This is a genomic window from Agathobaculum sp. LCP25S3_E8, assembly GCF_052117165.1.
Classification (GTDB): domain Bacteria; phylum Bacillota; class Clostridia; order Oscillospirales; family Butyricicoccaceae; genus Agathobaculum.
Genome location: NZ_JBQKJR010000013.1, coordinates 1 through 56981 on the forward strand (window position 1 = coordinate 1; position 56981 = coordinate 56981).

At 56.6% G+C, this 56981-nt stretch carries 57 protein-coding genes and 1 other annotated feature (1 of these 58 running past the window's edge); of the genes, 44 read left to right on the plus strand and 13 right to left on the minus strand.

What is annotated here, in order from left to right; translation table 11 throughout:
* Positions 1–180, plus strand: a 180-nt coding sequence (locus ACTQ34_RS06670; protein ID WP_441363093.1) for a hypothetical protein, incomplete at its 5' end; no start/stop codon positions are given.
* On the opposite strand, the gene ACTQ34_RS06675 is transcribed toward ACTQ34_RS06670, so the two are convergent.
* The 8 genes from ACTQ34_RS06675 to aroF form a co-directional block, all read right to left on the minus strand.
* Entirely contained in the window at positions 142–1458 is a 1317-nt protein-coding gene (locus tag ACTQ34_RS06675) for an MATE family efflux transporter (protein ID WP_441363094.1), read from the minus strand. The two genes, ACTQ34_RS06670 and ACTQ34_RS06675, sit on opposite strands and share 39 nt — an antisense overlap.
* A gap of 213 nt (positions 1459–1671) precedes the next feature.
* A complete protein-coding gene (locus ACTQ34_RS06680) occupies positions 1672–4671 on the minus strand; it encodes a phosphodiester glycosidase family protein (protein ID WP_441363095.1) in 3000 nt (999 codons plus the stop codon).
* Between the two features lie 59 nt (positions 4672–4730).
* Entirely contained in the window at positions 4731–6116 is a 1386-nt protein-coding gene (locus ACTQ34_RS06685; protein ID WP_441363096.1) for a shikimate kinase, read from the minus strand.
* Positions 6117–6119: 3 nt separating this feature from the next.
* Positions 6120–7391 (minus strand): 3-phosphoshikimate 1-carboxyvinyltransferase, encoded by a 1272-nt coding sequence (gene aroA / locus ACTQ34_RS06690; protein WP_441363097.1) that lies wholly within the window; start codon positions 7389–7391, stop codon positions 6120–6122.
* 4 nt (positions 7392–7395) lie between these two features.
* A complete protein-coding gene (gene pheA / locus ACTQ34_RS06695) occupies positions 7396–8535 on the minus strand; it encodes a prephenate dehydratase (RefSeq protein WP_441363098.1) in 1140 nt (379 codons plus the stop codon).
* Positions 8528–9619 (minus strand): chorismate synthase, encoded by a 1092-nt coding sequence (aroC, locus tag ACTQ34_RS06700; RefSeq protein WP_441363099.1) that lies wholly within the window; start codon positions 9617–9619, stop codon positions 8528–8530. The genes pheA and aroC overlap by 8 nt, the downstream gene beginning before the upstream one ends.
* Before the next feature lie 13 nt (positions 9620–9632).
* Complete coding sequence (gene aroB, locus ACTQ34_RS06705) at positions 9633–10673, minus strand: 3-dehydroquinate synthase (RefSeq protein WP_441363100.1); 1041 nt, start codon at positions 10671–10673, stop codon at positions 9633–9635.
* A 64-nt stretch (positions 10674–10737) separates the two neighbouring features.
* Positions 10738–11754 (minus strand): 3-deoxy-7-phosphoheptulonate synthase, encoded by a 1017-nt coding sequence (aroF, locus tag ACTQ34_RS06710; protein WP_441363101.1) that lies wholly within the window; start codon positions 11752–11754, stop codon positions 10738–10740.
* An 80-nt stretch (positions 11755–11834) separates the two neighbouring features.
* Positions 11835–12090 (minus strand) — a binding site (T-box leader).
* A gap of 116 nt (positions 12091–12206) precedes the next feature.
* Here aroF and ACTQ34_RS06715 point away from each other — a divergent pair.
* From ACTQ34_RS06715 to ACTQ34_RS06845, 27 genes are all read left to right on the plus strand, one after another.
* Entirely contained in the window at positions 12207–13112 is a 906-nt protein-coding gene (locus ACTQ34_RS06715; RefSeq protein WP_441363102.1) for a stage III sporulation protein AB, read from the plus strand.
* Entirely contained in the window at positions 13100–13618 is a 519-nt protein-coding gene (locus ACTQ34_RS06720; protein WP_441363103.1) for a stage III sporulation protein AB, read from the plus strand. Before ACTQ34_RS06715 ends, ACTQ34_RS06720 begins: the two co-directional genes overlap by 13 nt.
* A gap of 14 nt (positions 13619–13632) precedes the next feature.
* Complete coding sequence (gene spoIIIAC / locus ACTQ34_RS06725) at positions 13633–13827, plus strand: stage III sporulation protein AC (protein WP_107631977.1); 195 nt, start codon at positions 13633–13635, stop codon at positions 13825–13827.
* A complete protein-coding gene (locus ACTQ34_RS06730; RefSeq protein WP_373166420.1) occupies positions 13824–14213 on the plus strand; it encodes a stage III sporulation AC/AD family protein in 390 nt (129 codons plus the stop codon). Before spoIIIAC ends, ACTQ34_RS06730 begins: the two co-directional genes overlap by 4 nt.
* A gap of 13 nt (positions 14214–14226) precedes the next feature.
* Entirely contained in the window at positions 14227–15321 is a 1095-nt protein-coding gene (locus tag ACTQ34_RS06735) for a stage III sporulation protein AE (protein ID WP_441363104.1), read from the plus strand.
* Entirely contained in the window at positions 15318–15800 is a 483-nt protein-coding gene (locus tag ACTQ34_RS06740; protein ID WP_441363105.1) for a hypothetical protein, read from the plus strand. Before ACTQ34_RS06735 ends, ACTQ34_RS06740 begins: the two co-directional genes overlap by 4 nt.
* Positions 15797–16342, plus strand: a complete 546-nt coding sequence (locus tag ACTQ34_RS06745; protein WP_441363106.1) for a hypothetical protein — start codon at positions 15797–15799, stop codon at positions 16340–16342. Before ACTQ34_RS06740 ends, ACTQ34_RS06745 begins: the two co-directional genes overlap by 4 nt.
* A 34-nt stretch (positions 16343–16376) precedes the next feature.
* The gene (locus ACTQ34_RS06750) at positions 16377–16904 is read left to right on the plus strand and encodes a SpoIIIAH-like family protein (protein ID WP_441363107.1); all 528 of its coding nucleotides are present in this window, start codon (positions 16377–16379) and stop codon (positions 16902–16904) included.
* Between the two features lie 74 nt (positions 16905–16978).
* On the plus strand, positions 16979–17386 hold the full coding sequence (locus ACTQ34_RS06755) for an Asp23/Gls24 family envelope stress response protein (protein WP_297275588.1): 408 nt from the start codon (positions 16979–16981) through the stop codon (positions 17384–17386).
* A gap of 149 nt (positions 17387–17535) precedes the next feature.
* A complete protein-coding gene (gene nusB / locus ACTQ34_RS06760; RefSeq protein ID WP_441363142.1) occupies positions 17536–18012 on the plus strand; it encodes a transcription antitermination factor NusB in 477 nt (158 codons plus the stop codon).
* Positions 18005–18943 carry a Kae1-like domain-containing protein gene (locus ACTQ34_RS06765; RefSeq protein ID WP_441363108.1) on the plus strand — a complete coding sequence of 313 codons (939 nt, stop codon included), beginning with the start codon at positions 18005–18007 and terminating at the stop codon, positions 18941–18943. Before nusB ends, ACTQ34_RS06765 begins: the two co-directional genes overlap by 8 nt.
* A complete protein-coding gene (xseA, locus tag ACTQ34_RS06770) occupies positions 18940–20235 on the plus strand; it encodes an exodeoxyribonuclease VII large subunit (RefSeq protein ID WP_441363109.1) in 1296 nt (431 codons plus the stop codon). The genes ACTQ34_RS06765 and xseA overlap by 4 nt, the downstream gene beginning before the upstream one ends.
* On the plus strand, positions 20216–20452 hold the full coding sequence (gene xseB / locus ACTQ34_RS06775) for an exodeoxyribonuclease VII small subunit (RefSeq protein ID WP_441363110.1): 237 nt from the start codon (positions 20216–20218) through the stop codon (positions 20450–20452). The genes xseA and xseB overlap by 20 nt, the downstream gene beginning before the upstream one ends.
* Positions 20449–21333 carry a polyprenyl synthetase family protein gene (locus ACTQ34_RS06780; RefSeq protein WP_441363111.1) on the plus strand — a complete coding sequence of 295 codons (885 nt, stop codon included), beginning with the start codon at positions 20449–20451 and terminating at the stop codon, positions 21331–21333. The genes xseB and ACTQ34_RS06780 overlap by 4 nt, the downstream gene beginning before the upstream one ends.
* A 767-nt stretch (positions 21334–22100) precedes the next feature.
* Entirely contained in the window at positions 22101–22691 is a 591-nt protein-coding gene (locus tag ACTQ34_RS06785; protein ID WP_441363112.1) for a hypothetical protein, read from the plus strand.
* 29 nt (positions 22692–22720) lie between these two features.
* The gene (gene dxs / locus ACTQ34_RS06790) at positions 22721–24592 is read left to right on the plus strand and encodes a 1-deoxy-D-xylulose-5-phosphate synthase (protein WP_441363113.1); all 1872 of its coding nucleotides are present in this window, start codon (positions 22721–22723) and stop codon (positions 24590–24592) included.
* Positions 24585–25382 carry a TlyA family RNA methyltransferase gene (locus tag ACTQ34_RS06795; RefSeq protein WP_441363114.1) on the plus strand — a complete coding sequence of 266 codons (798 nt, stop codon included), beginning with the start codon at positions 24585–24587 and terminating at the stop codon, positions 25380–25382. Before dxs ends, ACTQ34_RS06795 begins: the two co-directional genes overlap by 8 nt.
* On the plus strand, positions 25375–26238 hold the full coding sequence (locus tag ACTQ34_RS06800) for an NAD(+)/NADH kinase (RefSeq protein WP_373166404.1): 864 nt from the start codon (positions 25375–25377) through the stop codon (positions 26236–26238). The genes ACTQ34_RS06795 and ACTQ34_RS06800 overlap by 8 nt, the downstream gene beginning before the upstream one ends.
* 14 nt (positions 26239–26252) lie before the next feature.
* Positions 26253–26708 carry an arginine repressor gene (locus ACTQ34_RS06805; protein WP_441363115.1) on the plus strand — a complete coding sequence of 152 codons (456 nt, stop codon included), beginning with the start codon at positions 26253–26255 and terminating at the stop codon, positions 26706–26708.
* An 18-nt stretch (positions 26709–26726) separates the two neighbouring features.
* The gene (gene recN / locus ACTQ34_RS06810; RefSeq protein ID WP_441363116.1) at positions 26727–28406 is read left to right on the plus strand and encodes a DNA repair protein RecN; all 1680 of its coding nucleotides are present in this window, start codon (positions 26727–26729) and stop codon (positions 28404–28406) included.
* A 101-nt stretch (positions 28407–28507) separates the two neighbouring features.
* On the plus strand, positions 28508–29731 hold the full coding sequence (gene tyrS / locus ACTQ34_RS06815; protein ID WP_373166400.1) for a tyrosine--tRNA ligase: 1224 nt from the start codon (positions 28508–28510) through the stop codon (positions 29729–29731).
* 157 nt (positions 29732–29888) lie between these two features.
* Positions 29889–30923: an FAD:protein FMN transferase gene (locus tag ACTQ34_RS06820; RefSeq protein WP_441363117.1), complete on the plus strand. Its 1035-nt coding sequence runs from the start codon at positions 29889–29891 to the stop codon at positions 30921–30923.
* Positions 30913–31284, plus strand: coding sequence for a NusG domain II-containing protein (locus ACTQ34_RS06825; protein WP_441363118.1), 372 nt, complete (start codon positions 30913–30915; stop codon positions 31282–31284). Before ACTQ34_RS06820 ends, ACTQ34_RS06825 begins: the two co-directional genes overlap by 11 nt.
* An 18-nt stretch (positions 31285–31302) precedes the next feature.
* Positions 31303–31815 carry a Gx transporter family protein gene (locus ACTQ34_RS06830; RefSeq protein WP_441363119.1) on the plus strand — a complete coding sequence of 171 codons (513 nt, stop codon included), beginning with the start codon at positions 31303–31305 and terminating at the stop codon, positions 31813–31815.
* Positions 31816–31866: 51 nt separating this feature from the next.
* Positions 31867–32208, plus strand: coding sequence for a hypothetical protein (locus ACTQ34_RS06835; RefSeq protein ID WP_441363120.1), 342 nt, complete (start codon positions 31867–31869; stop codon positions 32206–32208).
* 194 nt (positions 32209–32402) lie between these two features.
* Positions 32403–34055 (plus strand): glutamate--tRNA ligase, encoded by a 1653-nt coding sequence (gene gltX / locus ACTQ34_RS06840; protein ID WP_441363121.1) that lies wholly within the window; start codon positions 32403–32405, stop codon positions 34053–34055.
* A 30-nt stretch (positions 34056–34085) separates the two neighbouring features.
* Positions 34086–35744, plus strand: coding sequence for a glutamine--tRNA ligase/YqeY domain fusion protein (locus ACTQ34_RS06845; protein ID WP_441363143.1), 1659 nt, complete (start codon positions 34086–34088; stop codon positions 35742–35744).
* Between the two features lie 126 nt (positions 35745–35870).
* Here ACTQ34_RS06845 and ACTQ34_RS06850 read toward each other — a convergent pair whose 3' ends face one another.
* The gene (locus ACTQ34_RS06850) at positions 35871–36398 is read right to left on the minus strand and encodes a transcription repressor NadR (RefSeq protein ID WP_441363122.1); all 528 of its coding nucleotides are present in this window, start codon (positions 36396–36398) and stop codon (positions 35871–35873) included.
* A 79-nt stretch (positions 36399–36477) separates the two neighbouring features.
* A complete protein-coding gene (locus tag ACTQ34_RS06855) occupies positions 36478–37185 on the minus strand; it encodes a 3D domain-containing protein (RefSeq protein WP_441363123.1) in 708 nt (235 codons plus the stop codon).
* A 692-nt stretch (positions 37186–37877) separates the two neighbouring features.
* Between ACTQ34_RS06855 and ACTQ34_RS06860 the strand changes: the two genes are divergently transcribed.
* A complete protein-coding gene (locus tag ACTQ34_RS06860; RefSeq protein ID WP_441363124.1) occupies positions 37878–39536 on the plus strand; it encodes a ribonuclease J in 1659 nt (552 codons plus the stop codon).
* A gap of 114 nt (positions 39537–39650) precedes the next feature.
* Entirely contained in the window at positions 39651–40472 is an 822-nt protein-coding gene (locus ACTQ34_RS06865) for an EFR1 family ferrodoxin (protein ID WP_441363125.1), read from the plus strand.
* 27 nt (positions 40473–40499) lie between these two features.
* Here the strand turns inward: ACTQ34_RS06865 and ACTQ34_RS06870 are convergent, their stop codons facing one another.
* The gene (locus ACTQ34_RS06870; RefSeq protein WP_441363126.1) at positions 40500–41036 is read right to left on the minus strand and encodes a hypothetical protein; all 537 of its coding nucleotides are present in this window, start codon (positions 41034–41036) and stop codon (positions 40500–40502) included.
* Positions 41037–41079: 43 nt separating this feature from the next.
* On the minus strand, positions 41080–42054 hold the full coding sequence (locus ACTQ34_RS06875; RefSeq protein WP_441363127.1) for a biotin--[acetyl-CoA-carboxylase] ligase: 975 nt from the start codon (positions 42052–42054) through the stop codon (positions 41080–41082).
* A gap of 104 nt (positions 42055–42158) precedes the next feature.
* On the opposite strand from ACTQ34_RS06875, the gene ACTQ34_RS06880 reads away from it, so the two are divergent.
* Together ACTQ34_RS06880 and ACTQ34_RS06885 are read left to right on the plus strand one after the other, a co-directional pair.
* Positions 42159–42956 carry an RNA-binding protein gene (locus tag ACTQ34_RS06880; RefSeq protein WP_441363128.1) on the plus strand — a complete coding sequence of 266 codons (798 nt, stop codon included), beginning with the start codon at positions 42159–42161 and terminating at the stop codon, positions 42954–42956.
* Between the two features lie 72 nt (positions 42957–43028).
* Positions 43029–45116, plus strand: a complete 2088-nt coding sequence (locus ACTQ34_RS06885; protein WP_441363129.1) for an S-layer homology domain-containing protein — start codon at positions 43029–43031, stop codon at positions 45114–45116.
* A gap of 52 nt (positions 45117–45168) precedes the next feature.
* Here ACTQ34_RS06885 and ACTQ34_RS06890 read toward each other — a convergent pair whose 3' ends face one another.
* A complete protein-coding gene (locus ACTQ34_RS06890) occupies positions 45169–46479 on the minus strand; it encodes an alpha-amylase family glycosyl hydrolase (protein WP_441363130.1) in 1311 nt (436 codons plus the stop codon).
* Between the two features lie 210 nt (positions 46480–46689).
* On the opposite strand from ACTQ34_RS06890, the gene rplS reads away from it, so the two are divergent.
* From rplS to lon, 12 genes are all read left to right on the plus strand, one after another.
* Positions 46690–47031 (plus strand): 50S ribosomal protein L19, encoded by a 342-nt coding sequence (gene rplS / locus ACTQ34_RS06895; RefSeq protein ID WP_125116150.1) that lies wholly within the window; start codon positions 46690–46692, stop codon positions 47029–47031.
* Positions 47032–47163: 132 nt separating this feature from the next.
* The gene (gene lepB, locus ACTQ34_RS06900; RefSeq protein ID WP_441363131.1) at positions 47164–47739 is read left to right on the plus strand and encodes a signal peptidase I; all 576 of its coding nucleotides are present in this window, start codon (positions 47164–47166) and stop codon (positions 47737–47739) included.
* Between the two features lie 4 nt (positions 47740–47743).
* Positions 47744–48610, plus strand: coding sequence for a ribosome biogenesis GTPase YlqF (ylqF, locus tag ACTQ34_RS06905; RefSeq protein ID WP_441363132.1), 867 nt, complete (start codon positions 47744–47746; stop codon positions 48608–48610).
* Complete coding sequence (locus tag ACTQ34_RS06910) at positions 48607–49224, plus strand: ribonuclease HII (protein WP_441363133.1); 618 nt, start codon at positions 48607–48609, stop codon at positions 49222–49224. The genes ylqF and ACTQ34_RS06910 overlap by 4 nt, the downstream gene beginning before the upstream one ends.
* Positions 49221–49571, plus strand: coding sequence for a YraN family protein (locus ACTQ34_RS06915; protein ID WP_441363134.1), 351 nt, complete (start codon positions 49221–49223; stop codon positions 49569–49571). Before ACTQ34_RS06910 ends, ACTQ34_RS06915 begins: the two co-directional genes overlap by 4 nt.
* 2 nt (positions 49572–49573) lie before the next feature.
* The gene (locus tag ACTQ34_RS06920; protein WP_441363135.1) at positions 49574–50542 is read left to right on the plus strand and encodes a dipeptidase; all 969 of its coding nucleotides are present in this window, start codon (positions 49574–49576) and stop codon (positions 50540–50542) included.
* 33 nt (positions 50543–50575) lie between these two features.
* Positions 50576–52069 carry a threonine synthase gene (thrC, locus tag ACTQ34_RS06925; protein WP_441363136.1) on the plus strand — a complete coding sequence of 498 codons (1494 nt, stop codon included), beginning with the start codon at positions 50576–50578 and terminating at the stop codon, positions 52067–52069.
* 2 nt (positions 52070–52071) lie between these two features.
* On the plus strand, positions 52072–52773 hold the full coding sequence (locus ACTQ34_RS06930) for a metallophosphoesterase (RefSeq protein WP_441363137.1): 702 nt from the start codon (positions 52072–52074) through the stop codon (positions 52771–52773).
* An 81-nt stretch (positions 52774–52854) separates the two neighbouring features.
* On the plus strand, positions 52855–54189 hold the full coding sequence (gene tig, locus ACTQ34_RS06935) for a trigger factor (protein WP_441363138.1): 1335 nt from the start codon (positions 52855–52857) through the stop codon (positions 54187–54189).
* Between the two features lie 219 nt (positions 54190–54408).
* Entirely contained in the window at positions 54409–54990 is a 582-nt protein-coding gene (clpP, locus tag ACTQ34_RS06940; protein WP_054327555.1) for an ATP-dependent Clp endopeptidase proteolytic subunit ClpP, read from the plus strand.
* A gap of 23 nt (positions 54991–55013) precedes the next feature.
* Positions 55014–56330, plus strand: coding sequence for an ATP-dependent Clp protease ATP-binding subunit ClpX (clpX, locus tag ACTQ34_RS06945; protein WP_441363139.1), 1317 nt, complete (start codon positions 55014–55016; stop codon positions 56328–56330).
* A gap of 138 nt (positions 56331–56468) precedes the next feature.
* Positions 56469–56981, plus strand: the start of a protein-coding gene (gene lon / locus ACTQ34_RS06950; protein ID WP_441363140.1) for an endopeptidase La. 1905 nt of this gene lie beyond the right edge of the window; the window shows 513 of its 2418 coding nt (coding positions 1–513); its start codon is at positions 56469–56471; the stop codon falls past the right edge of the window.

Below are 56981 nucleotides of genomic sequence, written 5' to 3' on the forward strand. Positions count from 1 at the left end.
CATCCCGATCCATTTTTCCTCGTTCCAGCATTGCTCTCACCACCTATTCCTATTTTACCGCGCTCAAACGAAAAAGCCCAGCTTTTGCTGGACTTTTTCGACAGACTGAGCAGACCTTCAGCTAATGCTGAAGGTCTGCTTTTATATTTTGCCGGAAGTGAACGCATGCCGGACGCATAAGAGTGTCAGAATAGCCGTCACGGCCTCCACTGCGGGGAAAGCAGCCCACACGCCGGTGACACCGAACAAAGCCGCCAACGCAAACAAAATGGGCGGAATGGCGGCCACACCGCGCACCAGTGAAATGGCAAAGCCGATGGCGGTTTGGTCCGAGGCGCTGAAAAATGCAGCCGATACGATATTCAGCCCCGCACACCAGAAGCCGAGAAAGTAAATACGCAAGCCGGGAACCGCGTAACCCATCAGCACCGGGTCGCCGGCACTGTTGAACGCTGCGGAAATCGGGACGGCACAGGTGCATACCAGCGCATATATCACGGTTGCGATGCCCAGCACGGTGATGATGCCGTAACGGTACAGGCGGCGCAGGGCGGCATGGTCGCCTTCGCCGCTGCTGCGGCTGACCAGCGGCTGCATGCCGGTGCTCAGGCCTTGAAAGATGGCGATGGCGACCAGTGCCAGATTGGCAATGATACCGTAGGCGGCAACGCCGGTGTTGCCCGTGAGGCGCAGCAGAATGAGATTAAACAGCAGCAGCACCACGCCCGAGGAGGCTTCGCCAATCAGGGAGGACAGGCCAGGGGCACACAACGCGGGCAGAGCGCGGACCTGCGGGCGTAGACGCAGCAGATGGAAGCCGCGCGATGGTTTGCGTAAATGGCCGATTTGCAGCAGGATGCTGATGATGGGGGAGACGCCGGTGGCAAGCGCCGCGCCGAACATCCCCATGCCGAGCGGGAAGATAAACAGATAGTCGAACACGATATTGGACAGGCTGCCGATGACCATGCCGCGCATGGCGCGTCCCGGGTCGCCGTCGTTGCGCACAAAGGCAAGCAGCACATTGTTCATGACAAAAAAAGGCGAAAAGCTCAGCAGCGTGCGCAGATAGACGCTGGTCAGTGGAAAGGTTTGCTCGTCTGCGCCCAGCAGACGGGCAAGCGGCGCTGCGCCGAATATGCCGAGCAGCAGGAACAGAACGCCGATGCCAAGGCCGAGGTAAACCGCATGTGTAAACGCACGGTCGGCACCTTGTGTATCTTTCTGCGCGCGGCAGATGGAAAACTGCGTCGCGCCGCCCACGCCGGTCATCAGTCCCAGTCCGTTGAGCAGATTGAACGCAGGAATTGCGATATTGAGCGCGGCAAGACCGAGCGCGCCCGTACCGAGGGAAACAAAAAAGGTATCGGCAAGAATGTAGCAGGAAATGCCAATCATACCGAGCATATTGAGCGACGTATAGCGGCTGAATGTGCGCAGATTTGCGGTTGGGTTCATGGGTTTCCTCCTAAGACAGAAAAGAGCGTCAACCTTTCCATCTTCAAAGGCCTACGATGGAAAGAATGACGCTCAAATTTTTATCCGGCGATAAAAACTCGGGTGGATGCACTTTGCGAATTTCAGTATAGCATGGGGAAAAAAGTCTGTCAAGCGGGAAGAAAAACCGCCCCGCACCGGTTAAAGTGCAGGGCGGAGCAAAAGAAATTCTGCTTAGAACAGCGCCAGAATCTTGGCGATTTCACCGCGGGTGATTTTGCCCAACGGTTGCAGCGTGTTGTCCTTATAGCCGCCGATGATGCCGGCGGAAACACAGGTTTTGACATGTTCCAGCGCCCAGGAGGGAACCGAGGACGCATCCGAGTAGGTCAGTGCAGCAGCGGCATAGCCGCGCGGCAGGCAGCGTCCGATGACGGTCATGACCTCGGCACGGGTCATATCCGCATCCGGGGAGAAGTACAGCTCACCGTCATTGTTCGAGCCTTGCATGATGCCCGCCTGTGCGACGGCATAGGCCGCGCCGCGTGCCCAGCTCGGGATGTCGGCATCGTCGGCAAATTCGGTTTGGCCGGTGTAGGACGTGTCCAGACCGAGCAGGCGCGCCATCGTGACGGCAAACTCCTTGCGGGTCAGGTTGCGGTCGGGATTAAAGTAGGTTTTGCCGTCGCTGTCGGATTCGCCCTTCATGATGCCGTTTTGATTGAGCAGGGAGGCGTAACCGCGCGCCCAGTGGTCAGCGGTGTCGGCAAAGACGTTTTTCGCGCTGCCGGCGGTAATCGTGGCCGAGACGCGCGCACGGTTGCCCGCATCGTCTGAAACGTCAATCGTGACGCAGTGCGTGCCTTCGCTCAGCGCGCCGGTGGTGACCGACAGGGTCGAGCCGCTCATGCTGGCCTTGCCGGAAACGGCCTTACCGTCTACCTTTACCACAATGTTGGAGGCACGCGCCGGATATTTGCCGTTTTCCATCGTGGCCTTGCCGGTAAGGGTAGCCGATGCGCCGGCGTCGACCGTCACCGAGGTGCTATTGAGCGAAACGGACGGTGCATCCGTATTCGTCACAGCGTGGTCCGCGGAGATGACAATCTGGTCCAGATAAAGCGCGCTGTCCGCAGCACCTGCACCGCTGCGCTCCACGCGGATGCCGGTCAGCACCTGCGCGCCGTCCGGAATGGAGGCGGTCAGCTGCTTCCAGCTGCTGGTGGTTGCGGCGGAGAGGGGGGCGGTCAGCTCATTGCCCTCTGCATCGGTAAAGACCGCAGTCAGTGTGCTCTGCGTGTTTTCGCCGCGCGCCCAAAGCGTCAGATAGGACATATCGGAAACATTGGTCTGCGGCACGGAGATAGTTGCAGTCATCACCTTGCTGCCATCATAGGCGGCCTTGAGCGAGGCAGTGCCGCGGGCAACCTGCGTATAATCGGTCACACTGGACAGGGTTACGCCGTCGGTTGCCGTGCAGGGCTGGGTGCTTTCAAAATCCACAACGGTTTCCGCGTCCTGCGGGTCTCCCATACCGACATTGACCGGAATGGATTTACTGGTGTTGCCATAGGAGCAGGTGAGCGTGCCGCTGGCCATGCTGCCGCCTGCGGTAAACACACCGTTTTCATCGACAGTACCCACGCCGCCGGATACGCTCCAGGTAAACGAGGTGTCAACAGAGGCCATCTTTTGGCCGAGGTGATAGGCAATACCATCGACGTTGATGCTCTGGCCCGGCTTGAGGGAAATGGAGCTGATATCCTTGCCGTCGTTTTGCAGCGTGATGGACTGAATATCGCCGGTGATGCACACCATCATTGAGCCTTCCACCACGCCGTTCGAGCCGGTGATGGTGGTGCTGCCGGTGGTCATGCCGGCGGTGAAGGTCTGGTTGCTCACGGTACCCATATCACCCGATACCGTATAGGTCAATTCGGTCGGGGCCTCGGCCGGACCGTAGGAAGCATCTGCCCCCTTGACCGAGAACCATGTCGATGCGCCGGGCATCACATAGCGGTAGCTCGGCGTGAGCACCGCATGGGCGGTGACACCGTCAGCCGGGATGTTGCTGATAAAGAAAATGTAGTTGGCGCAGGAACGCTGCGAGCCGTCCGACGGCTTGGTGATGAGCGAAGCTGTGCTTTCACCCGGCTGGCGCAGCGCCATAGCGGAAGAGCCGCCGCCGTCCAGACAGATGGCGCGCACGCAGCCCAGTGCGAGCAGCTCGTTGCCAAGCTCTTCTGCGGTCAGACCTACGCTGTGCGAGGACTGGTTGCCGTCGATTTCATAAAGAATAACCGTGCCGTCCGCTTTCACGCCGACCGCGCTGCGCGCGCGCCGCGAAGAAGCCGCGTCAATACCTGAGGTGGTGACCGTGCTGTTGTCAATCAGCAGCTTGCCGCCAACCGCATATTCGACTTCGGCCCAGTTGCTGTCGCTTGCACCCACCCAGAGCGTCACTTCTTCACCGACGGGGAAGTCCACCCAAGAGGGAACATTTGCGCCGTCCGACTTGGTCAGAACCATCTGGTTGTCTGCAATGGTCAGCGGGCTGTTGCCCGTTCCTTTGTCCACCACCTTGAGCTTAATCGAGTGGTTAACCGTCACCGGTGTATCGTCCACGCGTTCCAGAACGATATAAGTTCCGTTTGCAGAAAAGTGTGTGGAGTCATCATAGTTGCGGTCGAGCAGGTAAGCGCCTGCGGTGGTGCGTGTTTTGTTGAAGTACGACACGGAAACCGTGCCGGACGCACCGGATATCGACATATTCATGGTTGGACGGCCCATGACTGCGGTGCCGTCCGCTTTGAAGCCAACCGCGTACTGCCATGCATCGGATGAAATCAGTTCGCCTTCGTCAATGACCAGACCGATTGGAATACCGCTGGACATGACAAAAAAGTCCGCATTGGTGCCGCCGATTACGGTTTTTCCCTGACTTTCCAGATACTTAACAGCGTTTGTGATGGTTGCCTGACTGCCATAGAGCTGTTCGTCGGCATAAACCATAATGGGGGAAACGCCGGAATTAGGCGTATAGGTCAGGAAATTGGCCTTTTGCAGACCGGCTGTGTTCTTGCCTTCCGAGCGGGTATATTGCAGTCCCTGACCAACCGGATAGGAATACGAGAACGAATTGGTAAAGGCCGCGCCGGCGGCTGCGGAAACCAGTTGCACGACGGCAAGAGAGGCTGCCAGCAGGCGGATGGGATGTTTTATAAAATGTTTCATAGTCCTCCTCGATTTCTCACAATGGTGAAAACGATTGTTGCGCCGCAGCTACGGCGTTATCAGATGCTCTTGACGAGCTTTTCCAGCACTTCGGAAATTTTTGGGCTGCGCACGGAAACATCCGACACACGATGGTAGATGCCCTTGCGCGCATTGTATAGACGACGGGTTTCGGCCTGCTTATCCGGTTTGTCCAAAAGCGGACGGGAGGTGGAATAGGACAGGTTTTTGACAATGCGGTAATAGGGCGTATCCAGATGAATCAGCAGGCCGGACTGCTTGACCGCTTCTACATTTTCCTGTCGCAGCACCGCGCCGCCGCCGAGCGAAAGCACGATGCCGTCGCGTTCGGACAGTTCGCGGATATAAGCGGTTTCGCGGTCGCGGAAATAGGATTCTCCGTGTTCTGCAAAGATGTCCGAGATTTTTTTGCCCTCCTGTGCCTCCAGGTACTGGTCGGCATCGACAAAATCCAATCCCGTCAGGCGGGCGAGCTTGCGGCCGACCGTGGTTTTGCCGCTGCCCATAAAGCCGCACAGCACAATATTGCGCTTGCCATGCTTTTCGTGCAGCCGCTTGACCGCCATTTTGCCGTAGGTGCGGCGCAGGATGGTCTCACAGGCCTGCGGCGTAAACTGCACGCCCGACCAGATGGTCTGTGCGTGGGCGGCCTGCATGACCAGCATGAACAGTCCGTCGCGCACGCGGGTCTTTTTGGGGTTGGCCAGCTTCATCGTTGCCGTGACGGGCGGGTTATAAATCGCGTCAAACACATATTCGGTTTTGTGCGGCAGATAGTGCAGGGGAGCGATATTTTCCTTGGGATACATCCCCACCGGAGTGGAATTGAGGACGATTTGAATATCGCGCGGGATGTGCCGGCGGTTGAATACGGAAACATGCGCGCCGGGCACGGCGTCGCACAGCTGTTTTTGCAGCGCTGCGGCCTTTTCCATATTGCGTCCCGTGATGGTCAGGTATGCGCCCTGCGTGATGCAGTGATACGCCATGACTGCGGCGGCGCCGCCATAGCCGAGCAGCAGTACCTTTTTGCCGCGCAGTTTGACGCCGTCGCGCGAAAGCGATTCGGCAAAGCCAAGGATGTCCGTGTTGTATCCGACCGCGCGCCCGTCGCGGAAGGCAACCGTGTTGACCGAATGCAGGTCGCGCGCGGCGGTATCGACCTCATCGAGCAGGTCGATAACCGCTTTTTTGTGCGGGATAGTGCAGTTGATGCCCTTGAGCTTACGCTTTGCCAGCTCAAACGCCTCAGGCAGATTTTCGGGCGGCACGGCTACGCCGATATAATCCGCGTCCTGTCCGGAGGCTTCAAACAGCTGTGCATGCAGCTCCGGACTCATGGTGTGGCCGAGCGGCCAGCCAAACAGGGCATAGGTCGCTTTTTCCGGCTCAAAGGCGCGGAAATCCTCCATAGTCAGCAGCATGACTCAGCCCCCCAATGCCTTGAGTGTATCGAAAAAGTCGGGGTAGGAGATGGAAACGACCTCCGGGTCGTTGATACGGCTGGAAGTCTGCGCGCCAAGCGCGAGCACAGCAAGGCTCATGGCAATGCGGTGGTCCTTGTAGGTTTCAAACGAAGCGCCGCACGGCGTTTTGCCGCCGTGGATAATCATGCCGTCGTCGGTTTCCTCCACATCCACGCCCGCGCGCGTCATCTCGGTGACCATTGCGGCGATGCGGTTGGACTCCTTGACTTTAAGCTCCTGTGCGTCGCGGATGACGGTTTCTCCCTCCGCAAACGCGGCCGCAACCGCGAGAACCGGCAGCTCGTCAATCAGGCGCGGGATAATCGACCCGCCGATTTCAACGCCGTGCAAACGGCTGTGCCGCACGGTCAGGTCGCAAACCGGTTCGGCGTCGTCGCGGAAGTTAGACTCGGTGATGTCCGCGCCCATTTCACGCAGTACGTCCAGAATGCCCGTGCGCGTCGGGTTGACGCCGACGTTTTTGATGGTCAGCTCACTGCCCGGCACGATGGCGCCTGCAACCAGGAAGAACGCTGCGGACGAAATATCGCCCGGCACGGCAATATCTACCGCGTGCAGGTCCTCGGGCGGGTCCAGTGTAATCGTGTTGCCCTCGGTCTCGACTTCCACGCCCAGCGCACGGAACATGCGCTCGGTGTGGTCGCGCGAGGGGGCAGGCTCGATAACCGTAGTCTGTCCCTCCGCATACAGGCCCGCGAGCAGAATGGCGCTCTTGAGCTGCGCGGAGGCTACCGGCAGACGGTACTCAATGCCGTGCAGCTCGCTGGGGTACAACGTCAGCGGGCAGTAGTTGTCGTTTTTGCCTTCGATGGACGCGCCCATCTCGCGCAGCGGCTTGATGACGCGGCCCATCGGGCGCTTCTGGATGGAAGCGTCGCCGTTGAGCGTCGCGGTGAACGGCTGTCCGGCCAGAATGCCGCACAGCAGGCGGGTGGTGGTGCCGCTGTTGCCGGTGTCGAGCGTTTCCTCCGGCTCGCACAGGCCGTGCAGGCCCACGCCCTCGACAATGACTTCCTTTTCCGTGATTTCGATTTCCACGCCCATCTTGCGGAAGCAGTCGATGGTGGACAGGCAGTCCTCACCCATCAGAAAGCCGGTGATATGGGTCGTGCCGTTTGCCAGCGCGCCCAGCATGACCGCGCGGTGCGAAATGGATTTGTCGCCCGGCACGGTGATTTCGCCGCGCAGCGGGCCGCAAGGTTGGATTTGCATTTGTTTACTCCTCCGTTGCATCGGAAACCGGATAGCTGCCGATGACTTTAATGTAGGGCAGCTCCTCATGGAGCTGATATAACAGCGACTGCACGGCATGGTCCTGCATATTGCCGGTGAAGTCTACATAGAACACATAGCACCACGGGCTGTCCTTGACCGGACGGGAATAGATGCCGGTCATGTCGATGCCGTAATGCGTAAAGACATCCAGCACGCGGCCGAGCGAACCGGCGACATTCGGGATGCGGAAGGCAATCTCGATGCGGTTGTCCTCGGGGCGGCTGGTCAGCGTGCGGCTGACCGCAATAAAGCGCGTTTCGTTGTGCTTTAGGTCATTGATGCCCTCGGCAAGAATGGTCAGGCCATACCGCTCGGCGGCTTCGCGCGAGCAGATTGCCGCCAGATGCGGGTCGCCCTTTTTCTGCACATTCTGCGCCGCAATCGCCGTGTTGGCGACCTCGATGGCCTCCAGGCCGTGTTCGGTGATGAACGCGTGGCACTGGGGCAGAGCGTGCGGGTGCGAGCAGACGCTTTGGATATCGCTCATCTGCGCGCCCGGCACGGCGGCCAGACAGTGCGAGATTTTTTTGATGTACGATTTGTTGATGGACAGGTCGTAGGCGAGGAGCAGGTCATAAACCTCGCTGACCGTGCCGGCGGTCGAATTCTCGACCGGCACAACGCCCACATCCGCCATGCCGTCGCGCACGGATTGGAACACCTGCTCCCATGTCGGCACATGCTGCGGCTCACAGTTCGGAAAGAGGGCGCGCGCCGCCAGTTCCTGATACGCGCCGGGCACGCCCTGATAATAGACGGTTTGGGGACTCAGTTCGTTCCCGGACGGATGCAGCGGGAAGCGATCGGGCTTCTGCCGCAGCACCTCGCTGTATTGATATTCACGGCTGGCACGAATCATGCTTTGCAGAAGTGCGGTATATTTGAGGCAAAGTTCCTCGCTCATGCCCTCGGTACGCTTGGCGATGATTTCGGCTTCCCGGTCGGGTTTATAGATTTTGTCATCGGTTTCGACCTTGGTCTGTGCCACTTGAAGCGCAAGATCCATTCGCTCCAGAAAAAGCGCGCGGATTTGCTCGTCGACGCGGTTGATATCCTGACGGATTTCGGAAAGATCACGCATAGCCGTTCGCCTCCCGCAAAAGATCTGCCAGCGCCACAGCACAGGCCGCTTCAATGACCGGCGCGGCACGTGTGACGATGCAGGGGTCGTGCCGCCCGTGAATGGACAGCGGCTCCACCTTGCCGGTCTGGATATTGAGGGTCTGCTGTGTGGCTGCGATGGAGGGCGTGGGCTTGATACATGCCCGCACGATAAGCGGCATGCCGTTGGTAATACCGCCGTTGACGCCGCCGTTATTGTTGGTTTCGGTTTTGACGGCATCGCCATCCTGATACAGGGTGTCGTTTGCGTGCGAGCCGCGCAGCGCCGCAAAAGCAAAGCCTGCGCCGAATTCCACGCCCTTGACGGCCGGTACGGCAAACAGGATGGAGGACAGACGGCTTTCCACCGTGTCCATCATCGGGCTGCCAATGCCGGCGGGCAGGCCGACGGCCGCGCACTCGATGACGCCGCCGACCGAGTCCTGCGCCTCGCGTGCTTCTTCGATGGCGGCGAGCATGGCGTCCAGCGCGCGCGGATTGTTGACCGGATAGTCGGCTTCCCGCAGCGCATCGAGCTGGGAAACCGGGATATCCACATCATCAAACGGCATATCCTGAATCTGCGCGATGGACTGGATGTGCGAGCCGACCGTCACGCCGCGGGTTTTAAGCCACAGCTTGCACATCGCCCCGGCAAACACCAACGGTGCGGTCAGACGGCCGGAAAAATGGCCGCCGCCGCGCGGGTCGTTGCAGCCGTGGTAGCGTATCATCCCGGTATAATCCGCGTGGCCCGGACGGGGCTGCGCCGCCAGCGCGGCATAGTCGCCGGAACGCTGATTGGTGTTCTGGATAACGACGCAGATGGGTGCGCCGGTCGTCTGGCCGTTCAACAAGCCGGATTGGATGAGCGGCGTGTCGGCCTCCTTGCGCTGGGTGGACTGTTTATTGCGTCCGGGTGCGCGGCGCTCCATCTCGCGCAATACAAAGGCTTCATCATATGGAACCCCTGCCGGAAAACCGTCGATTACCACGCCGATGCCGGCGCCGTGCGACTCGCCAAAAATAGAAATTTTGATGGCGTTGCCCCAAGTGGAACCCATCGGGCAAACCTCCTTACAGTTTGAGAATGTACTCGTGCAGCGTTTCCGACTCGATTGGCGTGATTTCCGCCCGGCCCGGCTCGCGCACAAGAATGAAGTTGACCGTGCTGCCGAATTTCTTTTTGTCCGACAGCAGCGCATGGAAAATCGACTCGCGGTCATGCGTCAGCTCGGTCGGCAAACCAAGCTGCTGCAAAAGCGCAATGAGCGGCGCGGACAAGTCGGCGTCGCCGCGCAGCGCAGCCAGCCGCATCGCGGCAACCATACCGATTGCCACCGCCTGCCCGTGGGTCAGTTCGGTATAGTTTCCGAGCTTTTCCGCCGCGTGACCAATCGTGTGCCCGAAATTGAGAATCATGCGCAGGCCGGTGTCATGCTCGTCGATGGCAACCACGTCTCGCTTGATTTTGACGCACTCGTAAATTACATCTCCGATATGCGCTTGATAGTCCGGCTGCGATACCATTTCCAGAATCGCGGGATTGGCGATATAGCCGTATTTGACAACCTCGGCCATGCCGTCGGCAAAGGTGGCATCGGGTAATGTGGCGAGCACATCTGGGTCAATCAGCACGAGCCGCGGCTGATAGAACGCACCGACCAGATTTTTTCCCTCGGCAAGGTCGACGCCGGTTTTGCCGCCGACCGAGGAATCCACCTGCGCCAGCAGGGTGGTCGGAATCTGGCACAGCGATATACCGCGCAGAAAGGTCGCGGCTGCAAAGCCGGTGATGTCTCCCACCACGCCGCCGCCAAGGGCGACGATGAGGTCCTTGCGCGTCATTCCGGCAGCGAGCAGGTCATGGTAGATACCCTCGACCGTGGAGAGCCGTTTGTGTTCTTCGCCCGCGGGAATGACGGTGGAGCTGACCGGCAGGTCAAACTGCTGCGTGAGCTTTTCCAGATAAAGAGGCGCGACCGTCGAGTCGGTCACAATATGTACGCGGGAAGGGGAGAAAACGTCAAGCATCGCTTTGCCCGCGCGGTTGAGCAGACCGGTTTCAATGCAGATTTCGGACAGGCCGTTTGCGCCTGTCAGGCTCAGAGTCTGCACGGCAAAACACTCCTTTCACAGAACGTATGCTTTTGTGCGCCGTCAGGCGCAAATCGCACGGATATTATAAGTCTCTTCCTACCGCCTGCGCAACTGCACGCAGGTTGTGCATGGTTTCGTGGAAGGAATCATAGGTCAGCGACTGCGCGCCGTCCGACAGGGCATGCGCGGGGTCGTTGTGCACTTCAATCATCAGGCCGTCCGCGCCTGCGGCAACCGCTGCCTTTGCCAGCGGCTCGACCATCCAGTAGATGCCGCCTGCGTGAGACGGGTCGACGACAACCGGCAGGTGGCTCATGCGCTTGAGCACGGGTACTGCCGAGATGTCCAGCGTGTTGCGGGTGTACTTCTCATAGGTGCGGATGCCGCGCTCGCACAGGATAACCTGTTCGTTGCCGCCCGCCATGATGTACTCGGCGCTCATCAGGAATTCTTCCATCGTGTTGGCAAAGCCGCGCTTTAAGAGAATCGGCTTGTCGGTCTGACCGAGCTCCTTGAGCAGCTCAAAGTTCTGCATGTTGCGCGCGCCGACCTGGAAGCAGTCGCACTTGTCCATGAACAGGTCGATATGCGCGGGGTTGGTGATTTCCGTGACAACCGGCAGACCGGTGACCTCATGCGCCTTGTGCAGCAGTTCCAGGCCTTCCGCCTTGAGGCCCTGGAACGAGTACGGGGAGGAACGCGGCTTCCACGCACCGCCGCGCAGCATGGTGGCGCCGTCTGCCTGCACATGCTTGGCCACATCGATGATTTGCTCTTCGCTCTCCACCGAGCAGGGGCCGGCCATCACGACCAGCTTTTTGCCGCCGACCACAACGCCCGGCGCGATGGTCACTTCGGTATTGTCCGGATGGAATTTGCGGTTGGCCAGCTTGAACGGCTCCTGCACCTTGAGAATGTTCTCTACCTGCGGGTCGCGCAGCAGCGCGTCCTTATCGACTGCGCCCGTGTCGCCTACCAGACCGATGACGATGGTGCCCGCGCCGTAAATCGGGTTTGCCTTGACGTTCCAGCGCTCAATGTGGCGGGACAGCTCCTCGACATGCTCACGGGTCGTGCCTTGCTTCATAATGATAATCATAGTTTTGTCTCTCCTTTGAAATGATGTGGGATTGGTGTTTGTCCGGCGGAAAAAAGCACAAAAAAAGCCTTTCATCCACAAAGAGGGACGAAAGACAAACGGTTCCGCGGTACCACCCACATTCGGCATAGCGCTATGCCGCACTTTTTTCGGATACGAAAATATCCTATCCCTGTAACGGAGGAAGTCCGTCGGCGCCTACTGGAAATTGCGTTTCAGCGCCGCAGCTCAAGAGGGAACTTCATTGTACCGGCGTCTGCGTCCGTTTCCAGTCATGCCGGACACTCCCTGAAAGCCGCACTTGGAACAATTACTTTCCTCTGTCATCGCTTTGTGCAATATTTATACTTATTATATCCCCAACCGCGCAGCTTGTCAATGCCCGTTTTGTTACGGTTGTGTTGCAGTCATATTCGGGACAGGCCGGACATAGAGTAGGACAGGTGATGCAAATGGAAGTAAAACAGGACGGAGTATTTTTGCAGGCAATCGGCTGTCTTCCTCCGCCGCGCGCGGCGGAGCTGGCATGGCTGGACGGGCAGCATCAGGTTGAGGAGGTTCGCCTGCGCGTGGGAAGACCGCCGGCTGTGCGCACAGCGGACGGCGAGCGGGAAACAGGCTTTGCGCCGGTGACTGCGCAGGAGCTGCGGGAAACGCTCAGCCGGGCGGCGCGGTATTCGGTACATAGCTATGCGGAAAGCCTGCGGCACGGGTTTGTGACGATTGGCGGCGGTCACCGTCTGGGGCTGTGCGGCACGGTAGCCGAGGAAAACGGACAGGTGATTGGGGTGCGCGGGCTGTCGTCGGTCAACCTGCGTGTGGCGCGGCAGATGGCAGAGGTGGACGAGATTATCCGGCCGTGGGTCGGTGCGGGTACGCCGCAAAGCGTTCTGCTGCTGTCGCCGCCCGGCTTCGGCAAGACAACGCTGCTGCGCGAATGGGTGCGGCTGGTATCGGACGCGGGGCATGCGGTCGCGGTGGCGGACGAGCGCGGAGAGATTGCCGCTTTGTCGGACGGTGCGCCGCAGTTTGCGGTCGGCAGATGCACGGATGTGCTGGAAAACTGCGCGAAACAGCAGGCGGCGCTCATGCTGCTCAAAACCATGTCGCCCGAGCTGATTGCCTTTGACGAAATCACCGCGCCCGAGGATGTGGAGGCGGTTTCTCTGTGCGCGCACTGCGGTACGGCGGTGCTGGCCAGCGCGCATGCGGCGGATGTGGACGATTTGTGCCGCAGGCCGCTGTATCGTGCGCTGCTGGAGCTGCATGTGTTCGAGCGGGCGGTGGTCATCACGCGGGAAGAGGGAAAACGACGCTATCGAATGGAGAAAATGGAGGGAAACCTATGCTCAAGCTGATGGGTTCGGTGATGATATTCGGCGCCTGTGCGGCGCTGGGGCTTTCCGCGCGGCAGGGGCTGCGGCGGCGCGTGGCGGCAGCGGACGCAATGCTGCTGGCGCTCCATCTGATGAGCGGCGAAATCTCCGGCCGCCGCACGCCGGTGCCCGAGATAGTCGGACAGCTGGCCGAGAGCGAAAACCGGATTATCCGGATGGTGTTCGGCCATCTGCGGCGGCGCCTGCGGGAGGAAAACGGGCTGTCGCTGGGGTATTTGTGGCGTTCATCGCTGCGGGACTGCCGGGATCAGGTCGGACTGGGACAGCCTGAGTGCGAAATCCTGTCCGAAGCGGCGGCATGGCTCGGTCGGTATGACGCTGCCGAACAGGTCGCGGGTCTGGAGCAGATTGCGCGGCGTCTTGCAGCGGCGCGCGATACTGCGGCGGGAGAACTGCAAAACAAGGGAAATCTGTACCGCACCTGCGGCATTGCTCTGGGGATTTTGGTGGTGCTGGTGCTGATCTGAGGACGGAGGAACATATGGACGTTGATCTGATTTTCCGTATTGCGGCGGTCGGTATCCTGGTGGCGGTGCTCGGACAGCTGCTGACACGGTCGGGACGAGAGGAACAGGCGCTGATGACCACGCTGGCGGGGCTTATCGTCGTGCTGATGCTGATTGTGCAGGAAATCAGCCAGCTGTTTTCGATGATGAAAAGCGTGTTCGGGTTTTGAACAGCCTGATTGCAGCCTGTGGGCTGGTGCTGCTGGTGCTGGTGCTGTCGATGACGCTCAAAAAGGATGCGCCCGCAATCGCGTTCCTGCTGACGCTGACGGCGGGTGTGCTCATCCTGCTGCGGGCCTTTGCACTGGTGGGCGGCACGATGCAGCGGTTTTCCGGCCTGCTGACGCAGGGCGGCATCACGCAAAGCCTGTATCTGCCGGTGCTCAAAACAGTCGGTGTGGCGGTTGTGGTGCGCATTATGAGCGCGCTGTGTCGGGACAGCGGACAATCTGCGCTTGCGGCAAAGCTCGAAATCATGGGCGCGATTCTGGCGCTTTCCATGTGTCTGCCGCTGCTGGAGCAGGTGCTGGAGCTGGTGGCGGACTGGACGATATGAAAGGGAAAGGACAATGAAAAAGGTGATTGCAGTGCTGCTCGTGCTGCTGGCATGCATCACGGCGGCGGCCGCGGCAGAAGGAGAGGGCGCGGCGCAGGGGAATGCCCTGCTTGGGGCTGTGCCAGGGGAGCAGCGCGCGTATCTGGACGGCATAGACATGGACACAGCGGACGAGCTGGGGGGTGCGTTTGCCCGTCTGCTGGAGAACACGGCGCAGGACAGCTGCAGCGCGCTCAAAAATGCGCTGAGCGGACTGGTGCGGGTGGCGATTGTGGTGGTGCTGACCGCAGCCGGACGCGGTTTTTCCGCGGCGGCGGGCGGTGCGGCGGATGCATGGATTGACATGGCGGGCGCGCTGGGATGCGCGACGGTGCTGCTGCAGGATTTTACCGGTGTGCTCGCGCTGTGCCGCGAAACGCTTTCGGAAATCAGTTTGTTTTCTGGCACGCTGCAGCCGGTGCTGGCAACCGTTTTGTCCGCAGGCGGGAACGCCGCGACGGCGACCGCTTTGCAGGTGGCGACAATGGTAGTGTTTGATTTGGTCATCCGACTGATAAATGTGCTGCTGGTGCCTGCGGTATGCGCGTATCTTGCGGTCGTTGCGGTGGATGCGGCGACGGACAACGGCATGCTGCACGGCATTGCGGACGGCATCAAGGGATTGACCTCGGGCGCGCTCAAGCTGATTCTAACCGTGTTCACCGCCTATCTGACCATTGCGGGCGGCGTGTCGGGCAACGTGGACCGCATGGCGCTTAAGACAGCAAAATTTGCGGTTTCGGGTGCGGTGCCGGTGGTTGGCGGCGTGATTTCGGACGCGACCGAAACCGTTCTTTCGGGTGCGGCGCTGCTGCGCAGCTCGATAGGTGTGTTCGGTATGCTGTGTGTGACGGCGATTTGTCTGATTCCGTTTCTGCGTGTGGGCGCAAGCTATCTGTGCTATAAGGCGGGCGCGGCGGTGCTTTCTCCGCTTTGCTCGAACAGTCTGCGGCAGATGCTGGAAGGGGTGAGCACGGGCTTCGGCCTGCTGCTCGGCATGCTGAGCACCTGCTGTCTGATTCTGTATTTGGAGCTGGTTTATGTGGTTGCGATGGTGAAGCCGATATGAGTGAATTGTTTCATACCATTCTGCTGCGCGTGACGCTGGCAGGCGTCGCGTCCGCGGTCGCGCTGCGCGTGGTCGAAGGCGGCGCGCTGCGCGAGATTGTCAAGCTGGCGGCAGGGCTGTTGATGCTGCTGGCGCTGCTCCAGCCGCTGGCAGGGCTGCGCCTGACCGGCTGGGAGGGCGTTCGGGACGGGACGCTTGCGGGCATTGACGTAGATGCGATACAGGAGCAAAACGCACAGACAACGATGAGCACGGTGGCGGCCAGCATTGCGGACGCGCTCGAAAGCAGTGCACAGGCCAAAGGCTTTGACTGTTCGGTACATGTAACGATGGAGAACGACGAAAACGGTATTTTGCAGGTGGGAAAGGTAACGGTGTACTATCAAAGCGCGGACGCGGCGCGGCTGGATGAGCTGAAAACGCTGGTAACTGAGGGCTGCGGCGTAGACGCGGACAGACAGGAGTGGGTGGCGCAATGAAAGAACAGTGGAAGGAGTGGCTGCGCGCGGCGCAGCAAAAGATTGTGCCGCTTGCGGTCAAGTACCGCGCGGTGCTGATTGTGCTGCTGGCGGGTGTGTTGCTGCTCGCCTCAGGTGGGCGCAGCGCGCAGGAGACGGCGGCATCGGCGGATGTGACGGAGGGGGAAACCGCGTTTGACCTTGCCGCTTTTGAGCAGACGCTGTGCGATAAGCTGGCGGCGGTGGACGGCGTGGGGCGGGTTCAGCTGATGCTGTCGCTCGAGCAGAGCGGCGAAGCAGTTTACGCGGTCAACACCCGCCAGACGACCGGCATGGACAGCAGTCAAAGCTACGAAAGCGATTTGACCATTCTCAGCGACGGCAGTTACGGAGAAAAACCTGTAACGGTCAAAAATCTGCTGCCGACATTTCGTGGTGCGGTCGTTTTGTGCGACGGCGCGGACAATGCACAGGTGCGTCTGGCGGTGACGCAGGCGGTCAGTACAGTGTGCGGCATCGGGACGGACAAAGTTACGGTTCTGAAAATGTCCGATGCATCATAAAACATAGTAACCAAATACAGGAGGGCGAGCAGTGATGAAAAAAATCAAGAAACGCGGCGCGGTATACGGTGTGATAGCGCTGCTGCTATGCGCGGCGGTTTACTTAAACTGGAGTTATGTCGATGCGCCGGAGGAACTGCTGGTGGCCGGACAGACCGGTGCGGATACAACAGGGGCGGACACCGGGGCGGCGGATGTGACGGAGGGGGAAGATTATTTTGCAACCTCCCGTCTGACACGTGAGCAGGCGCGGGATGAAGCGGTGAGCACGCTGCGTGAGCTGAGCGAGAGCGAGGATGCGGATCAGGCGGCCAAGGATGAGGCGGCCGCGCAGATTTCCGCGCTGGCGGATGATTCGGTTGCCGAGGCGAACATCGAAAGCCTGATTCGCGCCAAAGGGTATGCGGATGCAGTGGTGATGATTGGAGACAGCAGCGTCAATGTCGTGGTTGCGCCGCCGGACGGCGGACTGCAGGCGACCGATGTGACGGTCATCAAAGATATCGTGGTCAGTGAAACCGGCATGACCGCGGGACAGGTCAAGATAGTGGAAGCGGAGTAAGCGGTCGGACACGTATTTTTGCTTTGCATTTTGCCAAAACTGTGCTATAATCCGTTTAAAGGAGAGTGAGCACTATGGCGGATCACAAGGAGTATTGGTCGACCGAGAGCGATCAGGGTTCCATTCGGATTTCCGAGGACGTTGTTGCATCTATCGCGGCGCTGGCCACTTCGGAAACCGCAGGCGTGAGTGGTTTGTATTCCACTTTGACCAGTGACATCGTTGGCTTTTTGAGTAAAAAGAACCTTTCCAAGGGCGTCCGCATTGAAATCGGCGAGGAGGGAACGGTCAAAATCGAGATCGGTTTTCTTGCGCTGTTCGGTCACAACATCTGTGAGGTGGCAAAGCAGGTGCAGGAGAATGTGCGGTCTTCGGTCGAATCCATGACCGGCCTGAAGGTCACCGAGGTCAATGTGCATGTCGGCGGTGTGACGTTTGCACCCGCGCCGGCAGTTGAGGAACAGCCTGCGGAGCAGGAATAAGAACGGCATCAAAACGGCAAGGCGTGTCGCCCTGCCGTTTTCTTTTGTTCCGGCATGCCTTTTCGGGAATAGCACCTTGCAACTTTGGCGAAAATAGGATAAAATAAGGCGTAACCGAAAAATGGGAGGAAACTGCCGCCGTGAGTGTGATGAGCAGAACGAAAGCAAGAGAAATTGCGCTGCACCTGATTTTTGAAATGGGGTTCCAGCAGTTTGAGGACGAAAATTTGGAAGAGCGGCTGGACGAGTCCATTATGGCCTCAATCAGTGGCGATATTGCGCTGTATGCGGGCAAATTGTCCGAAGCGCAGACCGAGTACATCCGCGCGGTGGTAAAGGGTGTGGCCGCGCGCCAGCAGGAACTGGATGAGACGATTGCAGCCTTCTCCAAGGGCTGGAAAATCAGCCGCATGTCGCGCATGACGGTTGCTGTGCTTCGCCTTGCCATTTATGAGATGCGCTATGTGGAAGACGTGCCGGTGGGTGCGGCAATCAATGAAGCGGTCGAGCTGGCCAAGGTATACGACACGGACGAGGCCGCGTCGTTCATCAATGGCGTGCTTGGATCGGTAGCGCGTGCCGCACGGCCCGATGCGGCGGCGTCGGCGGAGAATGCCGATGCCTGAGCGCTTTCTGGGGATTGATACCTCAAACTACCGCACGTCTGCTGCGGTATTTGACGCGGAAAACGGTGCGTGGCACAATGAGGGTAGCCTGCTGACTGTACCGGAGGGCGCAATTGGCTTGCGTCAATCGGATGCGCTGTTTCAGCATACCGTCCATCTGCATGAAAAAATTGAGGCCCTGCCGCAGGGCGAGGTGCGCGCCATCGGCGTCAGCACCCGCCCGCGCGCGGTCGAGGGTTCGTATATGCCGTGCTTTTTGGCGGGTCAGAGCGTCGCGCGCAGCGCGGCGCATTTGCTATCTGTGCCCCTTTTTACCGTATCGCACCAGCAGGGGCATATCGCGGCGGCGGCGCTCTCCGCCGGGCGGCTGGGCCTGCTGGACGAGCCCTTTCTTGCATGGCATCTGTCGGGCGGGACGAGTGAGCTGCTGTATGTGACGCCGGGGGCAGATGGCTTGCCGGACTGCACTTGCATTGGCGGCACGACCGACCTTGCGGCGGGACAGCTCATCGACCGTGCGGGTGCGCTGCTGGGGCTGCCGTTTCCGTCGGGTGCGGCGCTCGATGCGCTGGCGATGGACGCAGAGCCGGAAAAAGGCTACCGCCCAAAAGTGGCGGACTGCCGGTTTTCGCTGTCCGGCATGCAAAATCAGGTGGAAAACAGGCACAAGACCGCAAAACCGGCGCAGATGGCGCGGTTTACGCTTGAAACGGTCGCCAATGCGGTCGTCAAAGCGACCGAGCAGGCACTGAAACAATACGATTGCCCGGTTCTCTGTGCGGGCGGCGTGATGGCAAGCCGCGTGCTGCGCGCGCGCATGCAGCAGGCGTTCGAGGGACGGGTTTGGTTTGCCGAGCCGGTGCTGTCGGGGGATAATGCGGTCGGCGTGGCGGTGCTCGCTGCGCGGCTTTATGAAAGGAACAAAACGTGAGTACGATTTATTCGGTCACACAACTCAATAACGAAATCAAGGAACTGCTCGACACCGTGCCCGGCTATCGCAATCTGCTGGTGCAGGGCGAAATCTCCAACTATAAGGCACACTCTTCGGGGCATCACTATATGAGCCTCAAGGACGAGGGTGCGTCCATCAACGCGGTGATGTTCCGTTCGGACGCGATGCGTCTGAAATTCCGGCTGGAAAACGGCATGAAGGTCATTGTGCGGGCGCGCGTCAGCTCATTCCCGCGCACGGGGCAGGTGCAGCTGTATATTTCCGAGATAATCCCGGACGGCGCGGGTGCACTCAATCTTGCTTTTGAGCAGCTGAAGAAAAAATTGCAGGCCGAGGGCTTGTTTGACCCGATGTACAAAAAGCCCATTCCGCACATGCCGCGCAAAATTGCGCTCGTCACCTCGCCGACCGGCGCAGCGGTGCGCGATATGATTCGCATTCTGGGCCGCCGCTGGCCGCTGGCAGCGGTGACGCTCTATCCCGCGCAGGTGCAGGGACAGGGTGCGGCGAACAGTATCGCGCGGGCGATTGGTCTGGCCAATGCGATTGGCGAGGCGGACGTCATCCTGTGCGGACGCGGCGGCGGGTCGATGGAGGACCTGTGGGCGTTTAATGAGGAAGCGGTCGCGCGGGCGATTTTTTCGTCCGAAATTCCGGTGATTTCGGCGGTCGGCCATGAGCCGGACGTGACCATTGCGGACTTTGTCGCCGACCTGCGCGCGCCTACGCCCTCGGGCGCGGCCGAGCTGGCGGTGCCGGACCGCGCGGAATATGCGCTGAGTCTGCGCACGCTGGACACACGGCTGCATGCGGCGGCGCACAAACAGATACAGCACAAGCAGCGCACGCTGGAGGCTTTGCAGCAGCGGCTGGAAGTGCGCAACCCCATGCGGTATATCGAAGAAAAGCGCGTGCTGCTCGACCGGACGGCCGACCGATTGCTTGCGGCATTCCCGGCGTATCTCGCGCGCGAAGAACAAAAGCTGACGCTGCTGCGCCGCCGTTTGCTCGCGGCCGGGCGGGACGGTGTGCAGCGCCGCCGTCTGCGCTTTACAAGGACGGTGGCCACGCTGGATGCAATCAGTCCGCTGCGTGTGCTGGCGCGCGGCTACGCGGTGGCAAATAAAGGTGTGCGCGGCGCAGTCATCACGGATGCGTCGATGCTCAAAGCAGGGGATAGCCTGCACATCCGATTTGCAAAAGGCGCGGCAAACTGCCGCGTGACCGATATCGAGGAGGAACAGAACGATGGCGGAAAAGACATTTGAAAGCCAGATGGAGCGGCTCGAGGAAATCGTCCGCCTGCTGGAAAAGGGCGAAGCGCCGCTCGGCGACAGCATTAAGCTGTTTGAGGAGGGCACCAAGCTGTCTGCGGCACTGGGCAAAATGCTGGACAAGGCCGAGCAGAAGGTCACGGTCATGCAGGAAAATGTGCAGGGCGAGCTGACCGAGCAGCCGTTTGACGTGGAGGAGGCAGGAAAATGACGTTTGCAGAGCAGCTGGAAGCGGATATTGCGGTCATTGAGCCTGCGCTTGAGAAATACCTGTCCCGCGAAACGGGCGAAGGATACGACCGCATCTTTGAAGCCGCGAAATATTCAGCGATGGCGGGCGGCAAGCGTCTGCGTCCGGTGATTGTGCTGGAGTTCTGCCGCCTGTGCGGCGGCGACACGCAAAAGGCGCTGCCGTTTGCGTGCGCGCTCGAGATGATTCACACCTATTCGCTTATCCACGATGACCTGCCGTGCATGGACAACGATGATTTGCGCCGCGGTCGTCCGACCTGCCATAAGGCGTTTGGCGAGGCGACCGCCGTACTCGCGGGCGATGGACTGCTGACTGCTGCATTTGAGACTGCGGCCTCGGCCGAGGGTGTGTCTGCGGAGACTGCCCTTGCCTGCATCCGCATCTTAGGACAGGCTGCGGGCATGAACGGTATGATTGGCGGGCAGGTGCTGGACATGGGAGCAGAGCATCGAAAGATTTCGCTGGACGAGCTGCGCCTGCTGCAAAGCCTTAAGACCGGCTGTTTGCTGCGCGCGGCGTGTGAGCTTGGCTGCGTTGCGGCGGGCAAAAACGATGCGCAGACGTTCGACATGGCGCGCACCTACGGGGACAAGCTCGGCCTTGCGTTCCAGATTCGGGACGATATGCTGGACATCGAGGGCGACACCGCGACGCTCGGCAAGACGGTCGGCAAGGATGAAAAGAGCGAAAAATCCACCTTCCCGTCGCTGCTGGGCATGGAGGAGTGCCGCCGTCTGGTGGCAAGCCTGACCGACGAGGCCGTGCAGGCGGTATCCGGTCAGCCGGAAAGCGCATTTCTCGTCGAATTGGCGCGCAGTTTGACCAATCGGACGAATTAAACGCTGTTTTTTGCGTGGTTTTCTTGAATCCGATGGATTTATGTGATAGAATAACAAATAAGTGACGTAGTATCCTAGTCAGCGCATACGATTCCCAGGACGGGCCTAAAAATCCGTAGAAGGGCATATCGATGAAGTCTCTGGTGTTTGCTTCTTACGCCCAGTTTGGGGTGGATGCTGGAGGTTAAGGCTTGCGGGCGCGCTTCAATGGCATGAAGTACCGACCCTCTCGCCGTGGAGACCCGTGACTGTCGGACACCTATAGCATCCCTTTCGGGGTTGATGGATGTCCAACGGCACGGGATGAAACCTGTATTGCGGTGCGGCGGAAGCTGCGCGGAATACGCCGGCCATTGCGGCCGGAAGCCCGCGCGGCGCCCAAAACGCTGTGTGCAGTGTAGCCTGCCTTGCGTGGCCATGGTGGATATCGTATCCGCCCGCGGTTTCCCGGCCAGGAACGCCGCGGGAATTGACGGTTGAAACCATGTCTGCAAAAGAGGCTAAGAATCGTGTTGCCTGCAGTGGAAATCACCTAGGCTATTCAGCAATGAGGCAGGCAGAGGATTGCAGTGCGGACTCAGTGGCAATTCGGTCCCGGTGATGGTAACATCCCGGCACGGACTATAATGGGAAACCCCCACGACGGCGACGCGTGGCAGTCCGCGGGGAAAGCCAACCGAACCTCAAGCCGCAAGATTAACTCGGCCTGCCGTCACTTCTATTTGGATGAAACAACCGAAGGGTTTTGTAAATAAGGAGTATTTTTTTTGGAAGCATCCGATAAACCGAAAAAAAAGAACCAGCCGCCGCAAAAGCCGCGGCTCATCAACACCAAATGGGTGGCGACCATCATGCCGGTCAGCTTTGTGCTGTCGGTTGTGATGAGTTATATGTCCAATGAAGCGCTCAATAGCGCGGGTACAATTTTGTCCTTTGTGGTGCTGTTTTTCTTTATCGCATTGGGCATAGTATTTGATATGATTGGCATTGCCGCCGCCTCAGCCACCGAGAAAGAATTTCATTCGATGGCGGCGCACCGCGTGCGCGGCGCGAAGGAAGCGGTGTGGATGACCCGCAACGCGGAAAAGGTGTCGAGCATCTGCAACGACGTGGTCGGCGATATCTGCGGCATTATTTCCGGTGCAACAGGCGCGCTGATTGTCGCCAATATTACGGCCGGGATGAACGGTGCGAAAGTGGTGTTGGTGTCGCTTTTGGTGACCGGTTTGATTTCTGCGATGACAATCGGCGGCAAAGCGGCCGGCAAAGGCGTGGCCATTGCGTTCAGCAGCCGGGTGCTGGCTATTTGCGGACGGGTGTTGTCCGTGCTGCCGTTTTCGCTGGACAGCAAGAGATAGAAAAATGCTTCCTTGGTGGGAATGATGTTATGAAGAGATACGGGATTCTGGACAATATCACAAGCCCCGCAGACTTGCGCGGATTGTCTTATGACACCTTGGGGGTGCTGTGCGCCTCTTTGCGCGAGTTCATCGTCGATTCGGTTTCGCGTACCGGCGGCCATCTGGCTTCCAATTTGGGCGTTGTCGAGCTGGCTGTTGCACTGGAGCGAGAGTTCGATTCCACACGTGACCGCATCATCTATGACGTGGGACACCAGAGTTATGTTCATAAGATTTTAACCGGCCGCCGTGACCGCTTTGATACATTGCGACAGTACGGCGGTCTTTCCGGTTTTATGAAGCCGGAGGAAAGCGTCACCGATCCCTGCGTGACCGGACATGCTTCGGATTCGGTATCGGTTGCGCTGGGCATGGCGCATGCACGCACACTCAAAAACCAGAAATATCATGTGGTTGCCGTCATTGGTGACGGCGCGCTGACCGGCGGTATGGCTTATGAGGCGCTCAGCAACGCGGGAACGTCGGGCGAACCGCTTCTGGTGGTGCTCAACGACAATAACATGTCGATTGCAAAGAATGTCGGCGGACTGAGCCGGCATTTGTCACGTCTGCGCGTCAGTCCGCGCTATCTGTATACCAAGGCGAGGGTAAAAGAGCGCTTGGCGCGGATTCCGGGCGGCGGCGCGGTATCACGCGGTATTTCACGCATGAAAGCGCGTATGAAAAGGCTGCTGCTGCCGACCTCTTTATTTGAGCAGATGGGATTTATCTATCTCGGTCCGGTGGATGGGCATGACCTGAAAAGCGTGTGTGAGCTGCTTGCACAGGCGAAGAAAATCAAAAAGCCGGTTTTACTGCATGTGATGACGCAAAAGGGCCGCGGTTATGCGCCCAGTGAGCGCGAACCGGAAAAGTATCACGGTGTTTCACCGTTTGATCCGCTGACCGGTGCGTTCAAGGCAACGAAGAAAGAGGATTTTTCCGCCTGCTTCGGACGTGAACTGTGCGCTTTTGCGGAAAAGGATGCACGTATTTGCGCGATTACGGCGGCGATGCCGTCCGGTACAGGGCTGACGCGCTTTGCCTCCCGCTTTCCGGACCGCTTTTTTGATGTCGGTATTGCGGAGGAGCATGCGGTTGCTATGGCGGCCGGCATGGCGGCACAGGGGCTAGTGCCGGTGGTAGCGATATATTCCACTTTTTTGCAGCGCGCTTATGACCAACTTGTGCACGATGTAGCGATTGAAGGGCTGCATGTGGTATTGTGCGTGGACCGCGCAGGTATTGTCGGCGCGGACGGCGCAACGCATAACGGTGTGTTGGATGTGGCGTTTTTGCGCTCGATACCGGGGATGAAGATATTCTGTCCGTCGAACTTTGCCGAGCTGCGCAGCATGATGTCGCACGCGCTTTATCATGAGAACGGTCCGGTGGCTATTCGCTATCCGCGCGGCGGCGAGGGCGCCTTCCGAAAGGATACGGCAGGCGAGACGATTGCCTGTGTGCGGGAGGCGGCCGGTCATACCGTGACGCTGCTGACCCATGGCGTCCTAGTCAATGAAGCAATCGCCGCAGCGGACATGCTGGAGAACAAGGGCGTGCATGCGCAGGTATACAAAGTCAATGAAATCGGAAACGGATTGGCGGACGCGTTCCGCGAGCGGGAGCAAGAACTGTCCGGTTGGTGCGTGGTGGTCGAGGATGTTGTGGAAAGCGGCAGTCTGGGTGAATGGGTCGCCGCTCACCAGAGCGGCCGGGTAGACCGGCTGAACACCGGCGACCGGTTCCTGCCGCACGGCGGCGTAAACGAGCTGTATCGGCATTGCGGCATCGACGCGGAAGGCATCGCTTCGTTTGTCATCAAAAACCGAAAGGGAAAGGAAAACGACCTTGGCTAAAAAACGTTTGGATGTATTGCTGTTTGAAAAAGGACTTTGTCCTTCGCGGGAGCGCGCAAAAACCGCGATTATGGAAGGCATTGTCTATATTGCGGGTCAGAAAGCCGGCAAAGCGGGCGATATGGTGGATGAAAACGCCGAGCTGGAAGTACGAGGCAATGAAAATGCCTTTGTTTCCCGCGGCGGCAAGAAAATCGAGAAGGCGCTCGACTATTTTGCCATTGACCCGGCAGGGCTGGTTGTGATGGACGTAGGTGCGTCCACCGGCGGGTTCACCGATTGTCTGCTGCGCCGCGGCGCGGTCAAGGTATATTCCATCGACGTTGGTTACGGGCAGCTTGCATGGAGTCTGCGGCAGGACCCGCGTGTCAAGTGCATGGAGCGCACCAATATCCGGTATGTGACGCCGGATATGCTGGAGGAAACGCCGTCTCTGTGCGTCATTGACGTGTCGTTCATCTCGCTCCGGCTGGTGCTGCCGGTCGTTTCCGGACTGCTGACCGAGGACGGCCGTGTGGCATGTCTGATTAAGCCGCAGTTTGAAGCGGGAAAGGGCAAGGTCGGCAAAAAAGGCGTGGTGCGTGAGTCGGAAATCCATCTGGAAGTGCTGGAACAGTTCGTGGAAAACGCGCATACGGCAGGTTTTGCCGTGCGCGATGTCACGTTCTCGCCCATCAAGGGACCGGAGGGGAATATCGAGTTTTTGGGCTACTTATGGAAGCAGGGCGAGGATAGTGTGCCCGACCTGCGCGAGGTTGTGCGGCAGGCACATGAAGAATTGGATGGCTGAGACAGAAATGAAGCGCTTTTTTATCTATCCCAACATGCGAAAAGAGGGCGCATACGCTGTGCTGCCGCAGGTCTGTGACCAGCTGCAGCGAGAGGGTGTTCGCTTGATGCTGCCGATGCAGCTGCGGTCAGCCGCGCTGGACCTGAGCGGCGTGGATTATATGGAAACCGGCTCTGCGGTACAGTTTGCTGATTTGGCGGTTGTGCTGGGCGGCGACGGGACCATGCTGCGTCTGGCCCGTGTGGCCGCGCAGCAGGAGCTGCCCATGCTGGGCATCAATGTCGGCCATGTCGGCTTCATGACCGAGCTTGAGCCGGGTGAGTTGGGCGAGATGGAAAAGCTCTTCAGCGGAGAGTATTCAATTGACAGCCGGATGATGCTGCATGTCGCTGTATTTCGTCAGGGGCGGGTGGTCTATGAAAACGACGCGCTTAATGATATCGTGCTGGCAAAAGGAACGGCGTTTCGCGTGGTACGCGTGCGTATCTCGGCGGACGATGAGGATGTGACGCATTTTAACGGCGACGGTTTGATTGTCGCCACGCCGACCGGGTCGACCGCTTACGGTTTGTCCGCGGGCGGTCCGGTGATTGAGCCGAGCGCGGAAAATCTGGCGGTCATTCCGATTTGCGCGCATGCGCTTGCGGCAAAGGCGTTCGTGTTTGCACCGGAGCGGCGCATTGCACTTTCTGCGGCCTGCGAGGGGGGAAGCGAAGTGTTTCTCTCGGCGGACGGCGGACAGGGCTTTGCCATTCGGCCGGATGACCGGGTCGAGATTACGCGTTCGCCGCTGCGCACTCGTCTGGTGCGGCTGAAGGGAATCAGCTTCTATAAAATTTTGCAGAAAAAGCTCTGACAGGGGGCGCGAATATGAAATTTCAAAGACAGGCGAAAATACTTGAACTGATTGACCGGTTTGAGATAGAGACGCAGGAGGAGTTGACCGACCACCTGCGGGCATTCGGCTACAACACGACACAGGCCACGGTTTCGCGCGATATCAAGGAGCTGCGGCTGATAAAGTCGCTTTCTGCCGAAACCGGCAAATATAAATACACGGCGGCGACCGGCGGGGCGGCGGACAGCTTCACCACTCGCCTGCGCAACATCTTTCGCGAATGTGTCACTGAGATTTCCGCTGCGCAGAACATGGTGGTCATTAAAACGCTGCCCGGATTGGGACAGGCAGCCGCGATGGCGATTGACGCGATGCGCGCCTCGGATGTAGTCGGCACGCTCGGCGGAGACGACACGGTGTTTGCGGTTATGCGCAATAATGAGAGCGCGGCGCGTTTTTGTCAGCAGGCGCAGGACATTTTAAAGTAAGCAGAGGAGGAAGCGGCGATGCTGCAATTACTCCATATTGAAAATATCGCGGTGATTGAGCGGGCGGACATCGAGCTGGAGAATGGGCTCACCGTGCTGTCCGGTGAAACCGGCGCAGGTAAATCGATTGTCATTGACTCGATTGGCGCAATTCTCGGCAAGCGGGTCAGCCGCGATTTGGTGCGCGCAGGTGCACAGAAAGGGTTTGTCAGCGCGGTGTTCACCGACCTTTCGGCGGGGCTGGTCAGTCTGCTCGATGAGCTGGCCCTCACGGGAGATGAGCCGGATGTGCTGCATTTGCAGCGGCAGATTACGGCGGATGGCAAGAGCACCTGTCGGGTGAATATGAAGCCGGTATCGGCTGCCGTACTGCGGCAGCTTGCGCCTTATCTGATTGATATTCACGGTCAGAACGACGGTCAGAAGCTGCTGGATGAACAGCATCATATCGACTATCTGGACGGATATGCCGGACTGGATGCGCTGCTGGCGCAGTACCGGCCCAAATATCAGGCGCTGCTGGCACTGCGGCGGGAGATCACAGCGCTGGAAACCGGTGAGCAGGAGCGCCTGCAGCGCATCGACATGCTCTCTTTCCACAAGGAAGAGATTGAGCAGGCGGCGCTGCAGCCGGACGAGGATGAAACGCTTGCCCAGCGCAAGGCGTATTTTGACCATGCGGGTAAGATTGCAGGTGCGCTGGAGCAGGTGCGGCTTGCGCTGAACGGAGACGATGAGGTCGGCGGCGCGTGCGCACTGCTCGACCAGGCAGCGGCGGCGCTGGCCGGACTGCATGAGGTGTCTGAGGCGTTCGATGCGATGGCGGAACAGGCCGAGGAGGTGCGGCTGCTTGCGGCCGACCTGCGGGACAGCGTCACAAGCCGCAGCGACAATCTGGATTTTTCCTCGGCTGAGCGAGAATGGGTGGAGCAGCGGCTTGACTTGATTTATCGACTCAAGCAGAAATACGGCGGCACACTCGAAGAGATTGCCGCCTACTATGAGCGAATCACGTCAGAGCTTGAGACACTTGCCGATTCCGATAATCGACGGGAGGAGCTGCGCGAGCAATACCGCGCAGAGCTGAGCGAGGCGAAACGGCTGGCTGGACAGATTTCGGAGAAACGGCGGGCAGCTGCTGCCCGGTTGGAAAAGGAAATCGTGCGGGAGCTGGCGGAGCTGGATATGGACAAGGTTAAAATGCACGTAGCGGTGCACACGGGTGCAAAGCTGGCGGCGCATGGCTTTGACACGGTGACGTTTGAAATCTCTGTTAACCCCGGCGAGCCGGAAAAACCGTTATCCAAGGTTGCGTCCGGCGGTGAGCTGAGCCGTATCATGCTGGCACTCAAAAACGTCTTGACGGCGGGCGAAGATGTTGGTATGCTGATTTTTGATGAGATAGATACCGGCGTTTCCGGCCATGCCGCGCAGCAAATTGCGCGCAAGCTGTCCGCGATAGCGAAGAAAAAGCAGACGCTGTGCGTCACGCACCTGCCGCAGATTGCGGCGATGGGCGACCATCATCTGCGCATTTCCAAATCCGTGCGCGACGGACGCAGTTATACGGATGTTCGGCCGATGGATCGGGCGCAGCGCGTGGACGAGATTGCGCGGCTGCTGTCCGGTGAGCAGATTTCGGATGCGGCGCGCCGGAATGCCGAAGAACTGTTGGAGTTGGCAGGGCAGGAGGGCTGACGCATGGTGATTATCGACGAGCGGTATAAGGAACGCGCTCCGTGAGAGGATACGCGGCGTATATGGATGAAAGAAACAAAATAAATGCGGGAGAAACACACATGACACTTTACGAAGAACTCAAAGCGCGCGGGCTGATCGCGCAGGTGACCAATGAGGAAGAAATCAGCGAAATGATAAACAACGGCAAGGCCACCTTCTACATTGGCTTTGACCCGACGGCAGACAGCCTGCATGTCGGTCACTTTATGGCGCTGTGCCTGATGAAGCGCTTGCAGATGGCGGGCAACAAGCCGATCGCACTCATTGGCGGCGGCACGGGTATGGTCGGAGACCCCTCCGGCCGCACGGACATGCGCTCGATGATGACGGTTGAGACCATCCAGCACAACTGTGACTGCTTCAAAAAGCAGATGGAGCGCTTTATCGACTTTGGCGAAGGCAAGGCCATGATGCTCAATAACGCCGACTGGCTGATGAAGCTCAACTATATCGAGCTGCTGCGCGAGGTTGGCGCATGCTTCTCTGTGAATAACATGCTGCGTGCGGAGTGCTATAAGCAGCGCATGGAGAAGGGCCTGAGCTTCCTCGAATTTAACTATATGATTATGCAGTCGTACGACTTCTATTACATGTTCCAGCACTACGGCTGCAACATGCAATTCGGCGGCAACGACCAGTGGAGCAACATGCTCGGCGGCACCGAGCTTATCCGCCGCAAGCTGGGCAAGGACGCGCACGCCATGACCATCACGCTGCTGCTCAACTCCGAGGGCAAGAAAATGGGCAAGACTGCGGCGGGCGCGGTATGGCTCGACCCGAACAAGACCTCGCCCTACGACTTCTTCCAGTACTGGCGCAACGTGGACGATGCAGACGTGCTCAAGTGCATCCGTATGCTGACCTTCCTGCCGCTCGAGCAGATTGAAGAAATGGATAGCTGGGAAGGCGCGCAGCTGAACAAGGCAAAGGAAATTCTTGCCTATGAGCTGACCGAGCTGGTACACGGCAAGGAAGAGGCAGACAAGGCGATGGAAGCCGCCAAGAGTATCTTTGTCGGCGGCGGCGCGAGTGAAAACATGCCCACAACGACGCTGACTGATGCGGATTTTACCGATGGTCAGATTGGCGTGCTGACGCTGCTGGTCAAGTGCGGCCTTGCCGCCTCGAACGGCGAGGCGCGTAAGCTCGTGCAGGGCGGTGGTGTGTCCATCGATGGCGAGAAGATTGCCGACTTTAAGACGATGCTCGACAAGGACTTCTTTGCGCAGGAGCGCATGGTCAAAAAGGGCAAAAAAACCTTCCACAAGGTTATGTTGGGTTAAACCGAACCGGAATGAAAAGGCGCTGCGGCTGGAATGGCCGCAGCGCCTTGCTGTTTGTATGACAGGGGATATGTCGGAAAGAGGCGAAAGCCGGCCTTGCGCATTGTTTCGCGGTGTATTATAATGATACAGGATTTTTTGTGATGAGGAGTATGGTATGAAGCGAGTTTTTGCAGTATTTTTGCTGCTTTTTGGATTGACAGGCTGCGCAGGACGGCAGTCAAGCTACACGACGGATTTTTTTGCGATGGACACTTTTATGTCGGTTTCCGTGTATGGCAGTGATGAGGACAGCGCACAGCAGGCTGCCGTAGCTTGTGAGCAGGAGGTCAATGCGCTGGAGCCTGCTTTGTCTCGCACGCGGGAGGACAGCGACCTGTATCGCTTGAATCATGCCAACGGCGCCGCGTGTGAGGTCAGCGAGGATACGTATGCGGCAATTGAAGCGGCGGTGCAGTATGCTGAATGGACCGGCGGTGCGTTTGACCCCACCATGGCGACGCTGACCGATTTATGGGGCATCAATACGGAAAACGCGCATGTACCGGCGCAGGCGGAAATTGACGAGGCATTGTCCCATGTGGGCTATGAGAACATCAAGCTGCTTGGAGACAATCAGGTGCAGCTGCTGGGTGGTGCGCAGCTTGATTTAGGCGGCATCGGCAAGGGTTTTGCAACCGACGCTGTGTTCGCATTGCTCACGCAGCAGCCGGAGGACACGGTAACCGGCGCATTGGTGCAGCTCGGCGGCAACATCGGCGCATTCGGAGAGAATCCGGCACGCAACGGCGGAAACTGGGTGGTCGGTGTTGCCGACCCGGACAACAATGCAGAGTTTGTGGCCACCGCCGAGGTGCGGGATGCTTCGGTCGTCACTTCGGGGGACTATGAGCGTTATTTTGAGCAGGACGGCAAGCGATATCACCATATTTTCGACCCCAAGACCGGTTATCCGGCGGATACCGGTCTGCGCAGTGTGACCGTGATAGATGAAAACTCCACCCGTGCGGATGCGCTGACGACCGCACTGTTTGTCATGGGGCTGGACAATGGACTGGCGTTCTGCGCGGAAAACAACATCGCAGCAGTGTTTATTACTTCGGATAAGCAGATTTATACCACAGATGCGGTCGCTTCGGTCTGCACCTATACCTTCCTCGGAGAGGAAAAGGGGTACACGGATGCGCAGTAGGCTCAAATGGGGGGACTTTGTCATCATCGGTACCGTGCTGCTGCTGGCAGCGGCGCTGACCGCGGCGCTTGCCGCAGGCACGCAGGGAGAACGGTTGTATGCCGAAATCTGGCAGGACAATCAGCTGGTCGAGCGTGTCGCACTGACCGATGATACCGACCGCACCATTGATTTGGACGGGCATAATGTGATTGTGCTGTCCGGTAAAAGTGCGCGCATGGAGTCAGCGGATTGCCGCGATCAGGTTTGTGTGCGCACGGGTACGCTGACGCGGGCGGGACAGGTTGCGGTTTGTCTGCCCAACCGTGTGGTGCTGAAAATTGTGGGTGAGACAGGCGAGATTGACGCGATTGTATCATAACGGAGAGGATGTGAAAGCGTGAAAGCAAAAAGGCTGACGGTTTGCGGGATGCTGACCGCGCTCGCGGTCGTGCTGTCGCTCGTCGAGCGTCTGTTTCCGCTGGATGCAGTCGTTCCGGTGCCGGGGGTCAAGCTTGGCCTTGCCAATGTGGTGACACTGTTCGCGCTCACGCGGCTGTCCGTGCGGGACGCGCTGGCGGTGCTGCTGTGCCGCGTGGCGCTGTCCAGTCTGCTCATGGGCAGCGTGACCGCATTTTTGTTTTCACTGTTCGGCGGCCTGCTATCGCTGGCGGCTATGTGGCTGCTGCTGTGCGTGGAGGGACGGTTCTGCTCGCTTTTGGGGGTGAGCGTCGCGGGCGCGGCGGCGCACAACATCGGACAAATCATCGCAGCCGTTATTTGGATGCAGACCGGCGCGGTGGTGGCGTATCTGCCGTTTCTGCTGGTGATGAGTGTGCCGCTTGGGCTTGTGACCGGATTGACTTGCTCGGTTGTATTATCGCATATGCAAAAAATTGATTTTTACGTATAAAAAATCGAAACGCCTCCTATACTAACGGCAAATGTACAAGGAGGAAATGCAATGAAAAGGCTTATCGCTTTGCTTGCCGCGCTGACGATGGTGCTTGCCTGCGGCTGCTCCAACACGGCGGACGAAACCAACCAGAACGGCACGGACAATAACGTGACCGAAGACCAGAACCATGACGGCGTGGTCGATAACGGCAATACCGTCGGGGATGACATTGAGAACGGTATGGACAATGTGGGAGATGCCGTGGAGAACGGCATGGATAATGCCGGAAATGCAATTGATAACGGCATGGACAAAGTCGGCGATGCGGTAACGGGCAACGACAAGGGAACGACAACCGGTACGGCGGATACCGGCGCGGACACCAATCCCAAAACAATCAATCCGTAAGGGAGCGGGGCTTACAAAAGCGGCATGGCAAAATCGCCATGCCGCTTTGCCTTTGCAGCGCGCAGCTATGCCAAAAACGACGCGCGCGGAAGCCGTCGATTGATGCGCTTTGCGCCTTGCACCGCGCGATGCACTGTGATAAAATATTTTTATCATGGTCGGAAACGCCCATCAAGGAAGTTGGAGTGAACAAAATGGATTATAACCGTTTGGCGGAACTGCTGTTTCCGCATATCAATACTACGCCGGAGGAAATCGAGGCGCGCTATCCCAAACGCACGCTGCCGGAGGGCGCAAAGGTGACCCGTATGGGTCCCAGCCCGACGGGCTTCATGCATCTGGGCAACCTGTACGGCGCGCTGGTGGACGAACGTCTGGCGCATCAGTCAAACGGCGTGTTCTATCTGCGTATCGAGGATACGGATAAAAAACGCGAGGTCGAGGGCGGTGTGCGCACCATTATCGAGGTGTTCCGTGCATTCGGCCTGACCTTTGACGAGGGCGCAACGCTTGACGGCGACAACGGCGCATATGGTCCGTACCGCCAGGGTCAGCGCGCGGAAATTTATCAGACCTTTGTCAAAAGTCTGGTACAGCGCGGCATGGCCTATCCGTGCTTCTGCACGGAGGAAGAACTCGCTGCGGCGCATGCCCAGCAGGAGGCCAACAAGGAGAATTTCGGCTATTACGGCAAATATGCCGTATGGCGTGACCGCCCGATGGAGGACATCGAGGCAGAACTTGCCAAGGGTACGCCTTATGTTGTGCGCTTCCGCTCGGAGGGCAGCATTGAGAATAAGATTCGACATGAGGACCTTGTTAAGGGCAAGATGGAGGTTACTGAGAACGATCAGGATATTGTCATCCTTAAGTCGGACGGCATTCCGACCTATCACTTCGCGCATGTGGTGGATGACCATCTGATGGGTACGACCGTAGTCGTGCGCGGCGAGGAGTGGCTAGCGACCCTGCCGGTACATTTGCAGCTGTTCCGTGCGATGGGCTGGAAGGCCCCGAAGTACGCGCACACCGCGCAGCTGATGAAAATTGACCCGGAGACCGGCGGCAAGCGTAAGCTGTCCAAGCGTAAGGACCCCGAGCTCGCGCTGACCTTCTATGAGCAGGAGGGCTATCCGGTGCCGGCGGTGCTCGAGTACCTGATGACGCTGCTCAACTCCAACTTTGAGGAATGGCGGCGCGCCAATCCGGATTTACCGATGAACGATTTTCCATTCTCGACCAAGAAGATGAGCGGTTCGGGCGCGTTGTTTGATATCGAGAAGCTGCATGACGTTTCCAAGAACGTCATTTCGCGCATGTCGGCCGACACAGTGTATGATTATATTGCGGCGTGGAGTGCGGAAAATGACAAGCCGTTCCACGACCTGATTACACGCGACCCGGCCTTCTCCAAGGCATATCTCGCCATCGGCCGCGGCGGCAAGAAGCCGCGCAAGGATTTGGCGCTCTGGTCGGATGCGAAGGGCTACATGGACTTTATGTTCGACGAGCTGTTCCAGCCGGACTACACCATGCCGGAGCGCGTGTCTGCGGAGGATGCCAAGGCGATTCTCGCGGATTTTGCGCAGATGTTTGATGAAAACGATACGCCAGATGGCTTTTTTGAAAAGATGAAGCAGATTGCGTCGGCACACGGCTATGCTGCGGATACCAAGGCATACAAGGCGGACCCGTCCGCTTACAAGGGCGCGGTAGGCGATGTTTCCATGGTGGTTCGTGTGGCGGTTGCCGGACGGCAGAACGCGCCTGATTTGCAGACGGTCATGGGTATTCTGGGCCGCGACAAGGTGCTGGAACGTTTGGAACGCTGCGTTAAGACGATTTAATTCGGCTTTTGGGGGAAGAAAAACGCTATGATGGAAAATGTAAATAACTTTTTGACCGAAATCATTGATGAGGATATTGCAGCGGGGCTGAACGAGCGCATCCATACCCGTTTTCCGCCCGAGCCGAACGGTTATCTGCACATTGGTTCGGCTAAGGCAATCTTTATTAACTGGTCGATTGGCAAAAAGTATAACGGCCTGTTTAACCTGCGCTACGATGACACCAACCCGGTCAAGGAGGACACCGAGTACGTCGACTCTATTTGGGAGGACATCAAATGGCTGACCGGCGAGGAGCCGTCCGGCGGTGTGTTCTATGGCTCGGATTACTTTGAGACCTGCTATGAGTGCGCAGTTGCGCTCATCAAAGACGGCAAGGCCTATGTGGACGACCTGACGCAGGAGGAAATGCGTGCCTACCGCGGCACACTGACCGAGCCGGGCAAGGAAAGTCCGTATCGGGGTCGTTCGGTGGAGGAGAATTTGCAGCTGTTCGCAGACATGCGTGCGGGCAAGTTCGAGGATGGCTCCAAGACCTTGCGTGCCAAGATTGACATGGCAAGCCCGAATATGAATTTACGCGACCCTGCGATTTACCGTATCGTGCGCGCGCATCATCATCGGCAGGGCGACAAGTGGTGCATCTATCCCTTGTATGACTTTGCGCATCCGATTCAGGATGCCATCGAGGGCATCACGCACTCGCTGTGCTCGATTGAATTTGAAAACCATCGTCCGCTGTACGAGTGGGTCGTAGATAACTGCCCGCTGCCGCATCATCCCAAGCAGCGCGAGTTTGCGCGCTTGAACGTGACGCATACAGTCATGTCCAAGCGTTACCTGCGTCAGCTGGTGTTTGAGAACCATGTTGAGGGCTGGGACGACCCGCGTATGCCTACGCTGTGCGCATTGCGTCGCCGCGGTTACACGCCGAGTGCGATTCTGGACTTTGTGCAGCGCGCAGGTGTTGCCAAGGCGGATTCGCTGGTCGACATCAAGCTGCTCGAGCACTGTATCCGCGAGGAGCTGAATGAGACTGCACTGCGCCGCATGGCGGTTACCGAGCCGGTCAAGCTGGTCATCACCAATTATCCCGAGGACAAGTGTGAGGAGTTCGAGGTGCCGAACAATCCGCGCGACGAAGCCGCAGGCACGCGCAAGGTGCCGTTTACACGCGAGCTGTATATCGAGAAGAGCGACTTTGCCGAGGTTCCGCCTCCGAAGTTCCAGCGCCTCAAGCCGGAGGGTGAGGTGCGCCTGATGGGCGCCTATATCGTCCGCTGCAACGAGATTGTCAAGGACGAAAACGGTGAAATCGTGGAGATTCGCTGCACGGCTGATTTGGAAACCGGCAACGGCATGCCCGCAGACGGCCGAAAGGTCAAGGGAACGATTCACTGGGTATCTGCTGCGCACGCGCTGGATGCCGACCTGTATCTGTACGACAATCTGTTCACGCTGGAAAACGTGAACGATGTGCCGGAGGGAACGGATTATCTGGATTATCTCAATCCGGAATCGCTCAAGAAGCTGACCGGCTGCAAGCTGGAGCCGTCGCTGGCTGATGCCAAAGAGGGTGAGCGCTTCCAGTTTGTCCGTATGGGCTACTACGTTAAGGATAGGGAAGATGGCCGCTTCAACCGTATCGTCACGCTCAAGGACAGCTTTGCTAAAACCCTGCAAAAGTAAGTTTTCCTCAAATAGAAAAAGCCGCAGATGGAAAATCTGCGGCTTTTTTGTGTTGCCGTTTCGGCGGGTATCGTTGCTGTCGATAAGTAGAATACAGGTGAATGGATGATGGCTGGCTGCGGCAGACTATTTTTCATCCGTGAGCAAAAAGCCTTTCTCTTCCAGACCTTGTATCACACGGTCAAGCGTGGCCTCATCCGGCGCGCGCAGCGTGTGCAGATGGATGCCGCCGGTTAAGTCACATAATGGACGTGCTGCGGGATTTTTCAGTTTTTCGCAAAACATATCAGCATCGTAGCGGGAAAAAATATGCAGCGGAGCGCAGATTTGCCCATAAACCGAATGTTCAACTGTAACATCAAGCAGTGCGCCGCCTAAATCGACGACCGTGTACAGCTCTTCCAGCAGACGGTCATCGCCATGCCGACACACAACACGTCGCTCCGGATGGATAGGGGTAGAGGCGGCGCTTTCCAAAATATAACCGCGTGGTGTGGCTAATACAGAAAGCCCGCCGGCACGCAGCAGTGCGACATCTCCGACAATGATTTGCCGGCTCACACCGCATTGCGCGGCCAATGCGGTAGCGGAAAGCGGTTTTTGGCTCTGCGTGAGCAGATGGGTAATTTTGATGCGCCGTTCAGCAGCGTTCATGATGCGGTCACTCCTTAGTATTCCTATCATAGCAAAAGAAAAAGGACTATGCAAGCATAGTCCTTGAAATCGTCTGATATCAGCCCAGCAGATAGATGTTTGCGTACTGCACGCCAAGCTCGTATGCGCGGTCATGCGAAGAAACGAAAACGTCAATCTTGTTGTTCTTGATGGCTCCGCCGGTGTCCTCTGCAATGAATACACCGTAGCCTTCAATATAGACGCGGCTGCCCAGCGGAATGACCGAGGAATCTACAGCGATTGTACGGCCCTCGGTCGGAGTCGTGCCGGAAGCGGTCTTTGCACCGGCAACGCCGTTGCAGAGCTCACAGGGGCAATAGAAGGTCAGCTTGTAGTTGCCCAGCGCTGTCGAATTGTTTTTAATCGCATCGGTTGCGAGAAGCGAGGAAGAGTAGGCAACCGTCTTGGCGGATACCGGCTCGGTCAGCAGGTTGTCGCTCGAGGACTGCTGCGACTGCGAAGAATTGGTGGTAGCACTTGAAGCTGCCTGCTGTGCCGCTTCAGCTTTCGCTGCCGCCTCAGCCTCAGCCTTCGCCTTGGCTTCTGCTTCTGCCTTGGCTGCTGCCTCGGCCTTGGCCTTGGAAAGTGCCTGCTCAGCGGTGTCGATCTGGTCGGAAGTCAAAACCGTACCGACCGATGCATTCAGGTTGGAAGAGAGCATTGCAACGGGCTGATCGAGCGCTGCAGCGCTGATGGAAGCCATTGTGCCGACCGCCAGTGTCGCAGCAATCAGTTTGGATGCATGCTTTCGCAAAGAAAAGAACATGTGTTACACTCCTAAATCGTCGTGAAAACCCGCGGAAGCGCGGCATCGGCTAATGCCGATTTGTTTTCTGGCTGTTACTGATTTGTTGTCGATCTGTTTCTGATCTGTAACCTATGATACTTTACAATTGCATATTTGTCAAACGGTTTTTTGCATTTTTGTTCAAGATGCATAATTGTTTTGCTGTATGAATGGAATATCTGTATAGCTGAATGAAAAATATGGTTGAATTTTAGCATCCGAAACAAGTATGTGCACAAAGAACGGTTACAAAATGACATTTTTCGATGACAGGTGGGGAAGTGCGAAAAAACTGGAAGTATGTAGACCACAGGAGTGGGGAACAGTTGCCGATTGCGGATAATCAAATATTTGCCGGAGAATACTATTTTATAATAAGTATAATAGGTTGTCAGAAGCCATTGGTCGGTCTTCGTCTCCAGTCTGCAGCGGTTGTAAAAAAACTTTACACGGTAAAAGGAATGTGGTATTATTGAAAATAAGTGTTTGCAGTTCGCTGGGGATGCGTGGCCGATATGGAGCGAGACCGGGCTGCAGCGCAAAGATAAAATAGTGCATAAGGGCGGACGAACGGGATGCAGGTCTGTCTTTGTAAGAGACGCAGGGAAACCCCCTGAGTTGTTGTTTTACAGGTATTAAACTGATGAATAAAGGAAAGTGATAAAACTGTTATGAAAGAAAAACTGAAGATTATACCGCTTGGTGGCCTTAATGAGATCGGCAAGAACATGACCGTTATCGAATATGGCAGCGATATCATTGTCATCGACTGTGGCGTTGCGTTTCCGGACGACGATATGCTGGGCGTGGATCTGGTCATCCCGGATACCACTTATCTCAAGCGCAACATCAACAAGCTGCGTGGCTATGTCATCACGCATGGTCATGAGGACCACATTGGTGCAATTCCGTATGTTCTGCGAGAGTGCAATGCACCGATTTATGCAACCCGTCTGACATGCGGCATTATTGAGACCAAGCTGAGTGAGCACAAGATACCGCAAAAGGTGAAGCTCAATCGCGTGCGCGCGGGCGACACGGTCAAGCTGGGGTGCTTTAAGGTGGAATTCATTCACACCAACCATTCGATTGCGGATTCCGTAGCGCTGGCCATCACCACGCCGCTGGGTACGATTTTGCACACTGGCGACTTTAAAATCGACTTGACGCCGGTTTCGGGTGAGATGATTGATTTGGTTCGCATCGGTGAGCTGGGCAAAAAGGGTATCCTTGCACTGATGAGCGACTCGACGAATGTGGAGCGTCCGGGCTATACCCCGAGTGAAAAAATCGTGGGCAAGTCGCTGGAGAAGTTCATCATGGAAAGCGACCAGCGTATTATTATTGCCACCTTTGCATCCAATGTATCGCGCTTGCAGCAGATTCTGGACATTGCAGCCAAGGCGGGACGCAAGGTTGCCGTATGCGGCCGCAGTATGGAGAAAATCTCCAAGGTGGCGGGAGAGCTTGGTTATCTGAAGGATAGCGGTAAGGTAATGATTGATATTTCCGAAATCAAGCGCTATGCACGCAGCCAGCTGATTATTGTGTCCACCGGCTCACAGGGCGAGACGATGTCTGCGTTGTATCGTATGGCCTACGGCAGCCATAAGCAGGTCGAGGTCAATGCAGGCGACCGTATTTTGATTGCAGCTTCCGCCATCCCCGGAAATGAGAAGTCTATCAACAATATGGTCAATGAGCTGTATAAGCAGGGCGCGGAAGTCATCTATGACCGCTCTGCCGCGATTCACGTATCCGGTCACGCCTGCCAGGAGGATTTGAAGCTCATGCTGGGCCTGTGCAAGCCGAAGTACTTCATTCCGGTGCACGGTGAATACCGTATGCTGATGCAGCATGCCGGTCTGGCGCGCGAAATGGGCGTCAATCCCAAGAATGTGCTGATTACTGAAATCGGCCGTCCGGTAGAAATCAGCGAAAACTCGGCTCGTCTGGGCAATCCCGTGCCGGCGGGTCGTCTACTGGTTGACGGCTTGGGTATCGGCGATGTAGGCACTGCGGTGCTACGCGACCGCAAACATTTGTCTGAGGATGGTCTGTTGGTTGTTGTGGTGACGGTGGATGCGACAACAGGCGTTGTTATCGCCGGTCCGGATATCGTTTCCCGCGGCTTTGTTTACGTCAAGGAAGCAGAAGCGCTGATGGAAGAGCTGCGCAACATTTCGCAGATGGCGCTCGACCGCTGCGCGGTGGAGAATCTGCGTGATTGGAACAGCCTCAAGTCGGCAATCAAGGGCGATGTGAGCGATTATCTGTTCAAAAAGACCAAGCGCAGCCCGATGGTGCTGCCAATTATCATGGAAATTTAAATCAATAAAAAGCAGCCGCTTTTGCGGCTGCTTTTTCTATTTTGTGCATCTCGGCTTTGACGCTTGTCCGGGTATCTGCTATACTGGCAGTAAGCAGAAAAGGAGGCACGGTATATGCAGGTAAATCGAGTATGGGCGGTATATTGGAGCGCAACCGGAACAACAAAGCGTGTTGTGACCCGGATTGCGGAAAGCGTGGCGCAGGCTTTGGATGCTCCGCTTTTGAAATATGATTTTACTTTGCCGGAAGCACGGCAGGGAACACCGGATTTTACGGCGGAGGATTTGGTCATCTTCGGTACGCCGACCTATGCGGGGCGTGTACCGAATGTGCTGCTGAAATATCTGGCGACCGTGCAGGGACACGGTGCGGCAGCGGTGCCGGTGGTCACATTCGGCAACCGTGCGTTTGATGATTCGCTGATTGAACTACGCGACATCCTCGCGGATAACGGCTTTGTGCCGTTCGCAGCAGCGGCCTTTGTGGGGGAACACTCGTTCTCGAACACGCTCGCCGCAGGTCGTCCGGATGTAGATGATTTGGCACTGGCCGCAGAATTTGCGGCGCAGGTAGCTGGGTGCATTGCAGAAGTGCATGCGGACACACCGCCGATTGTGGTGCCGGGACGAGCGCGGGAGGAACGGACATACTATCAGCCGCGCGACCGCGCAGGCAATCCGGTGGACATTCGTAAGGTTAAGCCAAAGACAAGTGAAGTGTGTGACGATTGCGGTCTCTGCGCGAAAGTATGTCCCATGGGCTCGATAAACCCGGAAAATGTGCGGGAGTTCATCGGCATCTGCATCAAGTGCGGCGCTTGTGTCAAAAAATGTCCCAAGAGTGCGAAATACTATGATGATGCGGGTTACTTATATCATAAAACTGAGCTCGAGGAGGGCTATCGCCGCCGTGCGGCGGTCAGCCTGTTCCTCTGAGCAGAGAAAAAGGCTGACGCGATTGCGTCAGCCTTTATACATGCCGATTTTCTGCAGGTCGCCAATCATATCCGGTACGGTCATGCCGGCAATCTCCAGCCGCTGCGCTTCACCCGGATGCGCTTGGGAAAAGGTGTCCCACGCGGTGACGATGGTGTCTGTGCGCGGTACTTCAAAACGCGCAAGCAGTTTTTCCATGCGGGCAATCTGCGGGCTGTAAATGGACAACACTTTGTATTTCTGCACGAACAGCTCTTCTTCGGTCGCAAGCGAGCCGATGGCGAACGCGGAAAGACCATCCTGCAGAAGCAGCTCACCATAGCCGTCGAGAATCATGGTCAGTTGCTTTTTGGTCATGCCGTCCAGATACCAGACTTCATCCTGCTCCGCATCCGGGTGGATGGCGAGGAACAGTGGTTCGGTCAGCGAAGCGTAAAAGGCATGGATGAAATCGGATAGCTTTTCAAAGCTCAGATTGCAGATGATGGTGTCTCCGTCTCGCTGATACTGCTCACGCAGCTTGTCCGGAAAAGGAACGGTGACGCCTGCGGCGGTTTGAAACATAAAGGGATACTCCTTACATTATATAATATAGTGTCGTACATTGTCAGAAACGGATGCTGATTTCTCCGCTGGAGAGCGTGCGGGTCTGTCCGTCTGCACTGCGCACCAGCAAAAAACCGTTATCATCCAAGCCGATGCAGTCGGCTTGATAGGTTTCTGCGGGACTGATGACTCTGACCGGCTTGCCCAGACAGCACAAGCGGCTGCGGTACAGTTTGAGCAGCTCATCCGCGCGGTCCTGCTCCAATAGGGAATAGGCGCGCTCGAACTGGGTCAGCACAGCTGCTGCCAGTTCCGCGCGACGCGGTGTGCGCCCGAATTCGCTCAGCGCGCCCGCGACGGCGCGCACATCCTCCGGCCACGCGGGATTGGGCCGCAAGTTGACGCCAATGCCGACCAGCAGAGAGCTGACAATACCGCTTTCGCCTTCGATGGTCGCTTCGGTCAGGATGCCGCTGAGCTTGCGCCCTTCATGAAGCACATCGTTGACCCATTTGATTTCCGGAGAGAAACCAGCCGTCTGCGTGACCGCTTCCGCCACGGCAACGGCGGCGGCAATGGTGGCAAGCTGGATATGACCGATGGGCAGGGTAGGATGCAGCAGAATGGTCTGGTAAACGCCGGTCTCGGCGGGAGAGACAAAGGTGCGACCAAGACGGCCACGGCCGCCGGTTTGTTCCTCGGCCAGCAGCACAAAGCCATGCGACCGGTCCAGATACCGCTCTTTGATAACGGTATTGGTGGAGGATAGGCTGGGCAGCACGACCATTTCCTGTCCAATAAAGCGGGTGTTCAGCAGCGCCTGTACACCGGCGGCAGTCAGGCTGTCGTCCTCCGGCGCGAGCCGGTAGCCCTCGCCCGGTACGCCGTCAATTGCCATGCCGCAGCTGCGCAGCGCGGCAATTGCTTTGTGCACTGCGGCGCGCGATACACCGAGCTGCTGGGCAAGCTGTCCGCCGGACAACCGTTTGCCCCGCGCTTGTTCGAGTGCCTGTAATACCGCATCCTTGACCGACATGTACTTTGCGCCTCCTTGGTGAACAATAATTCTATTGTAAACGAAAGTAAGAAATAGTACAATAGTTTTGAGAAAAACTACGGCTATAAGCGGAGGAAAAACGGTTGAAAAGTAGAAATGACATCTTAAATGCGCTAGGTGGAACGGGAGAGGAGCGGCTGCTTCTGGCCGGTTTGCTGGACAAGGAGCAGACCTGTGAGACGCGCGGCTATCTGACGCACACCAAGTTCCTCAGTATGAGTGAGCGGGCGCTGTGCGCGGAGGCGGTGCGCCTTTGCGGTGCGACGGGTCACGCGCTGTTCTGGGGCGGATACGAGGATGCCGAACGCGGCATTTATCTGTTTTATCCGGATTATCTGGATGCGGAAAGCGCAAAACAGGCTGCTCCGCTGGCACTGCTGCGCGCACATAAGCGAAAAGAGGATACGCTCACCCATCGCGATTATTTGGGGGCGCTGATGGGTCTGCAAATCGACCGCGCGGTCGTGGGCGATATTCTGGTGCATGAGGAAGGGGCGGATATTCTTGTGCTGGAGGAGATGGCGGAGTTTATTTTGCTGCACTTCGCCAAGGCGGGGCGCAAGCAGATTTTTCTGACGCGTGAGCCGCTTGAGGCATTGCGTTGTAAACCGGCGCAAGAAATACAAGGCAGCGGATCGGTGGCCTCGCCGCGGCTGGACAGTGTGGCGGCACTGGTCTTCGGTATGTCGCGCAAAAACGCGCAGGAGCGCATTGAAAAAGGGCTGGTTTTTGTCAATCATGCGCCCTGTCTGAAACCGGAACGGTTGATAGGCGAGGGGGACAAGCTGACGGTGCGCGGCATGGGGCGGGCGCGCATTGTCGCATTCGGCGGCACGAGCAGAAAAGGACGTCTGTTTTTGGAATTTGTCAAAAACGCATGAAAAGAATGGTGGTTGTCAAGTTGAATTAGGTATGGTATACTATTGACAGCATCAATAAGGGGTTGTGTGGATATGAAAAAACGGTTGTTATCCGCTTTGCTGTGTATGGTTATGCTGACGGCAACGCTTCCGTTTGCCTCAGCCGCATCTGATTTGGACGGGCACTGGGCAAAAACCTACATTGAATATCTGGATCGGGAAGGTGTCATCAATCCGAGCGCAACAACGGGAAAATATGAGCCAAATCGCGATATGACACGTGCGGAATTTATGCGATATATCAATCGTGCATTTCATTTTACGGAAATGGCCGCCATCTCTTATACTGATGTATCGAGAAGTGCATGGTATTATGACACGATACGAATTGCTAAAAAATATGGATACATCAATGGCGTGGGAGATAACAAAATGGACCCTGAGGGCAAGGTGACGCGCGAACAGGCTGCGGTCATTGTCGGTCGTCTATTTAAGGCAGATCCGGGTAATGTTTCTCCTTCTGACCTGACGTTTACTGACCGCGCTCAGATATCCGGATGGAGTGCGGGATACATTAAGGCAGCGGTTGACAAGGGCTTTCTGGCGGGATATTCGGACGGTTCGTTCCAGCCGAATCGTGTGGTAACGCGCGGCGAGGTTGCAAAAATTCTGTACTATTACATGGGAACTTCGTTATCTGTTCCGGGCAAAGCGTATACAGGGGCCGATTTGAAAACCGATACCGCGAATGTTACTATTTCGGAAAGCTGTTCACTGTCCGATGCTACGATTCAAGGCGATTTGTACATCACGGAGGGACTGGGGTCTGATGCAGTCACCCTGAGTAATGTGACGGTCAAGGGTTCAGTTATCGTGTCCGGCGGTACGGTTACAATGATGAATACGTCGAGCGATCACATGATTGTTTCGTCACCGATGGGGCGCCTGCTGCAGGTTACTGCAACGGGCGCTACTCGCATCGGGAAGACGGAGGTTCAGTCGGCAGCAACGCTGTATGAAAAATCCTTGGCCTCAGCAGAGGATAATGGCTTCTCAGAGGTCGAGGTGAACGGCGAGGGGCGAGTCTCTCTGACGCTTGATGCGAACGTCGAAGAGCTTACGCTCGCAGGAGAGTCCACAGTCAGCACCACGGCGGGTACGCAGATTTATCAGATGACGGTAGAACAGCCGAGCTCTGTGACCGGCTATGGCTCGGTCTATCAGGCAAATATTCAAGTAGATGGTGTGAGCTTTGCCAGCAGCGTCTCTGTATCCGGTTATGCCATAGAAAAAGGTGTGTCGGCAACCATCGGCGGGAAAACAATGAGCGGCATCAGTACGGCAGGAGTGGTGCCGAAAAGTATTGCGGTAGATTTGGCAAATCCGTCCGCGCTGGGAACGGATGTAATGGTCAACGTGCCGAATAACGTAACGGTGTCTTCTGTTTTTTGCAATGGGGCAGGTCTGAATGAATCTTCGGATTACACGAAAACCGCTTCCGGCATCGCGATTTCGTCCTCGTATCTGACATCGCTCGCAAAGGGAAACTATACGCTGTCGCTTACCCTCTCAAACGGCCAACGGGAGAGTGTTTCGCTTTCCGTTACCAATTCAGAGGAAGCGGCATCGGTACAATCGGTTACCTTTGACCGATATTATCGCGCAACTGGCTTTCAGGATGTGCGCGTGAAGCTGTCGGGCGTTCTCTCTGAAAGCGATATTCTAGGTGTAGTTTTGGGATTTTCCGCAATTGATTACGAATTTGATAATTTGAATCGTTCGCTGGTGCTGCGTCGCGGTGTGCTGGCACAGCTGCGGACAGGCACCTATACGGTTTCGGCAGACCTGAAGAGCGGCGGCATCAGCACATTCAATTTGACGGTTACAGACTCGACACCATCCGGCATACACGCCTATGTTGCGGAGTATAATACATATGCGCCGACAGAGCCGAGCTTTACATTGCCGCTGAGCAGTTTGACTGTGAACAGTGTGACGGCGGTTCGGAATGGCGCAGAGACGGAACTGGAAGCTGGTATGGATTATACGACCTCTTCCAATGCCTTGACGCTGACCAAATCGGGGCTTGAGAAATTCCGGCGGGATGGCAATATGGTGGAGTTTACTGTTACCATGAGTGACGATTCGATTTATACGCTGGTGATTGACTATATTAAATGATTGCATCAAAAAAGACGACGCCTGCAAGCGCCGTCTTTTTTTGTATCTTGTGTTATCGTTCGCATTTCCAGAAGAAAGCAGAATAGGCAGGCAGTTCGCTGCCACCGCCGAAGTCATGCAGCTTACCGGAAATCAAGTCAACCGCCTGCCCGCATTTCGCATCGAAATGTGCAACATACGGTGCTTCGTCAATGTTGACCGCAATCAGCACGCGCTCATCCTCAAAGATGCGCTCCCAGATGCATTGTTTGTTGGTCAGCACGACCTGCTTGAAATCGCCATAACACAGCGCCTTGCTTTCGCGGTGCGCTTTGGCAAGTGCCGCAATCCAATCAGTCAGGTCGTTCCACAACGGTTTTTCAAACGAAGGACGCAGCGCGTCGTCTCCCTGATGCTTTTCACCTGTCGCGCCCCATTCGCTGCCGTAATACACACAGGGGATGCCGGGCATACCGAATTGCAGCGCATAGACGAGCGGCAGGTGCTTGGGATTCTGCAAAATGGATGCAATGCGGGTAACATCATGGTTGTCCACGAAATCCAGCAGATGCTTGCCGCGGTACAGCGTCCAGTTTTCCGGGCCAAACTGACGCAGCAGGGAATGCGTGATTTCAAAAAGGTTCAAGCTGTTCATCGAGGAGTACAGGCCTTTGTAACACTCGTAGTTGGTGCAGGAGTGCAGCATCTGGTCACCGACAAACTGGTTGTAATCCCCATGCAGCAGCTCACCCACCAGGAAAAAGTCGCGCCCTAAGCTGTCACAGAACGCACGCAGCTGACGGATAAAGTCTTTGTCCAGACAATAGGCAACATCCAGCCGCAGACCGTCGATATCGAATTCCTCTACCCACAGGCGGATGCAGTCGAAAATGTGCTGCACAACCGCAGGGTTTTTCAGATTGAGCTTGACCAGCTCGTAATGTCCCTCCCAGCCCTCGTACCAGAAGCCGTCGTTATAATTGGAGTTTCCGTCAAAGGAGATGTGGAACCAGTCCTTGTAGGGGGAGTCCCACTTTTTTTCCTGCACATCGCGGAAGGCCCAGAAACCGCGGCCGACATGGTTAAACACACCGTCGAGCACAACCTTGATACCGTTTTTGTGCAGCGTTTCGCAGACGGAGGCAAAATCCTTGTTTGTGCCGAGGCGGCAGTCGATTTTACGGAAATCACGGGTATCATAACCGTGGCTGTCAGATTCGAAGATCGGGGAGAAATAGACAGCGTTGCAGCCGAGTTTTGAAATGTGTTCGGCCCAGTCCGCTACCTTGCTGATGCGCGGGACGGTGATGCCGTCGTTGACGCGCGGCGCATCGCAGAAACCGATCGGATAGATTTGGTAGAAAACACTTTCATAAGCCCACATGGTAATTGCTCCTTTACAAATAGAGTCACTACCAGTATACTATGATTTGCCAAAAAAACAAGCGAAAGTGAAAATATTGGTTTTTGTGCAGAAAAAACACTTGCAAAGCGCAGGGTATTGTGGTATTATATTTCGGCAACACGGGCATTCCTCTGCTTATTTGTAGGGAAAATAGGGCAAGAATGTCTAAGACGAAAGGATGACAGAAAGATGGATCTGGTCAAAGTATTGTCCGAGCAGCAGCTGAAGAGCGATCTGCCGGAGCTCAAGATCGGCGATACCGTTAAGGTACACGCGAAGATTAAGGAAGGCAACCGCGAGCGTATTCAGATTTTCGAGGGCATCATCATTGCCAAGAAGCACGCCGGTGTAAACCAGACGGTTACCGTTCGCCGTATTTCTTATGGCGTAGGCGTTGAGAAGACGTTCCCGGTACACTCCCCGAACGTAGCAAAGTTCGAGGTTGTGCGCAGCGGTAAGGTTCGCCGCGCCAAGCTGTACTATCTGCGCGGCCGCGTAGGTAAGGCTGCTAAGGTTGCCGAGAAGGTTTAATTTTTACAACCGAACAACAAAAACGGGGAGCATTAGCTCCCTGTTTTTGTCTATTCAGTGTTTTTGGTCTTGCGCAGATGGAAATATGCCGCTATAATAAAATAGTATGCTTATCTTTTTGGAGGAATTATCATGGAGCAAGCACAGACCGAAGAGAAAAAGAAAGCCGAGGGGCGTTTTTCCAGCGAACTGTTCAGTTGGGGAGAATCCCTCATGGCTGTGCTGATATTTTTTGTTGTTGTATTCACGTTCTTTGTGCGCCTCATTGGTGTAGACGGTACATCTATGAATCCAACTTTGCAGGATCATAGTATCATGCTGGTCAGCAATCTGGGGTATACACCGGAAAAAGGAGATATTGTCATTGTGCGTAAGGAAGGCTTTTGGCACGACCAGCCGATTGTCAAGCGTGTGATTGCAACCGGCGGCGACACGGTGGATATTGATCCGGTAACAGGTGATGTAATTGTCAACGGTGAGGTGCTTGACGAGCCGTACATTTTGGAGAAAATCAATACACTGGAGCGCATGGGCGATTTGACCTATCCGCAGACTGTGCCGGAGGGCTGTGTTTATTTGCTGGGTGATAACCGCAACGGCTCAACCGACAGCCGGTGGTCCAGTCTCGGCATGGTGGATGAGCGTTATGTCCTGGGACATGTGCTCAGCGTAGTATTTCCGTTCAGTGATTTTGGATCGGTAGCGTGATAAGATGAATATTCAATGGTATCCCGGCCATATGACAAAAACCCGTCGTCAGATGGCGGAATATATCAAACAAGTAGACGCAGTGTGCGAGGTTGTAGATGCGCGCATCCCACAGGTGTCCCGCAATCCGGATATGGACGACATCGCCGCGGGAAAGCCGCGTCTGATGATTCTCAACCGGATTGATTTGGCCGACCCCTCGAAAACCGCGGTGTGGGCAAAGCATTTCCGCTCGCAGGGTATGGCGGTTATCGAGACCGACAGCCGCAAGGGACAGGGGACGCAGGCGTTTGCAAACGCGGTGCGCACACTGCTCGCGGATAAGATTGCCGGGTGGAATGAAAGAGGCCTGGTCGGCAAAGCGGTGCGCGTTATGGTCGTGGGCATCCCTAATGTGGGTAAATCGACCTTTATCAACCGTATTCTCGGCCGCAAGTCCGCCAAGGCGGCGGATAAGCCGGGCGTGACACGCGGCAGCCAGTGGTTCCGTGTGGACAGCGGTATCGACCTGCTCGACACGCCGGGTATTTTGTGGCCGAAGTTTGACGATGAGCGTGTTGGCATCCTGCTGGCATGCACAGGTGCAATTCGCGATGATATTCTGGATGTGGAGACGCTCGGCTGCAAGCTGATGGAGCTGCTTGCCGTGCAGGCGCCGCAGGCGATAGCCGAGCGCTACGGTGTGACGCCGCCGGAGGAGAGCGATTTTCCGGGGTATGACATGCTGATGCAGGCCGGACAGCGGCGCGGTTTCCTGCTGCGCGGCGGCGAGATTGATACCCAACGCATGGCGCGCATTCTGCTCGATGAGTTTCGCGGCGGTGTGCTGGGACGTATCACGCTGGAAACACCGGAGGATTACGTGCCATGACGTGGGAATTTGAAGAGAAGGCGTGGAAGGCCGGCTATTCCGCCGTGTGCGGCGTCGACGAAGCCGGGCGCGGCCCGATTGCGGGTCCGGTGTGCGCGGCAGCGGTCATTCTGCCTGCCGGCATTGTCATTGAGGGGCTGAACGACTCCAAAAAGCTCAGCGAGAAAAAACGAGAGGCGCTGTTTGATGCAATTACTGAGAACGCAGTTGCGTGGTCAGTATCGCTGGTCGATGAAAAGATAATCGACGAAATTAACATCCTGCAAGCGACGTATCGTGCCATGCGGCAGGCGGTTGAGGGGTTGCCGCATCCGGCAGACTTCGTCTATGTGGATGGGAACCGCTCGGAGGGATTGTCTCTGCCATATGAATGTGTTGTGTCCGGTGATGCATGCATTCCGAGTGTTGCGGCAGCCTCTATTATTGCAAAAGTGACGCGAGATCGGTTGATGCGTGACTTTGCCGAACGGTATCCGGTTTACGGTTTTGAGAAGCATAAGGGCTATGAAACGCGCGCGCATGATGCGGCACTGCTTGAGCATGGGCCGTGTCCCATCCATCGGCGCACGTTTTTAAAGAAGTTTTATCAAAAACATCCCGAGGCGCCGCGATGAAGGGCGCATGGGGGGAATATGCCGCGCGTGCCTATCTGGAACGCAAGGGTTACCGCACGGTGGAAACCAATTTTCGCACTCGCTTCGGAGAAATCGACATTATTGCGTCCCGCGGGGAATATATTGTGTTTGTCGAGGTCAAGACGCGCAAAAACGATTGTTTTACTGCGGCTCGTGAGGCTGTCACAGCTGCCAAGCAGCAGCGCATTGCCGCTACCGCTGCGTTGTGGCTGCAGAAGCATCCGTCCCGGTTGCAGCCGCGTTTCGACGTGGTCGAGGTATACGGCGAGGAGGGAACAACCGATGCGCCGCGTATCTGTCATCTGGAGAATGCGTTTGGAGGGTGAGAATGAAGCTGTTCGATCTGCACTGTGACACCCTGTATGAATGCTGCGAGACAGGCAAGCACCTGCGGGAAAACGACCTGCATGTGAATTTCGCTGCGGCACAGCGCTATACACATTATGCACAGTTTTTTGCTTTGTTCTGCGGCGCGCGTGCGCCGAGCGAGGCGCAGGCGCGTGGGCGGGATTGTCTGCTGGACACGCCGACGGACGAACGGCTGCGCCGCATGCTGCAAACGGCGGCACGCGAGTTTGCCGACAACGCCGACTGGCTGATGTTCTGCCGCTCAGCAGCGGATTTGCGGGCGGCATCAGACGCGGGCAAAGCGGCGGCGTTTTTATCCATCGAGGGGGCAGAACTGCTGCCCGATCGACCGGATGCGTTGGACGTCGCTTATGACGCGGGAGTGCGTTTGCTGACTCTCACTTGGAATTACCGCAGCCGCTTCGGCTGTTCGTCTGCGGTCAATCAGGAGGAAGGTTTAACGGATGACGGCAGGCAGCTGGTGCGGGACTGTGCTGATAAAGGCATTATCGTGGATGTGTCCCATTTGTCTGAGCGCGGGTTCTGGGACGTGTGCGAGACAATCGACGGTCCGTTCGTTGCATCACACAGCGACAGCCGCGCATTGTGCCGCCACGCGCGCAACCTGACGGACGCGCAGTTTATTGAGATTGTACAGCGGGGCGGTCTGGTGGGCATCAACCTGTACGCGCCGTTTCTCGTGCGGCAGGGCGGTGCGGTGCTGGATGATGTTATCGAGCATATTGAGCACTTTCTCAGCATGAGCGGGGAGAAAAGCATTGCGCTGGGCTGTGATTTTGACGGCTGCGATGAGCTGCCCGCAGGAATGGACGGTCTCAAGGACCTATATCAGCTTGCCGACCGCATGCTTGCGCGGGGCTATCGGCAGACGGTGGTTGACGATTTGTTTTATAACAATGCATATGCGTTTATACAAAAAATGCTGTAATATACCCATCAAAAACGGCGGAGGTTTGAATCAATGGAATATGTAAGCACAAGAGATAAGACGCGCAAGGTCTCCGCGGCCTACGCGATTGCAAACGGCATTGCGCCGGACGGCGGTCTGTACTGTCCGACGGAGTTCCCCGCGCTGACAGCGGAGGACTGGCATGCGCTGGCCAATCTGGATTATAAGGGCCGTTCGGCGCGCATCCTCGGCAAGTTCCTGACTGATTTTTCGGGCGAGGAACTGGCACAGTACGCAGCAAAGGCTTATGCGGACAACAAATTCGGCGGCAAGGATACCGCGCCGGTGGTGGCGCTTGCAGACGGCAAATATATGCTGGAGCTGTGGCACGGCCCGACCTGTGCGTTCAAGGACATGGCGCTGCAGATGCTGCCGCACCTGCTGACCGCTTCGCTGCGCAAGACCGGCGAGACGCGCACGGCCTGCATCTTGGTTGCGACTTCGGGCGATACCGGCAAGGCTGCGCTCGATGGCTTCCACGATGTGGAAGGCACCAAGATTATGGTGTACTATCCGGTCGACGGTGTTTCACCCATGCAGAAGCTGCAAATGGTGACACAGGAGGGCGCAAACGTTGAGGTCGTTGCTATTCGCGGCAATTTTGATGACGCACAGAGCGCGGTCAAGCGTATCTTTACAGATGAGGAGACGCGCGCAAAGCTCGACCGCGACGGCATGATGCTTTCCTCGGCAAATTCGATAAACTGGGGCCGTCTTGCGCCGCAGATTGCCTATTACATTTCGGCTTACTGCGATATGGTGAAATCCGGTGCGGTTAAGATGGGCGAGAAAATCAACATCTGCGTGCCGACCGGCAATTTCGGTAATATTCTTGCGGCTTACATCGCAAAGCACATGGGCCTGCCGGTGAATAAGTTTATTTGCGCATCTAATCGCAATAATGTGTTAACCGACTTTTTCAAGAAGAACGGCGTATATGACAAAAACCGTGATTTCTATACCACCACTTCGCCCTCGATGGATATCTTAATTTCGTCCAATCTGGAGCGTCTGCTGTTCTTTGCGTCCGACTTTGATGATAAGCTGGTTGCGGAGCTGATGCAGCGCCTGTCCACGGACGGCAGCTATCAAGCGCCGGAAGCGGTATTTGCGAAGATTGCCGCGGACTTCGATGCGGGCTGCTGCGACGACGAGCAGACTGCGGAGACCATTCGTGCGCTGTGGGAGCACGAGCACTACCTGTGCGATACGCATACGGCGGTTGCGGTGCGTGTTTATGAGGACTATCGTGCGCGCACGGGCGACCAGACACCGACCGTTATCGCGTCTACGGCTTCGCCGTTTAAGTTCTGTCGTTCGGTCATTGAATCGCTGGGCGGCACGCTGGAAAAGGATGATGTGTCTCAGCTTGCCGTTCTGACTGAGTTGACTGGTGTTGCTGCACCTGCGCCGCTTGCTGCGCTGGCGGACAAACAGCCGCGCTTTGACCGCGTGGTGGACAAGACGGAAATCCTGTCCACGGTCGAGCTGCTCAAGGATCTGTAAGCATGGCGCTGTATACGCTGGCCGACTTGCATCTGGCGACGGGCGTGCAAAAGCCGATGGATATTTTCGGCGGACGATGGCAGGGATATACGGAAAAAATCATTAAAAACTGGAATGCACTCATCGCGCCGGAAGATACCGTTGTGTTGGGCGGTGATATCTCGTGGGGCATCAGCCTTACCGAAGCGCAGGGCGATTTTGCGCTGCTGGAGTCGCTGCCCGGACGCAAACTCATCCTCAAAGGAAACCACGATCTCTGGTGGGAGACGGCAAAAAAAATGCACCGTTTTTTAGAGGAAAATGGGTTTACCACGATTGATTTTCTGCATAATAATTGCTTTTTCTATCAAAAGACTGCGTTGTGCGGTACACGCGGATGGCCCTTTGAGGAAGACTTTTCCGACCCCCATAATGAAAAGATATTTCGGCGCGAATTATTGCGTTTGGAAGCGTCTCTCAAATTGGGGGCCGCGCAACAGCCTGAGGAAATCATCTGCTTTCTGCATTATCCTCCTCTGTACGCGAATTTCCGGTGCGGTCCGATGATTGAATTGATGCAGAAATACGGCGTTTCCCGCTGTATTTATGGTCATTTGCATTCGGAAAGCCTGCGCTGGGCGGTCGAGGGAATGCATGACGGAATCGAGTGGCGACTGGTTTCGGGCGATCATGTGGATTTTACCCCGGTTTTTTTGAAAAAGTAGAAAAAAGTATGGAAATCTACAGAATAATCTGGTAGAATGATTTAGATACAATAGAAGTATTGAAGTAAGGAGTTTGGCAACATGGAACTGAAAAACACGGAAAAGCAGGAGCACAGCGTCGTTGCGCTGACCATCGAAATCACCAAGGCGGAGTTTGAGGCTGCTAAGGACAAGGCGTTTAAGAAGACCGGTAAGAATATCACAGTTCCGGGCTTCCGCAAGGGCAAGGCGCCCCGCAAGATGATCGAAAAGCTGTATGGCGAAGGCGTGTTCTTTGAAGAGGCTTTCAATATCATATATCCCGAGGCTATGGAAATGGCCGTTGAGAAGTCCGGCATCAAGCCGGTTGGCCGTGCGGATGTTGATCTGGGCGACCCGGCAGAAGAGGGCGGCCTGACCATCATCGCCAAGGTGCCGGTTGAGCCGGAGGTTGAACTGGGCGAGTACAAGGGCATCGAGGTTGAGAAGGAAACCGTCAAGGTTCTGGCTGCGGACGTGAAGGCGGAGCTGAACCGTCTGGCGCAGCGCAATGCGCGCACCGAGACCGTTGACCGCAAGGCAAAGAAGAACGATACCGTTGATATTGACTTCGAGGGCTTTGTCGATGGCGTTGCCTTTGAGGGCGGCAAGGCGGAGCATCATGCGCTGACACTGGGTTCGGGTACGTTCATTCCGGGCTTTGAGGATCAGCTGATTGGCTGCAAGGCGGGCGACGAGAAGGACGTTACCGTTACCTTCCCGGAGGATTACCATGCTAAGGAGCTGGCTGGTAAGGAAGCCGTGTTTAAGTGCAAGGTACACAAGGTAGAGGAAACCATTCTGCCGGAGCTGGATGACGAGTTCGCAAAGGATGTTTCCGAGACCTGCGAGACGCTGGATGACCTGAAGAAGGAGATTTCCGATCGCTTGAAGAAGGAGCGTCAGGAAGCGGCAGACCATGCCTTTGAGGAAAAGGTGCTCGACGCGGTAATCGAGAACCTGAAGGCGGATATCCCGCAGGCGATGATTGAGGGTCAAATTGACTCCATCGTTCAGGATTTCCGCTATCGTGTGCAGATGCAGGGTATGACGCTGGAGCAGTACCTGACCATGACCGGTACCGAGATGGGTGCATTCCGCGCAATGTTCCAGGCGCAGGCAGAGCGTCAGGTGAAGATTCGTCTGGCACTCGAAAAGGTTGCAGAGCTGGAGTCCATCGCAGTTTCCGACAAGGAAATGGAAGAGGAATATGCTAAGATGGCGGAGCAGTACAAGATGGATGTGGAGAAGGTCAAGTCCATCGTGTCTGCCGAGGCGCTGAGCGACGATTTGAAGATTTCCAACGCGCTGGAGTTCATTAAGAAGCATGCCAAGGTGAAGAAGGCATCTTCTAAGAAGAAGGCGGACGAAGAGGCAGCTGAAGAGACTGCGGAGTAATCCGTTTTCCGCGCGCATGCGCAGTAAAACAGAAATCGGTCGCTATGCGGCTGGTTTCATAAAAAGCGCGAGCGTTGCCCGCGCTTTTTATACAAAGGCCAAAGAAGTTTCCACACAGAGGGAACTTCTTTGGCGCAATAGTCCTTCCGGCATTGCCGGTAAGGGCGTGGCTCGATGGAAACTGTGGTTTTCATTGAATTCTCGAAAGGAGTTTTCCAAGTGAGTTTAGTCCCAATGGTCATCGAACAGACCGGCCGCGGCGAGCGTTCGTTTGATATTTATTCCCGTCTGCTCAACGACCGCATTGTGATGCTGTGCGAGGAGGTCAACGATACGACCGCTTCGCTGGTTGTGGCGCAGCTTCTGTATCTGGAAGCCCAGGACCCGGACAAGGATATTTCCCTGTATATCAACAGCCCGGGTGGTTCGGTTACGGCAGGTATGGCGATTTATGATACGATGAATTATATTAAGTGCGACGTATCGACCATCTGCATCGGTATGGCAGCATCTATGGGCGCATTTTTGCTGTCCTCGGGCGCAAAGGGAAAGCGTTATGCGCTGCCTAATGCCGAAATTATGATTCATCAGCCGTCCGCCGGCACACAGGGACAGATTACCGATATGGCGATTCATCTGAAGCGTCTTGAAATTATCAAGAAGCGTATGAATAAGATTTTGTCCGAAAACACCGGCAAGCCGATCGAGGTGGTTACTGCGGACTGCGAGCGTGATAACTTCATGTCCGCAGAGGAAGCAGTGGAATACGGCCTTATCGACAAGGTGTTTGATAAGCATTGATAAGTGTAGGGTAGAGGTGCCAAATGCCGAATTTTGATGATGATAAGACGCTGAAATGTTCGTTTTGCGGAAAACCGCAGGGACGTGTCCGCAAGTTGATTGCAGGCCCCGGCGTATATATCTGCGATGAGTGCATCGGCGTATGCACCAGCATTCTGGAGGATGAGCTGGATTTCGCGCCGGAGGATCGCGCGGAGCAGGCGGCAATTGAGCCGGAAAAACTGCCCACGCCGCAGGAACTGAAGGCGGTGCTGGATGAATATGTCATCGGACAGGAGCGTGCGAAGATTGCGCTTTCGGTTGCGGTGTACAATCACTATAAACGTATTTACCATCCGGAAACCGATGTGGAATTGCAGAAATCCAACATTCTGATGCTGGGTCCGTCCGGTTCGGGTAAAACGCTGCTTGCGCAGACACTGGCAAAAACGTTGCAGGTGCCTTTCGCAATCGCGGACGCCACCACGCTGACAGAAGCAGGTTATGTTGGTGAAGATGTGGAAAATATTCTGCTGCGCTTGATTCAAGCGGCCGACTTTGATGTCGAGCTGGCAGAGCATGGCATTATCTATGTCGATGAGATTGACAAGATTGCCCGCAAGAGCGAAAATCCCTCTATTACACGCGATGTATCGGGTGAGGGCGTCCAGCAGGCACTGCTCAAGATGCTGGAGGGTACGACGGCCAATGTGCCGCCGCAGGGCGGCCGTAAGCATCCGCATCAGGAATTTATCCAGATTGATACGAGCAACATTCTGTTTATTTGCGGCGGTGCCTTTGATGGTATTGAAGGTATCATTCAGAAGCGCATCGGAAAACAGGGCATGGGCTTTGGATCTGAGGTTAAGAGCCAGCAGGAGGATCAGACCGATCAACTGCTTGCCCAGATTGAGCCGCATGACCTGATGAAGTATGGGCTGATTCCTGAATTGATTGGCCGTCTGCCGGCTGTGGTTTCGCTGGATACGCTGGATGAGAAAGCCTTGGTGCGTATTTTGCAGGAGCCGAAGAACGCGCTGGTTAAGCAGTATCAGACTTTGCTGGCCATGGACGGCGTGATGCTGGAGTTTGCACCGGATGCACTCGAGGAGGTCGCAAAGACCGCTCTTGCCCGTAAAACGGGCGCGCGTGGTCTTCGCGGCGTGCTGGAAAGCGTGATGACGGACATTATGTTCCGCATTCCGTCCGACACAAGCGTCAGCCGTGTGGTTATCACACGGGAAACTGTGACGGGGGAAGGCGAGCCGCTGATCGAACACGGTGGGCGTGCAGCGCTTCCTTCCGGGGCTGCGTCTTCGAAAAAAGGCGAAAAACGCTCAAAACCAACAAAAAGCGCATAAAATTGCAAAAAAACGTGGGGGAACCGCTGGTTTCACCCGCGTTTTTTGTCTATTACTGTTTGTGGATGCTTTACAAACCGAGAAAAATATACTATACTGACTCTATCTAATTATTTTTCCGCGTGTGAGGAGAGAACTATGACTGTAACAACCGAGGCGGAGTTCAAGCGGCTGCCGGTGCTGCCGCTGCGCGGCTTAACCGCCTTTCCTAATATGATTATTCATTTCGACGTTGGGCGTCTGATGTCGATTCGTGCGCTGGAAGCGTCGATGAAAAGTGGACAGATGATTTTCCTAACGGCGCAGCGTGAATTGAAAACCGACGTGCCGTCACCGGGTGATTTATATCAAATTGGAACCATATGCATGGTGCGGCAGATTTTGCGCTTGCCGGGCGATAATATTCGTGTGCTCGTCGAGGGTCGCACCCGTGCGCTGGCGCATCAGTTTACAGCGCCCGAAAAGCAGGATGACTGCATTTTTGCTGACGTTGAGGAGCTGAGTGATTATGTCATCGGTGTGACCGAGCGGCGTGCACAGGCACTGGTGCGTACGGCACAGGAACGGTTTGCAGAGTATGCGCAGAATGCCGGCCGTATTTCGCAGGATGTGGAGATGACGGTTGCAGAGGGCGGTGAGCCGGGATGGCTG

Bases quoted from the DNA above. Each gene is read 5' to 3' on its own strand.
- ACTQ34_RS06675 (WP_441363094.1), bottom strand. From the start codon at position 1,458: ATGAACCCAACCGCAAATCTGCGCACATTCAGCCGCTATACGTCGCTC.
- ACTQ34_RS06680 (WP_441363095.1), bottom strand. From the start codon at position 4,671: ATGAAACATTTTATAAAACATCCCATCCGCCTGCTGGCAGCCTCTCTT.
- ACTQ34_RS06685 (WP_441363096.1), bottom strand. From the start codon at position 6,116: ATGCTGCTGACTATGGAGGATTTCCGCGCCTTTGAGCCGGAAAAAGCG.
- aroA (WP_441363097.1), bottom strand. From the start codon at position 7,391: ATGCAAATCCAACCTTGCGGCCCGCTGCGCGGCGAAATCACCGTGCCG.
- pheA (WP_441363098.1), bottom strand. From the start codon at position 8,535: ATGCGTGATCTTTCCGAAATCCGTCAGGATATCAACCGCGTCGACGAG.
- aroC (WP_441363099.1), bottom strand. From the start codon at position 9,619: ATGGGTTCCACTTGGGGCAACGCCATCAAAATTTCTATTTTTGGCGAG.
- aroF (WP_441363101.1), bottom strand. From the start codon at position 11,754: ATGATTATCATTATGAAGCAAGGCACGACCCGTGAGCATGTCGAGGAG.
- ACTQ34_RS06715 (WP_441363102.1), top strand. From the start codon at position 12,207: ATGGAAGTAAAACAGGACGGAGTATTTTTGCAGGCAATCGGCTGTCTT.
- ACTQ34_RS06720 (WP_441363103.1), top strand. From the start codon at position 13,100: ATGCTCAAGCTGATGGGTTCGGTGATGATATTCGGCGCCTGTGCGGCG.
- spoIIIAC (WP_107631977.1), top strand. From the start codon at position 13,633: ATGGACGTTGATCTGATTTTCCGTATTGCGGCGGTCGGTATCCTGGTG.
- ACTQ34_RS06735 (WP_441363104.1), top strand. From the start codon at position 14,227: ATGAAAAAGGTGATTGCAGTGCTGCTCGTGCTGCTGGCATGCATCACG.
- ACTQ34_RS06740 (WP_441363105.1), top strand. From the start codon at position 15,318: ATGAGTGAATTGTTTCATACCATTCTGCTGCGCGTGACGCTGGCAGGC.
- ACTQ34_RS06745 (WP_441363106.1), top strand. From the start codon at position 15,797: ATGAAAGAACAGTGGAAGGAGTGGCTGCGCGCGGCGCAGCAAAAGATT.
- ACTQ34_RS06750 (WP_441363107.1), top strand. From the start codon at position 16,377: ATGAAAAAAATCAAGAAACGCGGCGCGGTATACGGTGTGATAGCGCTG.
- ACTQ34_RS06755 (WP_297275588.1), top strand. From the start codon at position 16,979: ATGGCGGATCACAAGGAGTATTGGTCGACCGAGAGCGATCAGGGTTCC.
- nusB (WP_441363142.1), top strand. From the start codon at position 17,536: ATGAGCAGAACGAAAGCAAGAGAAATTGCGCTGCACCTGATTTTTGAA.
- ACTQ34_RS06765 (WP_441363108.1), top strand. From the start codon at position 18,005: ATGCCTGAGCGCTTTCTGGGGATTGATACCTCAAACTACCGCACGTCT.
- xseB (WP_441363110.1), top strand. From the start codon at position 20,216: ATGGCGGAAAAGACATTTGAAAGCCAGATGGAGCGGCTCGAGGAAATC.
- ACTQ34_RS06780 (WP_441363111.1), top strand. From the start codon at position 20,449: ATGACGTTTGCAGAGCAGCTGGAAGCGGATATTGCGGTCATTGAGCCT.
- dxs (WP_441363113.1), top strand. From the start codon at position 22,721: ATGAAGAGATACGGGATTCTGGACAATATCACAAGCCCCGCAGACTTG.
- ACTQ34_RS06800 (WP_373166404.1), top strand. From the start codon at position 25,375: ATGGCTGAGACAGAAATGAAGCGCTTTTTTATCTATCCCAACATGCGA.
- ACTQ34_RS06805 (WP_441363115.1), top strand. From the start codon at position 26,253: ATGAAATTTCAAAGACAGGCGAAAATACTTGAACTGATTGACCGGTTT.
- recN (WP_441363116.1), top strand. From the start codon at position 26,727: ATGCTGCAATTACTCCATATTGAAAATATCGCGGTGATTGAGCGGGCG.
- tyrS (WP_373166400.1), top strand. From the start codon at position 28,508: ATGACACTTTACGAAGAACTCAAAGCGCGCGGGCTGATCGCGCAGGTG.
- ACTQ34_RS06820 (WP_441363117.1), top strand. From the start codon at position 29,889: ATGAAGCGAGTTTTTGCAGTATTTTTGCTGCTTTTTGGATTGACAGGC.
- ACTQ34_RS06825 (WP_441363118.1), top strand. From the start codon at position 30,913: ATGCGCAGTAGGCTCAAATGGGGGGACTTTGTCATCATCGGTACCGTG.
- ACTQ34_RS06835 (WP_441363120.1), top strand. From the start codon at position 31,867: ATGAAAAGGCTTATCGCTTTGCTTGCCGCGCTGACGATGGTGCTTGCC.
- gltX (WP_441363121.1), top strand. From the start codon at position 32,403: ATGGATTATAACCGTTTGGCGGAACTGCTGTTTCCGCATATCAATACT.
- ACTQ34_RS06845 (WP_441363143.1), top strand. From the start codon at position 34,086: ATGGAAAATGTAAATAACTTTTTGACCGAAATCATTGATGAGGATATT.
- ACTQ34_RS06850 (WP_441363122.1), bottom strand. From the start codon at position 36,398: ATGAACGCTGCTGAACGGCGCATCAAAATTACCCATCTGCTCACGCAG.
- ACTQ34_RS06855 (WP_441363123.1), bottom strand. From the start codon at position 37,185: ATGTTCTTTTCTTTGCGAAAGCATGCATCCAAACTGATTGCTGCGACA.
- ACTQ34_RS06860 (WP_441363124.1), top strand. From the start codon at position 37,878: ATGAAAGAAAAACTGAAGATTATACCGCTTGGTGGCCTTAATGAGATC.
- ACTQ34_RS06865 (WP_441363125.1), top strand. From the start codon at position 39,651: ATGCAGGTAAATCGAGTATGGGCGGTATATTGGAGCGCAACCGGAACA.
- ACTQ34_RS06870 (WP_441363126.1), bottom strand. From the start codon at position 41,036: ATGTTTCAAACCGCCGCAGGCGTCACCGTTCCTTTTCCGGACAAGCTG.
- ACTQ34_RS06875 (WP_441363127.1), bottom strand. From the start codon at position 42,054: ATGTCGGTCAAGGATGCGGTATTACAGGCACTCGAACAAGCGCGGGGC.
- ACTQ34_RS06885 (WP_441363129.1), top strand. From the start codon at position 43,029: ATGAAAAAACGGTTGTTATCCGCTTTGCTGTGTATGGTTATGCTGACG.
- ACTQ34_RS06890 (WP_441363130.1), bottom strand. From the start codon at position 46,479: ATGTGGGCTTATGAAAGTGTTTTCTACCAAATCTATCCGATCGGTTTC.
- rplS (WP_125116150.1), top strand. From the start codon at position 46,690: ATGGATCTGGTCAAAGTATTGTCCGAGCAGCAGCTGAAGAGCGATCTG.
- lepB (WP_441363131.1), top strand. From the start codon at position 47,164: ATGGAGCAAGCACAGACCGAAGAGAAAAAGAAAGCCGAGGGGCGTTTT.
- ylqF (WP_441363132.1), top strand. From the start codon at position 47,744: ATGAATATTCAATGGTATCCCGGCCATATGACAAAAACCCGTCGTCAG.
- ACTQ34_RS06910 (WP_441363133.1), top strand. From the start codon at position 48,607: ATGACGTGGGAATTTGAAGAGAAGGCGTGGAAGGCCGGCTATTCCGCC.
- ACTQ34_RS06915 (WP_441363134.1), top strand. From the start codon at position 49,221: ATGAAGGGCGCATGGGGGGAATATGCCGCGCGTGCCTATCTGGAACGC.
- ACTQ34_RS06920 (WP_441363135.1), top strand. From the start codon at position 49,574: ATGAAGCTGTTCGATCTGCACTGTGACACCCTGTATGAATGCTGCGAG.
- thrC (WP_441363136.1), top strand. From the start codon at position 50,576: ATGGAATATGTAAGCACAAGAGATAAGACGCGCAAGGTCTCCGCGGCC.
- ACTQ34_RS06930 (WP_441363137.1), top strand. From the start codon at position 52,072: ATGGCGCTGTATACGCTGGCCGACTTGCATCTGGCGACGGGCGTGCAA.
- tig (WP_441363138.1), top strand. From the start codon at position 52,855: ATGGAACTGAAAAACACGGAAAAGCAGGAGCACAGCGTCGTTGCGCTG.
- clpX (WP_441363139.1), top strand. From the start codon at position 55,014: ATGCCGAATTTTGATGATGATAAGACGCTGAAATGTTCGTTTTGCGGA.